We start from the raw sequence: 57671 nt of genomic DNA, 5'->3' as shown, positions 1-57671 counted from the left end.
GCAGGTCGTACCGCGAAACCCGGTAACCACGGCTGTGCGGTAGCAGCCGCACGGGGTACTGCTGCCTTTTGGCCAAGCCGTACCCCGTCGTACGACCGATGCCCAACGCCCGGTTGGCCGTTTCAAGATCAACGGTCACAGGCATGGCCATCAGTTCCTCGTGCGTCATCGCTCGCACGTCGCTGGTCACGTGCTCCCCTCCGTCATGTCGAGACACCCTCCTAGCAGGGCGTTGACTGAACATAACGTATCGATAACGCTTGTGACTACGCAATATGCACTGCTAACGTGTCGATATGCACAGTCACCAAACGGCAAGCGACACCATCGCCGAGCAGGTGCGCAAGCACCGCGCCCGGCTCGGCCTCAACCGTGAGCAGCTTGCAGAAGAGTGCGCACGGTTGGGCGCTCCTGACCTCACATACGCCGCGATCACGAACATTGAGACCGGCCGCAGGAACAAGGAGGGCAAGCGACGCCGCGAGGTGACCGTCGACGAGTTGCTCGTGCTTGGCCTCGCCCTCGCGGTCCCCCCGCTCCTCCTGGCGCTTCCTCTGGGGGACGAGCAGACCGTGCCCACGGTGCCCGCGGCAGATCCGCGGGACCCCTACACCGTGTGGAAGTGGTTCACGGGCGAGGAGACGCCGACGCTCGCCGGCCCCGTCGACGGGCGCCACTACGCCGACCCCCGGCCCATCGCCGGAATCGGCCCCAAGTGGTCCGCCGCGTGGAGCACAGCCGCTTATCCCGCGTCGCTGTACCCCGAGTTCGAGCGGCGGCGCGAGGCAGTCCACAGGGCGTTTCTGCGCACCGAGGCCACGCAGGCAAAGCGCCGCACAGACAAGGGGGGCCACACCGCAGCCGAGACCGACTATCTGCACCGACTCGAAGAACTCGCGCGCCACATCAACGACATGAACCGCGCGGGACTCACGATCCCCGATCTACGACCTGACTTGATCGAGGACATGCAGGGGCTCGACATGCTCGACGACCCCGACATCATCCACCCGAGAGGTACTGAGTGAACGGCACGATCACCAAGCGTTGCGGATGCCGTGACGCCGAGGGCAGACAGCTCAACAGCTCTTGCCCCAGACTCACACAGCGGGCACACGGCCTGTTCAGCCTGATACAGGAGCTGCCGCCTCGTGAGGACGGCACACGTCGCCGTTTCCGGCGCAGCGGCTACAAGACCAAGACCGAAGCGCGGAAGGACATTGACGCCCTGCGCGCCCTGCTCGGCATCGCCGGCAAGGGCGACCCCGACGGGCAGACGCGCATCGCCGACTTACTCGAAACCGTCGCAGCGAGCGGGGAAGACATCCCCGACTACGACGAGACGAAGCGCCGGTTCGCGACCGGCCAATCGCTCACACAGCACATGACCGTCACCGAGTGGCTCGACACGTGGCTCGCCGGTAAGAAGGCACTCCGCAAGAGCGGTGAGACCCGCTACGAGGTCGACATCAGGTGCCACCTGAAACCACGGATCGGGCACATCCGCCTCGACCGACTCACCGTGCAGCACCTCGACGAGATGTTCGCCGGTATCGCCGAGACAAACGCCGAGATTCACGACGCCAACATGCAGCGCCGCGCCGCCCTCGACGAGTTGAAAACGATCCCGTGGAAAGGAGCGGAGAACCGAGGCCGCCGGAAGTTCCTGAAAGCCGCCATCGAGGAGAAGGAGCCGTTCCGCCGCATCACTGGTCCGGCGACACAGAAGCACGTGCGCGACACGCTGAGGGCCTCGCTGAACACGGCCATCGCTCGTGGCGCGATCACGTTCAACCCGGCGTCGTACGTCGAGCTGACGCCGGCAAAGCGGCCAAAGGCCATGGTGTGGACTGATGAGCGGGTCGAGGCGTGGCTACAGACCGGCGAACGCCCCTCGGCGGTCATGGTGTGGACGCCCGAGCAGGCAGGGCAGTTCCTCGACTACCTCGCCGACACCGAGCACCGACTGCTGCCCCTGTTCCACCTGATCACGTTCCGCGGTCTGCGGCGGGGCGAGGCGTGCGGCGTTCGATGGTCCGACTACTCCGAGACGGCGCGCTCGATGACGATCGCGACGCAGCTCGTCCAGGACGGATGGGAAGTCATCGAGAGCCTGCCCAAGACAGACAGCGGCGAGCGCGTGTTCTCAGTCGACGGGTACACCGCCGAGGTGCTCGACGCCCACCGGACGAAGCAGGCCGCCGAGCGCTGCCAGTGGGGGCCAGCGTGGATCGAGTCAGGCCGGATGTTCACTCAGGAGGACGGCGAGCGAATCCACCCGGGTTGGCTGACTGACCAGTTCGAACGGCTCGTCGACCTCTCGGGCCTGCCGCCGATCCGGCTGCACGACCTGCGGCACGTCGCCGCCTCGCTCATGCTCGCCGCCGGCGTCGACGTCAAGATCGTGTCCGAGACCCTCGGACACTCCGACTCCCGGATCACGCGGGACATTTACCAGTCGGTCATGCCAAAGGCCGCCGCCGAGGCCGCCGAGGCGACCGCCGCCATGGTCCCGCGCGGAACCGCTCGACTGCCCAAGGAAAAGGCCGTCGAACCGCCGACCCCGCAGGATGGCCACACAATGGCCACACACGAGGGTGCGAAGATCATCGCGTTCCGACCGCGCTTGGTGAGCGCATAAGAAAAACCCCAGGTCACGGCGAGTGAGTCCCAGGGTTTTCCGGAGCCGCCTTCGGGATTCGAACCCGAGACCTACGCATTACGAGTGCGTTGCTCTGGCCATCTGAGCTAAGGCGGCGCGCTGTCCGCACTATGGTGCGGTCAGCAACGTCGGTAAGTCTACACAGTTTCGAGGGGTGCTCCGCACCAGCTCCGGGGGTGGGGTGCGCGGGGTCCGCAGCGGGGCTATGAGCAGCGCTTTCCCTTCGTCGGAGGGGTCCCACGGAGCAGGTAGGCGTCGATCGCCGAGTCGATGCAGTCGCTGCCCCGGCCGTAGGCCGTGTGGCCGTCGCCCTCGTAGGTGAGGAGGCGGGCCGAGGCGAGCTGGCCGGCGAGGGAGCGGGCCCAGCGGTACGGCGTCGCCGGGTCGCGGGTGGTGCCGACGACGACGATCGGGGCGGCGCCCTTCGCCTCGATGCGGCGCGGCTCACCCGTGGCCCTGACCGGCCAGTACGCGCAGTTCAGGGAGGCCCAGGCGAGGCCCTCGCCGAAGACCGGGGACGCCTTCTCGAAGGACGGCAGCACCTTCTCCACCTGCTCCGGGGCGGCGAAGGCCGCGGGGAGGTCTAGGCAGTTCACGGCCGCGTTGGCGGCCATCAGGTTGGCGTAGCGGCCCTCGGCGTCCCGCTCGTAGTAACTGTCGGAGAGGACGAGCAGGCCCGAGCCGTCGTTCTGCTTCATCGCCGAGGTCAGCGCCTCGCGCAACTGCTCCCACGTGCTCTCGTCGTACATCGCCGCGATCACGCCGGTGGTGGCGAGGGCCTCGCCGAGCCTGCGGCCGTCGGGGTCGCCGGCCGGGATCGGCCTCCGGTCGAGCTTCGCGAAGAAGGCCTTGAGGTTCTCGCCGACCTTGGCGGGAGCGGTGCCCTTCCGGCCGAGCGGGCAGTCGGGCTGCCGTACACAGTCCTTCGCGAAGGACTGGAACGCCGTCTCGAACCCGGCCGTCTGGTCCAGGTTCAGCCGACGGGCGGGCAGCGACGGGTCCATCGCGCCGTCCAGGACGAGTCGGCCCACCCGGTCCGGAAACAGCCCCGCGTACGTCGCCCCGAGGAACGTCCCGTAGGACGCGCCCACGTACGTCAGCTTCCCGTCGCCCAGGACAGCCCGCAGGATGTCCATGTCACGGGCCGCCTCCACGGTGGAGACATGCCGCAGCAGCCGCGCCGAGTGTGCCCCGCAGCCCTCCGCGAACTCCTTGTACGCGTCGACGAGTTCGCCGGTCTCCCGCTGGTCGTCGGGGGTGGTGTCCGTCTGCGTGTAGGCGTCCATCGCCCGCCCGTCGAGGCACTTCACCGGCTCGCTGCCGGCCACGCCGCGCGGGTCGACGGCGACCATGTCGTAGCGGGCGCGGACCTCGGCGGGGTAGCCGATGCCGGCGTACTGCTGCAGGTAGGCGACCGCGGAGCCGCCCGGGCCGCCCGGGTTCACCAGCAGGGAGCCGAGCCGCTTGCCCGGGCCTGTCGCCTTCCTGCGCTCGACCGCGAGCCGCACATCGCCCGCGCCCGGATCGGCGTAGTCGAGCGGCGCCTTCATCGTGGCGCACTCGAAGCCGGGGACACCGCAGCTGCGCCAGCTCAGCTTCTGCCCGTAGTACGGCGCGAGCGCCGACGGCGTGGCCCGCGGCAGCGCGGCGAGCGCCGCCATCGCCGTCGAACCGGCGGAACTCGACGACGCCTCGGCGGAGCAGCCGGAGACGAGGCCGCCGGAGACGAGCAGCGCGGCGAGCGACAGGAATGCGACGCCGGTGCGGGACCTGCGAGACCTGTGGGACCTGCGGAGAGAGCGCCTGGTGTGCATCAAGCGAGCGTAACTCTGCGCAACGACACGAAAGCCGTCCGTACGTGAAGTGCCACGGACGAGCGACCCCGTCAACCCACGGGCATCGACGTCACCCCGCTCTCAGGGCCATCGTCATCGCCTCGACCGCCAGCAGCGGAGCCACATTGCGGTCGAGGGCCTGTCTGCACGCGGCGATGGCCTCGATGCGGCGGAGGGTGGCCTCGGGGCTGCCGCCGCGGGCGAGCCGCTCCAGGGCGTCCTCGGCGTCCGCGTTGGCGATGGCGATGCGGGAGCCGAGCTGGAGGGCGAGGACATCGCGGTAGAAGGCGGTCAGGTCGGTCAGCGCGACGTCGAGGCTGTCGCGCTGCGTACGCGTCCGCCGACGCTTCTGCTTGTCCTCCAGATCCTTCATCACGCCCGCCGTGCCGCGCGGCATCCGGCCGCCCTGGACCGCGCCCAGCGCCGTCTTCAGCTCCTCGGTCTCCTTGCCGTCCCTCTCCTCCGCGAGCTGCTTGGCGTCCTCGGTGGCCGCGTCGACCAGCTCCTGGGCCGCTCTGAGGCAGCTGCCGACGTCGTCGACGCGCAGGGGCAGCTTCAGCACGGCCGCGCGGCGCTCGCGCGCGGCGGGGTCGGTGGCCAGGCGTCGGGCCCGGTCGACATGCCCCTGGGTGGCCCGGGCGGCGGCCGCGGCGACGGCCGGCTCGATGCCCTCGCGCCGTACGAGCATGTCGGCGACGGCGTCCACGGAAGGCGTGCGCAGGTTCAGGTGCCGGCAGCGGGAGCGGATGGTCGGCAGCACGTCCTCCAGGGAGGGAGCGCAGAGCAGCCAGACCGTCCGCGGGGCGGGCTCCTCGACCGCCTTCAGGACGGCGTTGGCCGACTTCTCGTTCAGCCGCTCGGCGTCCTCCACGAGGATGACCTGCCAACGGCCCGTGGCGGGCGAGGTGTACGACTTGCGGACCGTGTCGCGCATGTCCTCGGCGAGGATCTGCGAACCGACGGCGGCGACCGTGCTGACGTCGGCGTGGGTGCCGATGAGCGCCGTATGACAGCCGTCGCAGAACCCGCAGCCCGGGATGCCGCCGAGCGCCCGGTCCGGACTCACGCACTGCAGCGCGGCGGCGAAGGCCCGCGCCACCTGGCTGCGGCCGGCGCCGGGCGGGCCGGTGAACAGCCAGGCGTGCGTCATCTTCGACGCCTCCGGCGGCGGGGCGGCGGAGGTGGCCGCGGTGACGAGCGCGTCGGCGTCCCGAGCGGCAGCGGCCAGCTGTCCACTCACCTTCTCCTGCCCGACGAGGTCGTCCCACACGGTCATGCGTCACGCCGCCCTTTCGTCACGTTTCGCGCTGCGGGTTCCATTGTGCGGGGAGCCACTGACAATCGGGCCATTGCCGGTCGGCCCACAGGACCCACCAGGCCCTCAGCGGCGCCTGCCCCGCCCGTGGCCCTCGTCGTGCCCGTCCTCGTCCCCGCGCGGTCCCAGGAGTTCGTCCGCCAGCGACGGTAGATCGTCCAGCGGGGTCTCCTCGGCCCAGTCCGGCCGCGGCCGCTGCCGGGGCGCGCCGGCCTCGTCGACCTGCGGCAGCTCGCGCGTACGGTCGTCGCCCCCGCCCTGACCGTCCCGCTCGTCCTGCTCGTCGCGGAAGTAACCCGGCGGCACCCGGTCCGAAGGGCTCTCGTCCCGGACCGGAGGCAGTACGGCCGTCTCCTCCTCGGGGTTCTGCGCGCGTACCGGCGGCAGTACCGCCGTCTCGTCCGCGGCGCCCGCCGGCATCGGAGGCTGCGGCAGCTCCGCCGTCACCTCGGCGTCGGCCGAAGGCTGCTCGGGCTTCTTGTCCATGCGGATCGGCGGCAGCACGGCCGTCTCGTCCACCGGCCCGACCGGTGCCTTGGGCGGAGTCACGACCGGCGTCGGCACGGTGGTCGCCTCCGGCGGCGCGACCACGGGAGCCGAGGCCGCCTTGGGGCGGGCCGCCGGCCTCGGGCCGACCTGCGCCGCGGCAGCGGCCTGCTCCGCCGCGCGCCGGGCCCGCTCGGCCCGCACCAGCGCTTCCTCGGCCTTCTGCTGCTTCTCCAGGCGCCGGGCCTCGGCCTCGGCACGCAGCCGGGCCTCCTCCTCGGCCTGCCTGCGACGCCGCTCCTCCTCCGCCTTGCGGCGGACCTCCTCCTCGGCGCGGGCCTTCTCCTCCGCGAGGAGCCGGACCCGCTCCTCCTCGGCACGCCGGCGTGCTTCCTCGGCTCGCAGCCGCGCCTCCTCGGCCTGCCGTTCGGCCTCGCGCCGCTGTGCCTCCTCCAGCTCGCGCCGCTTGCGCTCCTCCTCCTCGGCGCGCAGCTTGGCGAGCTGCTCCTCGCGCTCGCGCTCCAGGCGCTCCTCCTCGGCCTTGCGGGCGGCCTCTTCCTCGGCCTTGCGGCGGGCCTCCTCCTCGGCCTTCTTGCGCGCCTCCTCCTGGGCCTTGATCTCGGCCTCGGACAGGGGCAGCAGTTGGTCGAGCCGGTGCCGGACGACGGCCGTGACGGCCTCGGGCTCCTGGGCCGCGTCGACGACCAGGTAGCGGCCCGGGTCGGCGGCGGCGAGGGTGAGGAAACCGGAGCGCACGCGTGCGTGGAACTCCGCGGGCTCCGACTCCAGCCGGTCCGGCGCCTCCGTGAAGCGCTCGCGGGCGGCCTCCGGGGAGACGTCCAGCAGGACCGTCAGATGCGGCACGAGGCCGTTCGTCGCCCAGCGCGAGATCCGCGCGATCTCGGTCGGGGACAGGTCGCGGCCCGCGCCCTGGTAGGCCACGGACGAGTCGACGTACCGGTCGGTGATCACCACCGCGCCGCGCTCCAGGGCGGGCCGTACGACCGTGTCGACGTGCTCCGCGCGGTCCGCCGCGTACAGCAGCGCCTCCGCGCGGTGCGAGAGCCCGGCGCTGGACACGTCCAGCAGGATCGAGCGCAGCCGCTTGCCCACGGGGGTGGCCCCCGGCTCGCGCGTGAGGACGACCTCGTGGCCCTTCGCCCTGATCCACTCGGCGAGCGCCTCGGCCTGGGTGGACTTGCCGGCGCCGTCGCCGCCCTCCAGGGCGATGAAGAAGCCGTTCGCGGCCCGGGCCGTCACCGGGTCGTCGCCGCCCAGCAGCGCGTCCCGCAGGTCCTGCCGCAGGGGTACGCCGGAGCGGTCGTCGACCTTGGCCAGCACCAGTGCGGCCACCGGCAGCAGCAGCGCCCCGACCAGCATCAGGGTGAACGCGGCGCCGCCGTGCGCGAACACGAACTTGCCGTTCTCCAGCCGGTGCGGCCCGATGAGCGCCGCGACCAGCGGGGCGATCACCGCGCCCAGCGCCACCAGGACCCGCACGACCGCGTGCAGATGTTCCGTGGTGCGCGTCCTGCGGTGCTCCTCGGTCTCCTGGTCGAGCAGCGCGTGCCCGGTGTTGGCGGCGACGCCCGCGCCGACGCCGGCCAGGGCCACGATCAGGAGCACGCTGGTGACGTCCGGGACCAGCCCGGCGGCCAGCAGCGCGACGCCGGTGAAGGCGATGGCCAGCGCGAGCAGCCGACGCCGCGACAGCGACACCAGCACCTTGGGCGCCGTACGGACGCCGACGACGACCCCGCCGGTCAGCCCGAGCACGAGCAGCCCGTACAGCACCGGGCCGCCGCCCAGGTCGGTGGCGTGCAGCACGGACACGGCGACGGAGGCGGAGATCGCCCCGGCGACGGCGGCGCAGGCGAGGACCAGCAGCGGGATCGCGCCCGTGCGGCCCGCCTCGACGCCGGTGGCGGTCCTGGGACGGCGCAGTCCTTCGAGCGGCGACCGCGCGCGCGGGGCGCGCACGCCGGGCAGCTCCAGGAACGTCACGATGGACAGCGATCCGGCGAAGAGCCCGCCGGCGACGTACGAGGCGAGGGCCGCCTGGTGCTGGCCGAACCAGTCGATCCCGGCGCCCAGAAGATTGTTGAACAATGCCGCGACGACCAGCGTGGCCGCGCCCAGCGGGATCGCCACGAAGCCGGTGCGCAGCGACAGCCGACGCAGGGCGTCCATGTGGTCCGGCAGCGGCCGCACGGTCGCGCCCTCCAGGGGCGGGGCGGGCAGCAGGGTCGGGGCGGCGCTCTCGCGGGCGACCGTCCAGAACCGTTCGGCGACTCCGGTCACGAACACCGTGACGAGCAGCAGGGCCAGTGCGTCGTCCGGCGTCCAGTCGATCCACAGGGGCGCGACGATCAGCAGCGCGGCGCGCAGCCCGTCCGCGCCGACCATGGTCCAGCGGCGGTCGAGCGGGCCGTCCGGCGAGGTCAGCGACGTCAAGGGGCCCAGGAGGACGGCGCCGAAGAGCAGAGTGGCCAGAATGCGCACCCCGAAGACGATCGCCACTGCGAACGCCACGCCCCGGTAGCCGCCTCCGAAGGAGCCCTCGGCGATGGCCGCCTGGAGGACGAGGAGGACGAACACCAGGAGTGCGAGCGCGTCGCCCACACCGCTCACCAGCTGCGCGCTCCAGAGCCGTTTGAGCTGCGGCTCGCGCAACAGGGCGCGCACGGCGCGCTCGCGGGAGTCCGCCACCAGGGCGTCGTCCGGGGCCGGGTGGTGGGCCGTTGGCTGCTCGGCTCGCGTCATGCTTTCAGCCTATCGGCCGCGACTGACAGCCTGTGGCCGCCGTCCGCACGTACGACCGCCCCGACACCAAAGTGATGCCGGGGCGTTCGTTCAGCGAACCTGCCGTGAAGGAACCGTGGCCGACGGGTCAGTCGTCCGACGGGGAAGCCGCAGCCTTCTTGGCGACCGTCTTCTTGGCGACCGTCTTCTTCGCGGTCGTCGTCTTGGCGGCGGTCTTCTTGGCCGCCGTCTTCTTCGCCGGAGCCGCCTTCTTCGCCGTCGTCGCCTTCTTCGCGGGCGCCTTCTTGGCCGTCTTCTTGGCCGGCGTCTTGGCGCGCTTCTCGGCGAGCAGCTCGTAGCCGCGCTCCGGGGTGATCTCCTCGACGCTGTCGCCGGAGCGCAGGGTCGCGTTGCTCTCCCCGTCGGTGACGTACGGCCCGAAGCGACCGTCCTTGACGACGACCGGCTTTCCGCTGACCGGGTCCGTGCCCAGCTCCTTCAGCGGCGGCTTGGCGGCGGCCCGGCCACGCTGCTTGGGCTGGGAGTAGATCTCCAGCGCCTCTTCGAGCGTGATCGTGAAGAGCTGGTCCTCGGTCTGCAGCGACCGCGAGTCCGTGCCCTTTTTCAGGTACGGGCCGTAGCGGCCGTTCTGCGCGGTGATCTCCACGCCTTCGGCGTCCTTGCCGACGACCCTGGGCAGGGACATCAGTTTGAGCGCGTCCGCCAGGGTCACCGTGTCCAGGGACATCGACTTGAACAGCGAGGCCGTGCGCGGCTTGACGGCGTTCTTGCCGGTCTTCGGAGTGCCCTCGGGGAGCACCTCGGTGACGTACGGGCCGTAGCGGCCGTCCCTGGCGATGATCTGGTGGCCGGACTCGGGGTCGGCGCCCAGCTCGAAGTCGCCGCTCGGCTTGGCGAGCAGTTCCTCGGAGAGCTCGACGGACAGCTCGTCGGGCGCGAGGTCCTCGGGGATGTCCGCGCGCTGGTGGCCCTCGGAGTCCTTCTCGCCGCGCTCGATGTAGGGGCCGTAGCGGCCGACCCGCAGCACGATGTCGTTGCCCACGGGGAACGACGACACCTCGCGGGCGTCGATCGCGCCCAGGTCGGTCACCAGCTCCTTGAGGCCGCCGAGGTGGTCCCCGTCGCCGTTGCCGGCGTCGGCGGCGGAGCCGCTGTCAGGCGTCGTCTCGCCGAAGTAGAACCGCTTGAGCCACGGCACGGACTGCGCCTCGCCGCGCGCGATGCGGTCGAGGTCGTCCTCCATCTTCGCGGTGAAGTCGTAGTCGACGAGCCGCCCGAAGTGCTTCTCCAGGAGGTTGACCACGGCGAAGGAGAGGAAGGACGGGACGAGCGCCGTGCCCTTCTTGAAGACGTAGCCGCGGTCGAGGATCGTGCCGATGATCGACGCGTACGTCGACGGGCGGCCGATCTCGCGCTCTTCGAGCTCCTTGACCAGGCTGGCCTCGGTGTAGCGGGCCGGGGGCTTGGTGGCGTGCCCGTCGACCGTGATCTCCTCGGCGGACAGCGCGTCGCCCTCGCCGACCTGGGGCAGGCGGCGCTCGCGGTCGTCCAGCTCGGCGTTCGGGTCGTCGGCGCCTTCGACGTACGCCTTCAGGAAGCCGTGGAAGGTGATCGTCTTGCCGGAGGCGCTGAACTCGACGTCCCGGCCGTCGGCGGCGGCGCCGGCGATCTTCACCGTGACGCTGTTGCCGACCGCGTCCTTCATCTGGGAGGCGACCGTCCGCTTCCAGATCAGCTCGTAGAGCTTGAACTGGTCGCCGGTCAGGCCCGTCTCGGCAGGCGTGCGGAAACGATCACCCGAGGGGCGGATCGCCTCGTGCGCCTCCTGCGCGTTCTTGACCTTGCCGGCGTACGTCCGCGGCTGGGCCGGCAGGTAGTCGGCGCCGTACAGCTGCGTGACCTGGGCGCGGGCGGCGGTGATCGCCGTCTCGCTCAGCGTCGTGGAGTCCGTACGCATGTAGGTGATGAAGCCGTTCTCGTACAGCTTCTGCGCCACCTGCATGGTGGCCTTCGCGCCGAAGCCGAGCTTGCGGCTGGCCTCCTGCTGCAGCGTCGTCGTACGGAACGGGGCGTACGGCGAGCGGCGGTAGGGCTTGGACTCGACGGACCGGACGGCGAACCGCGTGTTCTCCAGGGCGGCGGCCAGGGCGCGGGCGTTCGCCTCGTCGAGGTGGAGGATGTTCGCGCTCTTGAGTTGTCCCACGGAGTCGAAGTCGCGGCCCTGCGCGACCCGCCTGCCGTCGACGGCCTGCAGGCGGGCGACCAGCGACGACGGGTCCGACGAATCACCGGCGCGGCCGGTCGAGAAGGTGCCCGTCAGGTCCCAGTACTCAGCAGAACGAAACGCGATGCGCTCGCGTTCCCGCTCCACGACGAGACGGGTGGCGACGGACTGGACGCGGCCGGCCGACAGCCGCGGCATGACCTTCTTCCACAGGACCGGCGAGACCTCGTAGCCGTAGAGGCGGTCGAGGATGCGGCGGGTCTCCTGGGCGTCGACGAGCTTCTGGTTGAGCTGGCGCGGGTTGGCGACGGCGGCCTGGATCGCGGCCTTGGTGATCTCGTGGAAGACCATCCGCTTGACCGGGACCTTGGGCTTCAGCACCTCCTGGAGGTGCCATGCGATGGCCTCGCCCTCGCGGTCCTCATCGGTGGCGAGGAAGAGCTCGTCGGAGTCCCGCAGCAGGTCCTTGAGCTTCTTGACCTGCGCCTTCTTGTCGGCGTTGACGACATAGATCGGCTGGAAGTCGTGTTCGACGTCCACTCCGAGGCGGCGGACCTCACCCGTGTACTGGTCCGGCACCTCCGCGGCACCGTTGGGAAGGTCGCGGATGTGCCCGACGCTGGCCTCGACGATGTAGCCGGGGCCGAGGTAACCCTTGATCGTCTTCGCCTTGGCAGGCGACTCGACGATCACGAGTCGGCGGCCGCCCTTCGCGGTCTCGCTGGTCGGGGACAACTTCGCTCTTCTCTCCGGTCGACTCTGGGGCCTCCCCAGGCCTTGCTCCCGGGGTCGGGTCATGGTGACGCTGCGGAGTGTGACGGTACATCCCGCCCCCGTGTCAAACGGGAAAAGCCCGCAACGGCCACTCGAACGGTAACCCGACTACCGCCATTCCTGCCGCCCGGAGTACCGACCAGCCCTTTTCCGTACGACCGGAAGGCGTCCTCCCCTTTATCGCCGTGACCACGCTCACGCGGCTCGCACCGGGGGCCGACGGGATCCTCGAACACGGCCCCGGAGGTGGCTTTGGAGGCGGATTCAGAGGCGGGTGAAGCACCACGCCCCGGCGGCCAGGGCGACGACGGCGGCCAGGGTCGCGAGGGTCGCCGATGCGACGGGGCTCACACCTTGCGCCACGGGTTCACCCTGTCGCACCCGGACCGCGGTCCATACCAGCAGCGCGGCCCCGAACAGGGCGAACACCACTCCCGCGAAGATCGCCGGCCCAGTCTCCATGATCGTCCCCGCCCCTTTTCTCCACGTGCCGCCCTGGCCCCGGGAGGTTGTCACGCGTGGGCGGCACCCCGGCGAACCCGAGGTTAACGCCGGGACTACGGGCGGGGGCGGGAGGCGCGGCGAGCCGTCGACCGGGGCGCCGGCCGGGCTGGACGGGCGAGGTGTGACGCTCCGGACGGGCGGAGTGTGATGCGCCGGACCGGCGGTGCGGGGCGCGGGGGGCGACTTGCGTGCGTGCCCCTCCTGGAACCCGACCCGATGCTTTCCGGTCACCCTCCCCGTTCTCGCCGACTCACTCCGCCGGTTCGAGGAACCCCTGCTCCACCAACAGTCGGATCTGCGCCGGAGTGCGGTCCCGCAACAACACCGCGTCCTCGCCGACCAGTTGGGCGATGGCGTCGAGAATGCGGCCGGCGCTCAGCGAGCCGTCGCACACGCCCGCGAAGCCCGCGCCGACCGTGTCCACCTTGGTGGCCCGCCGCATGCCGCGGTGCTGGCGCAGCACGACGTGCTCCGGATCGTCGGCGCCGGGCAGCCCGACCTGCTCCTGGACGACCTCCGTGACCAGCCGGAAGCGCCCGGCGAGCAGGGCCGCGTCGTCATGCACGCGCAGGTAGTCGAGCCGCTCGAAGTGCGCCAGGATCGTGTCGCCGAGCGGTTGTTCGACCGGGTGCGGCCACTCCTCCACCGTGATCACCGGCTCCGCGGCCGCCGTCCTGCGCAACGTGATCCAGCCGAAGCCGACGGCCTTCACCTTGCGCGCCTCGAACTCGTCCAGCCATGCGTCGTAGTGCGCCTGGTACTCGGTCTGGTCGCCCCGGTGGTCACCGGCGTCCCTCAGCCAGAGTTCGGCGTACTGCGTGACGTCCTGCACCTCGCGCTGCACGATCCACGCGTCGCACCCGCGCGGCACCCACGACCTGAGCCTGTCCTGCCAGTCCTCCCCTTCCACGTGCTGCCAGTTGGCGAGGAACTGCGCGAACCCGCCTTCGCCCAGCCGTTCCCCCGCCCCCTGAACGAGCGAGCGGCACAGATCGTCCCCGCCCATCCCGCCGTCCCGATAGGTCAGCCGGGCGCCCGGCGAGATCACGAACGGCGGGTTCGACACGATGAGGTCGTACCTCTCGTCGTCCCGGACCGGTTCGAACAGCGAGCCCTCGCGCAGCTCGGCGGCCGGGGCTCCGGACAGCGCGAGCGTGAGCCCGGTGATGTGCAGCGCGCGCGGATTGAGGTCGGTCGCCGTCACGCGCGTGGCGTGCTGGGCGGCGTGCAGCGCCTGGATGCCGGACCCGGTGCCGAGATCGAGGGCGGCGGAGACGGGCCTGCGGACGGTGATGCCGGCGAGGGTCGTCGACGCGCCGCCGACGCCGAGGACGACGCCTTCGTCCTTGCTGCCGATGCCACCCGCGCCGCCGACCGCGCACCCCAGGTCGGACACGATGAACCAGTCCTCGCCGCCCGGCCCGCCGTACGGTCGTACGTCCACGGTCGCGGCCACCTCGTCCGGGCCGGCGGGGAGCAGCCAGCCGCTCTCCACGCACGCGCGTACGGGCAGAAACTCCTCCACGCGTGCGTGCGGCACCGGCTGCTGGAGCAGGAAGAGGCGGACGAGCGTCTCCAGCGGGGTGTCCCCGCGGGTCGCGCGCAGCGCGGGCACGGTCTCGCTGCGCGCCAGGGCCGCGTAGGCGGGGGCGCCGAGCAGCTCGAGGAGACCGTCCGCGGTGAAGGAGGCCGCGAGCAGGGCCTCCCGCAGCCGGGCGGCGACGTCGGGGCGGTCGGCGAAGGGCAGGGGGGACCGGGTGGCGTTACTCACGCCCCCCATTGTCTCCCGTCACCCCTCGGGTGTCTGCGTCACCGCCCGGGTCGCCCGCCCCGGAGGATGCCCCGGGCTTCTCCCGGAGCGTCCTGGCGTATCCCGGAGCGTCCCGGGCCACGCGGCTTCAGCTGGTGGTCGCGCGGGCCGAGGCGGAGGCGGCCACCTTCTTGCAGCTTTCCTGGCCGGCCATGGCGTCCTTGACGTCGCCCTGCTCGAGGTTCTTCAGCGCGGTGTTGCCGCTCTTGCTGAGCGTGCCGAGCGCGGTGGCGATGTCCTGGAGACCGTCGGCGAACTTCGCCTGGTCCTTCGTGTCCAGCGCGTCGACCTGCTTCTTCAGGCCGGCGTAGGAGGTCGAGAGGGTGGTGAGCGCCGCGACGGCGTCCTTCTGCTTCTTCTCGCCGTCGTCGATCCCGGGCGGGGCCCCGGCGGTCTGGACGGCCTGGGCGAGCGCCTTGTAGGCGTCGGACATGTCCTGGAAGGCCTGCGAGTCGGTCTTCTGGACGTTCGCCGGGGCGTTGTTGTCCGTGGCGGCCTGCTTGATCGCGTCGTTGGCGGCGTCGACCTTCGCGTCCTGGGCGGGCAGCGCGTCGCAGACCTGCTTGGCCCAGGCGTCGAGCTCCTTGTTGCCGTCGTCGCTGCTGCATCCGGACAGCGCCAGTACCAGTACCGCACCGCCGGACAGTACGGCCGCGAGCTTCTTGTTCACCGGTTTGGTCCCTTCCATGGCTCTCGGCCCCGGAACATACACGCCAACCGGGCGACAACCCCAGAACGAATGTCCGCTATAGGGATTATTGAAGCCATTTGCACCAAGAGAGAGAAGGCTCACGGCTCGGGCACACCCGCAACACAGCGGGCGGTCGACGCGTCAACACGCGTCGACCGCCCGCCCTTTGAGCTGGGCACCGTCGAGCAGGTCTACGAAACCACCGCCGGATCGACCGACTTGGCCGCGGTACCGGCGTTGTCTTCGTCACCCACGGCGATACCGCGCCGCTTGGAGACATAGACCGCGACGACGATGACGGCGAGCGAGAGGAGCGCGATCAGGATCCGCGCACCGATGCTCTTGTCCTCTCCGTAGCTGAACTTGATCACGGCCGGCGCGATGAGCAGCGCCACCAGATTCATGACCTTGAGCAGCGGGTTGATCGCGGGACCGGCGGTGTCCTTGAACGGGTCGCCGACCGTGTCGCCGATCACCGTGGCCGCATGCGCCTCACTGCCCTTGCCGCCGTGATGGCCGTCCTCGACGAGTTTCTTGGCGTTGTCCCACGCGCCGCCGGAGTTGGCGAGGAACACCGCCATCAGCGTGCCCGAGCCGATCGCGCCCGCCAGGAACGCGCCGAGCGCGCCCACGCCGAGGGTGAACCCGACGAAGATCGGCGCCAGCACGGCCAGCAACCCTGGGGTCGCGAGTTCGCGCAGAGCGTCCCTGGTGCAGATGTCGACGACCTTGCCGTACTCCGGCTCCTCGCTGTAGTCCATGATCCCCGGGTGCTCGCGGAACTGCCGCCGCACCTCGAACACCACAGAACCCGCCGACCGCGACACCGCGTTGATCGCCAGCCCCGAGAAGAGGAAGACGACCGCCGCGCCCGCGATCAGGCCGACGAGGTTGTTGGGCTGCGAGATGTCCATCATCAGGCTCATCGGCGCGCCCTCCCCGGAGAGCTTCTCGCCGACGTCCTGCGCACCCGTGGTGATCGCGTCCCGGTACGACCCGAAGAGCGCCGACGCCGCCAGGACGGCGGTGGCGATGGCGATGCCCTTGGTGATGGCCTTGGTCGTGTTGCCGACGGCGTCGAGGTTGGTGAGCACCTGCGCGCCCGCGCCCTGGACGTCACCGGACATCTCCGCGATGCCCTGTGCGTTGTCGGAGACCGGCCCGAAGGTGTCCATCGCGACGATCACGCCGACCGTGGTGAGCAGACCGGTACCGGCCAGCGCCACCGCGAACAGCGCCAGCATGATCGACGTACCGCCGAGCAGGAACGCCCCGTACACGCCCAGGCCGATCAACAGGGCGGTGTAGACGGCCGATTCGAGCCCGACGGAGATACCGGCGAGGACGACGGTGGCGGGGCCCGTCAGCGACGACTTGCCGATGTCACGCACCGGTCGGCGGGTGGTCTCGGTGAAGTAGCCCGTCAACTGCTGGATGACGGCGGCCAGGAGAATGCCGATCGCCACCGCGACGAGGGCGAGGATGCGCGGGTCGCCGTTCTTGCTCTGGATCGCCGCGTCGGTGACGCCGTCGAGGTCGGCGTACGTTCCGGGGAGATAGAGGTAGACGGCCACCGCGACCAGCACGAGCGAGATCACCGCGGAGATGAAGAAGCCCCTGTTGATCGCGGACATGCCACTGCGGTCGGTGCGGCGCGGGGCGACCGCGAAGATCCCGACCATGGCCGTGAGCACGCCGATCGCGGGGACGAGCAGCGGGAAGGCGAGCCCGGCGTCGCCGAAGGCCGCCTTGCCGAGGATCAGCGCGGCGACCAGGGTCACGGCGTACGACTCGAACAGGTCGGCCGCCATGCCGGCGCAGTCGCCGACGTTGTCGCCCACGTTGTCGGCGATGGTCGCGGCATTGCGCGGATCGTCCTCCGGAATGCCCTGCTCGACCTTGCCGACCAGGTCGGCGCCGACGTCGGCGGCCTTGGTGAAGATGCCTCCGCCGACCCTCATGAACATGGCGATGAGGGCCGCGCCGAGCCCGAAGCCCTCGAGCACCTTCGGCGCGTCGGCCGCGTAGACCAGCACCACACACGCGGCGCCGAGCAGACCGAGCCCCACCGTGAACATGCCGACGACGCCGCCGGTACGGAATGCGATCTTCATTGCTTTGTGCGAGACGGCGGTGAGATCCTTTTCCGGTTCGCCTTCCGCCGGAGTCGCTTCCCGGGCCGCCGCGGCGACGCGCACATTACTGCGCACGGCGAGCCACATGCCGATATAGCCGGTGGCCGCCGAGAACGCCGCACCGATCAAGAAGAACACCGATCGTCCGGCGCGCTGGTTCCAGTCGTCCGCGGGCAGCAGCATGAGCAGGAAGAACACGACCACGGCGAAAACGGCGAGCGTGCGCAGTTGCCGGGCCAGATAGGCGTTGGCGCCTTCCTGGATGGCCGCTGCGATCTTCTTCATGCTGTCGGTGCCCTCGCCCGCCGCGAGCACTTGGCGCAGTAGCACGCCCGCGACCACGAGCGCGGCCAGGGCCACGACCGCGATCACCACCACGAGCAGGCGGTTGCCGTCGGTCAGCACTGCGGCTGCGAAGGTTGTGGAGTGGTCCAACCGATGAGGGGTAGAAAGCCCCGCCATTCGTCCTCCTTGACGCTTGGGCTGAGCTCAAGATGTGGACGGATTGTAGGTACCGGAACCTGATCAAAACAGTGTGCGGCAAACGGAATTCGCCTTCGCACGCAAAACCCGCATGATCCTGAGTGATCCAGCACGGTAATGCCTTCAAGGCATTGTCGTTCGTGAATTGATTCACGATATTCGCGGCAAGATTCACTGCACCGGGATTCCAAGATCTCGGGATTCCAAGATTCATTTCACGGAACCACTGTAAGCGCGGTCACCGAGGTCCGCACATGCCGAAGGGCCCTACGAGGTAGGGCCCTTCGGGTGAGTGAATCGCGAGGCTCGGGTCAGGACGGGCGACGGGTCAGGACAGCGCCGCCGTCGCCGACGTGCTCGGCCAGGTCATACGGATCAGTCCGCCGTGCTCGCCGGCGGTGACCTCCACGTCGTCGACGAGGCCGCTGATGACCGCGAGGCCCATCTCGTCCTCCTCGGCCTCCGCATCGGCCTCGGCGCCGGAGCCGGGCGCCCGGTCACCGGGCGCCGAGCGTGGCGCCTCGTCGCCGACCTCGATGGAGAACTGTTTCTCCTCCTCGATCAGCAGCACCTTCACCGGCGCGGTGATACCGCCCGTCTGGTGCAGTCCGACGGCGCGGGTGCAGGCCTCGCCGACGGCGAGCCTGACCTCGTCGAGGACGGCCTCGTCCACTCCGGCCCTGCGCGCAACCGCTGCCGCCACCAGTCGGGCGGTCCTGACGTGCTCGGGCAGCGCGCTGAAGCGGAGTTCAACGGTGGCCATACGTCCCCCTCGGAACTACGGGCGTGCTGTCGGGGGGCCGGGCCGCCGAGCCCGGTCCCCCTACTTCGTTCAACCAGCCGTGCCGGGCCGCGCGGGCCCGGAACGGGGTGGTCAGTCGGTGGCAGCGACCGCTTCGTCGACCGAGGTGTGGATCGGAAACACCTTGGTCAGACCGGTGATGCGGAAGATCTTCAAAATACGCTCCTGGTTGCAGACCAGGCGGAGCGAGCCCTCATGGGCACGCACCCGCTTCAGTCCGCCGACCAGCACGCCGAGCCCGGTGGAGTCGAGGAAGTCCACGCCCTCCATGTCAACGACGAGGTGGAAATTCCCGTCGTTCACCAGCTCGACCAGCTGCTCGCGCAACTTGGGCGCGGTATATACGTCGATTTCGCCACCGACCTCGACGACCGTACGATCGCCGACGGTACGGGTCGACAGAGACAGGTCCACGGATCCTCCAGCACCTTGCTATCGAGCGGTCGCCCCTCGGAACACCTGGGCAGGAGTCCCCGGGACGGTACGCCAGCCGCGATGGCATTCAATCACTTACCGGCAGGCGTGCACGACGCCTTGGCCCCATTGTCCGTCACGCCAGTGACACACTCGGTGCCGATGGCCAAGAATCACCGATCCGATCGCCCCTTGCCCGAGGCCGCGCCCCGGCTGTCTCCGGGCGCGCTCCTGGACCGGCTCGCCCCGGGACCGAACCGGGCATCGCGCATCACTCATACGGAGCACTTGCCCCCGCGCGAGGGTCGCCATGCCGTCTGGCCGGACCGGATTCGTTCCGAGGTCATCGCGGCCGTGCAGGCCCGCGGCATCGAACACCCCTGGGCCCACCAGGCCCGGGCCGCCGAGCACGCGCTGGACGGCGACTCGGTGATCGTCGCCACGGGCACCGCGTCCGGCAAGTCGCTGGCGTACCTGGTGCCCGTCCTCTCGGCCCTCCTGGACGGCTCGGAGGCCCCCAACGGCCGTGGGGCGACCACCCTCTACCTGGCCCCCACCAAGGCCCTGGCGGCCGATCAGTGCCGCTCCGTGAAGGAACTTTCACAACCTCTGGGCAACTCCGTGCGGCCGGCCGTGTACGACGGCGACACCCCGTTCGAGGAACGGGAGTGGATCCGCCAGTACGCCAACTACGTCCTGACCAACCCGGACATGCTGCATCGGGGCATCCTGCCGTCCCACCCCCGCTGGTCCTCCTTCCTGAAGTCCCTGAAGTACGTCGTCATCGACGAGTGCCACACCTATCGCGGCGTGTTCGGCTCCCACGTCGCCCAGGTGCTGCGCCGCCTGCGCAGGCTGTGCGCCCGCTACGGGGCCTCTCCGGTCTTCCTGCTGGCCTCCGCGACGGCCGCGGAGCCCTCGGTGGCCGCGGGCCGCCTCACCGGCCTCCCGGTGGTCGAGGTCGCCGACGACGCCTCGCCCCGCGGTGAACTGGTGTTCGCCCTCTGGGAGCCCCCGCTCACCGAGATGGTGGGCGAGAAGGGCGCACCCGTCCGGCGTACCGCCATCGCCGAGACCGCCGACCTGCTGACCGACCTCGCCGTCCAGGGCGTGCGCACCGTCGCCTTCGTCCGCTCCCGGCGCGGCGCCGAGCTGATCTCGGTGATCGCCCAGGAACGCCTCGCCGAGGTCGACCGCTCGCTCGCCCGGCGTGTCGCGGCCTACCGCGGCGGCTACCTCCCCGAGGAACGCCGCGCCCTGGAGCAGGCCCTGCACTCCGGCGAACTCCTCGGCCTCGCCGCGACCACCGCCCTGGAGCTCGGCATCGACGTCTCCGGCCTCGACGCCGTCCTGATCGCCGGCTACCCGGGCACGCGCGCGTCCCTGTGGCAGCAGGCGGGCCGGGCGGGCCGGTCCGGACAGGGCGCGCTGGCCGTGCTGATCGCCCGGGACGACCCGCTGGACACCTTCCTCGTCCATCACCCCGAGGCGCTGTTCGACCGCCCGGTGGAGTCGACGGTCCTCGACCCCGACAACCCCTATGTGCTCGCCCCGCACCTGTGCGCGGCCGCCGCCGAACTCCCCCTGACCGAGGAGGACCTGGCCCTGTTCGGCCCCGAGACCGAGGGCCTGCTGCCGCAGCTGGAGGCCGCGAAGCTGCTGCGGCGCCGGACCAGGGCCTGGCACTGGACCCGCCGGGAACGGGCCGCCGACCTCACGGACATCCGCGGCGGGGGCGGCCGACCGGTCCAGGTCGTCGAGGCCGGGACGGGCCGGCTGCTCGGCACGGTCGACGCGGGCGCCTCCCACACCACCGTCCACGAGGGCGCCGTCCACCTCCACCAGGGCCGCACGTATCTCGTGCGTTCCCTGGACCTGGAGGACTCCGTCGCCCTCGTCGAGCAGGCCGACCCGCCGTACTCGACGGTCGCCCGCGACACGACGTCGATCTCCGTCCTGGAGACGGACGTCGAAATCCCCTGGGGCCAGGGCCGGTTGTGCTACGGCTCCGTCGAAGTCACCAACCAGGTCGTCTCCTTCCTGCGTCGACGTGTCATCACCGGTGAAGTCCTGGGCGAGTCGAAGCTCGACCTCCCTCCTCGTACGCTGCGCACGCGTGCCGTGTGGTGGACGGTCACCGAGGACCAACTGGACGCCGCCCGGATCAACCCCGAGATCCTCGGCGGGGCCCTGCACGCCGCCGAACACGCCTCGATCGGCATGCTGCCCCTCTTCGCGACCTGCGACCGCTGGGACATCGGCGGCGTGTCGGTCCCGCTGCACCCCGACACGCTCCTCCCGACGGTCTTCGTCTACGACGGCCATCCCGGCGGCGCGGGCTTCGCGGAACGCGCCTTCCACACGGCCCGCTCCTGGCTGACGGCCACCCGGCAGGCCATCGCCTCCTGTGAGTGCGACGCCGGTTGTCCGTCCTGCATCCAGTCCCCCAAGTGCGGCAACGGCAACGACCCGCTGCACAAGAGGGGCGCAGTACGCCTGCTCACGGAACTCCTGCGGGAGGCCCCTGAGGAGAAGCCCGCGGAACAGCCCGAGGAAAGGCCTCAGGAGAGGCCTGAGGAGCAGGTGGAGGGGGCGGAGGAGGCGCCGGACGAGACGCCGGAGGATCCATCGGCGCAGACATCGGAGGCGGATGGGGCACCGCATCCGCCGGGCCCGCCCGCGCCCTGACCTCGGCTGCGAACAGACCCCGCCCCGAAGCCGCCGTCACGTCCGAGATCTCACCGACGACGGCGCACCGCACCAGTCGTGCGCCCTGCGCCCGAGCCACCCGGTCCGCCCGCGCGCAGGCCTGCGCGCCGCCGTCGGACCAGTGGTCGGCTGCCGCCAGCGCCGCGAGGTCGGCGCCGCCCGCGGCACGGTGCCGGGCCGCCACCGCCTGCCCGAGGGCGAGCACGACGCCGAACACCACACACAGCACGGCGATCGCACCGAGGCTCCAGACGGTCGCGGAGCCACGATCGGCTTCCCCGTGGCGCGCTCGCCCTCCTGCTCCGAAGAGACGGCCCCTCATGGCCCTGTCCCCCCGCCTGCCGTCCCCACGGCCTCCTCCGCCGCGGCAACGGCCTCCTCCCGCACCTCGAAGGGCAGCCCTCGCAGCACGGGCGGCTGCGCCACGACGACCACACGGACCTGGTCCCCCTCCCGGCGGACCGTCACCTCCGCCCCGCGCGGCGCCGTCGCACGGGTCACCTGGAGGACCGCGTCGGCCGGATCCTGCCGAGCCGCCGCCCGGGCGCCGGTCCTGGCCGCGTCCACGCACTGGATCTGAGCCGCCATGACGAGCAGCCCCCAGACCAGCGCCATCGCGAACGCCACCAGCACCGGCAGCACCACCGCCGACTCCGCCGTCACGAACCCCCGGTCCCCGCCGCACACCTGCCGGCGAGCGCGCCGCAGCTCACGCCCCCGCACTGAGCGCCCGATTCACGAGTGCCTGCAGTTGAGCGCCGACCACGTCGCTCGTCACCACCTGGTGGAGCAGCACGGCGAAGCCGACGGCCGCCACGATCCCCATCGCGTACTCGGACGTCACCATCCCCGCGTCCCTCCGCGCCGCACGCGCCCTGCACATCACAGCACTCAGCCGCGCCCAAACCGCCTTGCACATTTCAACCCCCGTGAGATTCAGACCTGTTTGATCTGTTGGTTATGTTTTAGATGTTTGTAGATGTTTTTGGATGTGTTAGTTCTGTTAGTTCTGTTGGTCGCTTGCTGTTCGCGCTCCCGCCCCCGCTCCCGGGGCGTACGCACTCATCGCTCCCTCATCAGGCACCCCCTCCCAGCACCCCGCCCGCGAGCCCGACGACGATCGGCAGCACACCGACCGCGATGAAGGCGGGCAGGAAGCACAGCCCCACGGGCGCGGTGACCATGACCGCCGCCCGCCGCGCCCGAGCCGTCGCGGTGCGCGTCCACTCGGCACGGGTGTCGGTGGCGAGCCGGGCGACCGGTCCGGCCGCCGGCAGCCCCGAGACGTCGGCCCGCTCCAGCAACCGGGCCAGGGCCGCCGCGCCCGGCAGCGACGCCAACCTCCGCCACGCGGTGGCCGGTTCGCCGCCCAGGCGCACCTCGGCGGCACCACGCGCCAGCGCCTCCCCGACGGGACCCCCGAGCGCCTCACCCACGGCCTGCGCCGCGACCACCGTTCCGGCGCCGGCCGCGATGCACGCGGCCAGCAGGTCGGCAGCCAGGGGGAGTTGGCGTGCGGCGAGCCGGGCGTCGGCCTCGCTCACCGCACCGGCCCCCGCCCCCGCCCCCGCACGCTGCCGACGTCGCCACCGCCCCAGCCCCACCGCCCCGATCAGCCCCAGTAGGAGACCGGCGACACCGCCGACCACCACCCATCCGGCACCCGCCACCAAGGCCTCCGGAAGCCACCGCCGCACGGCATCCCGCACATCGGAACGCCGGACGTCCGGTTCCGTCCCCGTGGCCAGCAGCTCGGCCAGACGCCGTCGTGCCCTGCGTTCGCGTCGGCCGGTCGCCAGCGACCGCGCCAGCCACCAGAGGGTCACCAGGATCCCCACGGTCGCCCCCAGCCTGTGGACAACTTCCACGCTCATGCCGCCTCCGCCCATGTCACCCACCGCTCATCGCCGCTGTCCACGCCGCCCACGCCGCCCACGTCATCCCGCCTCTCGCCGTCCGCTGTCGGCATCGCCCCCTTCACGTCGCCTCCGCGTTGCGCACGATCCGCAGGGCCCACCACGTCCCCACGCCCTCCAGCACCCCGCCGACGAGCAGACAGCCCAGCCCCGCTCCGGTGTGCAGCAGGACGTGCAGCGGGTCGGCGCCGAGCCCCGCGCCCAGCAGGAGGCCGAGGACCGGCAGGCCGGCGAGCATCACCACCGTGGTGCGAGGGCCCGCCAACTGGGCCCGCAGATCGGCCCGTTGGTCCCGTTCCGCACGCAACGCCTCTTCGAGGCGGTCGAGTCCGGCCGCGAGACCCGCGCCCTGGTCCACGGCGACCCGCCAGCACGCGGCGAGTCCCAGCAGCCCGTCGGCCCCCGGCTGCCGTGCGGCGACCGCGAGAGCCTTGGGAACGTCCCCGCCGAACCGTGCCGCCGCCAACACCGCGGGCTGCGCCTCACCCAGCCCTCCGGAGTCCCGCGCGGCCCGTTGCAACGCCTCCCCGGGCTGCCGGCCGGAGAGCACCTCCCCGGCCAGCGTCGCGCAGAGCGCGATCACCGCGTCCCCCCGGCGCTCCGCCGCCCGCCGAGCGTCGGCGGCCCGCCGTGCCCGGCGCAGCAGAGGCACCCCGGCCGCCCCCGCGACGACCGGCAGCACCGAGCCGCCCAGCAGCGCCAGGACCAGTCCGGCGACCGGCGCCCACCACTCGGGCTTCCACCGTGCCCGGAGCCTGCGCACCTCCTCGGCCGGCTGCCACCACGGCGGGGGGCCGCAGTCGACGACCCCGCCTCCGGCGAGCAGCAGCTGCGCCCGCCTGGCACCTGAGTACGGTCCGCCCATCAGCCAGGCCGCCGCCCCGGCACAGGCCACGGCCGCAGCCATCGGCACCTCACCCATCGCATCCACCCGCCCCTTCGTCCCTGCTGTTCCCATCGGCCCCGTCGCCGCGCAGCAACTCCTGCAGCCGCTCCCAGCCCCGTTCTTGGGCGAACGCGTCCGCCCGCCGGCGCAGCGCCGGCACGGTCCGCACCAGCCCGGACGGGTCCCGCTCCAACACGTGCACCTCGGCGATCCGCCGCCGCCCGGCCGGGTCGCGTACGAGGTGCAGGACCACCGACAGCGCGGCCGCCAACTGGCTGTGCAGCGCGGCCCGGTCGAGGCCGGCCGCCGTGCCGAGCGCCTCCAGCCGGGCGGGGACGTCCGATGCGGCGTTGGCGTGGACCGTGCCGCAGCCTCCCTCGTGGCCCGTGTTGAGGGCAGCCAGGAGGTCGACGACCTCCCGCCCTCGCACCTCGCCGACGACGAGTCGGTCCGGCCGCATCCGCAGGGCCTGTCGCACCAGGTCCTCGAGCGTCACGAGCCCCGCGCCCTCCTGGTTGGCGGGTCTGGTCTCCAGCCGGACCACGTGCGGGTGATCCGGTCGCAGTTCCGCCGAGTCCTCCGCGAGCACGATCCGCTCCCCCGGCCCGACCATGCCGAGCAGTGCGCTCAACAGAGTCGTCTTGCCCGTGCCCGTACCGCCGCTGACCAGGAAGGACAGCCGCGCCCGTACCAGGGCCCGCAGTATCCGGTCGCCGCCCGGCGGAACCGTGCCCGCGGCCACCAGTTCGTCGAGCGTGAACGCACGGGGCCGTACGACGCGCAGCGACAGGCAGGTGCAGCCGACGGCGACCGGGGGCAGCACCGCGTGCAGTCGCGTTCCGTCGGGCAGCCGGGCGTCGACCCAGGGCCGGGCGTCGTCCAGGCGCCGTCCGGCCACCGCGGCCAGGCGTTGGGCGAGCCGCCTTACGGCCGCCGTGTCCGGAAAGGAGACGTCGGTCAGCTCCAGGCCGCCGCCCCGGTCGACCCAGACCCGGTCCGGCGCCGACACCAGCACGTCGGTCACCCAGGGGTCGGTGAGCAGGGGCTCCAGGGGCCCGCTGCCGATCAGCTCGGACCGAAGGTGTTCGGCCGCGCCGAGGACCTCCGCGTCCCCGAGGACCCGCCCCTGTTCGCGCAGGGCCTGCGCCACGCGCGCGGGCGTCGGTTCGGCCCCGCTGTCGGCGAGCCACTGCCGTACGCCGTCGAGCAACGCCCCGCTCCCCCGCGCCCGTTCGAGCCCGGGCGGCGTGCTCATGAGCCACCCGCCTCGGTCAGCGCGCGCTCCCAGAACTCCTTGCAGAAGCGGGCGAGCGGCCCGCGCGCGGTCGCGCCCGGCGGTGCCTTGCCGCCGTCCGGGCGCAGCAGCCCCGACTCGACGGGCACCTCGCCGGCCAGCGGCAGCCCGAGCAGCCTGGCCACCTCGGTGTCGTCGAGGCCGGGCGCATAGGGGCCGCGTACCGCCACGCGCAGGTCGCGCAGCACCATGCCGACGGCGGAGGCCACGCGCCCGCCCGCCGCGACGGCACGCAGTTCGGCGGGGACCACGAGGAGCCCGAGGTCGAGTTGGGCGAGGACCTCGGCGACTCCGTCGTCGATGCGGCGCGGGAGGTCGACGACGACCGTGCCGCCCCGGCGCCGGGCCGCGGCGAGCACCGCGCGTACGGCCTGGGGCGCGATGGCGACGCAGTCGCCCCGGTCCCAGCTCAGCACCCGCAGCGAGTGCAGCCTGGGCAGCGACTCCTCCAGTGCGCCGCCGCCGACCCTGCCGCGCGAGGCGGCGAACGCGGGCCAGCGCAGGCCCTCCGTGCTCTCGCCGCCGAGAAGGACGTCGAGTCCGCCGCCCAGTGGATCGGCGTCCACGAGGAGGGTGCGCAGCCCTTCACGCGCGGAGGTGACGGCGAGGGCGCACGCGAGCGTGGACGCTCCGGCGCCGCCCCGGCCGCCGATCACGCCGACGGTGAGTGCGGGTCGTCCGACGCCTTCCGCGACGTCGGCGATGCGGTCGACCAGCCACTGTTCGCCGTCGGGCAGCATCAGGACGTGGTCGGCGCCGATCTCCACGGCTCGCTGCCACACCCCGGAGTCGTCCTGGTCTCGTCCGACGAGGACCACTCCGCGTCGGCGGGCGGCTCCGCGCACCCGGCGTGCCGCGTCGTCACCGACCAGGACGAGAGGCGCGGACTCCCAGCTGCCTCGGCGCTCCGGCACCGAGTGGTGCACCTCCGGTGTGGCGCCGGCCGCGGCGCACAGGCGCAGCAGGTCGTCGAGGAGTGCCGCGTCCTCCGTGACGATCAGTGGTTTTCCCGGCCGCCTGCCGGCGGTGGGCGGCGGGTCGTGTGTGACGGCTCCGGTCACGATTTCCATCCCCCTTCGCTGCGGGTCGCACAGTCCCTGCGGCCCCGCGATTCCCAAACGTGTGAAGAACCGGCATCTGGTCCCCATATGAACGGCCGACGGAAACCGGCCGTGGACGCCCGGCAAACGGAACCGGTCATGTGAAGTCGGCCCGAGCGGACGCGTTGGAATCACGGTGCAGCGAACCCGGAAATCGTGTGGATCTTGGTGGAAAACTGTGGACGAGTGGGGGGTTGTGAATATCGCCGTCACCCATACCGGTGACCGCTGCACCACCCCGTGTGCGACTTCCGCAGAGCAGTCCGACGACTACGCACGGTGACGGGTGGTGGGCATGCGAAAGAGGCGGCCGCAGCCGCCTCGATGCGGCTCACTGCCGCGTACAGAACAGAAAAACCCACCCGGACATGCGACGACCCCCGCCGGGGGGGAGAGCGGGGGTCGTCTCCACGGCCGACTCGGGGGGGGAGGAGCCGGACCGCGTTAGCACGGTCGCGAACGATCCGTGACTTCCATGGTGTACCCGAGAGCCCTCTCAGGCAAACCCACGCGCCCACCTTACGCCGAATGGGCTGCCCCTATGCTCTTGGTTGTGGAAAACCACTCCTTGCCCCGCACAGCGGCCTTCTTTGACCTGGACAAGACGGTCATTGCGAAGTCGAGCACGCTCACCTTCAGCAAGTCCTTCTACCAAGGTGGGCTGATCAACCGCAGGGCGGCCTTGCGGACCGCGTATGCCCAGTTCGTCTTCCTCGTCGGCGGTATGGACCACGACCAGATGGAGCGGACCCGCGAGTACCTGTCCGCCCTCGTGCGCGGCTGGAACGTCCAACAGGTGAAGGAGATCGTCGCGGAGACCCTTCACGACCTGATCGACCCGCTGATCTACGACGAGGCCGCCTCCCTGATCGAGGAGCACCACACCGCCGGCCGGGACGTCGTCATCGTGTCCACGTCGGGCGCCGAGGTCGTCGAGCCGATCGGCGAGCTGCTCGGCGCGGACCGCGTCGTCGCCACACGCATGGTCGTGGGCCAGGACGGCTGCTTCACCGGCGAGGTGGAGTACTACGCGTACGGTCCGACGAAGGCGGAGGCGATCAAGGAGCTGGCCGAGTCCGAGGGCTACGACCTCTCGCGCTGCTATGCCTACAGCGACTCCGTGACCGACCTGCCGATGCTGCAGGCGGTGGGACATCCGCACGCGGTGAACCCCGACCGGGCGCTGCGACGCGAGGCCGTGGCGCGCGGGTGGCCGATTCTCGACTTCCACCGCCCGGTGCGTCTCAAGCAACGGATTCCCACATTCTCCGTACCGCCCCGCCCGGCGCTCGTGGCGGCCGCGGCCATAGGAGCGGCGGCGGCCACCGCGGGCCTTGTCTGGTACGCGAGCCGTCGCCGCGCAGCGGCGACCGCCTGAGTGACCACTGCCCTTTTCAAACCCTTTTGGGAGCAAAAGCAAAGAACTGGTGCCAGCACTTCCGCTTGCTGCGCACCTGGAGTACAAAGGACTTAACGGCCCGCGAGACCAAGGACATCCGAGAGGATCACCTTAATAACGCATTTGGCCCCACGGACCGCGCATGAACACTGGGCACCCACGCGACGTCGACCCGTCGATTACGGGCCAGCCGCACCAGGTGACGGGCAAAGTTCCCGGCCTGATGGGCAATATATCGAGGACGCTTGGTAACCGGGTGAACATGCCAGCGGCGGTACGAGAACTCGTACCGCCGCAACCCTTTGCGAGGCCCCCGCGCGGGGGCCTTTTTCGTGCCCGCTCCCCACGAGGCCCACGCCCTCACGGCACCCGCCCTCCCACGGTGTCCGCGCCCACGCGCGCGTGGGCGCTATGGGCGTTACGCCGCCCCGCGCTGCAGTGCCTCGCACACCGCCGTCGACTCACGGGCGCCCAGCTCGACGGCCCTGCCGCAGTGGGCGATCCAGGCCGCCATGCCGTCCGGGGTGCCGGACGCGTAGCCCTCCAGGGCCGCCAGATAGACCGCGCGGCCCAGCTCGGCATGCCCCGTCTCGGCCGGGCAGACCGACTTGGGGTCGAGGCCGCTGCCGATGAGGACGATGCGCTGGGCGGCCCGCGCGACCAGACCGTTGTGGGAGGCGAAGGGGCGCAGGGCCAGAAGCTCGCCATGGACGACCGCGGCCGTCACCAGAGCGGGCGCGGACCCCCCGGCGATGATCAACCGGGACAGCCCCTCCAGGCGGCCGGCCAGTTCGGCGGCACCCGGCAGCGGCAGCTCGATTAGCGGCTCGTCGACCGCCTCGCCGGGCTGCCGCGGACGTCCGACCTCGTCACCGTCGCTCGCCGCGGCCACCAGGTGCAGCCGCGCCAGCACCCGCAGGGGCGACTGCCGCCAGATGGACAGCAACTGGCCGGCCTCGGCGGTCAGCCGGAGAGCGGCGCCCATGACCCGCGCCTCGTCGTCGACACCGAAGTCGCTGCGTCGGCGCACCTCTTCCAACGCCCAGTCCGCCCCGGACAGCGCCGCGGATCCGCGGGCGCCGCGCAGGGCCGCCTCGGCGGTGATCTCGGTGCTGCGGCGACGCATGACGCGGTGCCCGTAGACCCGGTCCACGGCCTTGCGCACGGACTCCACGGACTCGGCCACACCGGGCAACGAGCCCAGGGCCGCAAGCGGATCGGCGGACGCGCCTGTCGTACTCATGAGTACGACACTACGCAACCGATGCGCGGGCCCCACGAAGGAGTGGTCTTCTTCACGGACACCTGTCCCATACAGACATGTCGACACTACGCTTACTGAACATGAAAATTGCTTTCGTCGGGAAGGGCGGCAGCGGCAAGACCACCCTGTCCTCCCTGTTCATCCGCCATCTCGCCGCCGACGGCGCGCCCGTTATCGCGGTCGACGCGGACATCAACCAGCACCTGGGCCCCGCACTCGGCCTCGACGAGGCGGAGGCCGCCGAACTGCCCGCGATGGGCGACCGACTGCCGCTGATCAAGAACTACCTGCGGGGCTCCAACCCCCGCGTCGCCTCCGCCGAGACGATGATCAAGACGACACCGCCCGGCGAGGGCTCCCGGCTGCTGCGGGTGCGCGAGGACAACCCGGTGTACGAAGCCTGCGCCCGGCTGGTGGAACTCGACGGCGGCACCGTCCGTTTGATGGTCACGGGCCCCTTCACGGACGCCGATCTGGGGGTCTCCTGCTACCACTCCAAGACGGGAGCGGTGGAGCTGTGCCTGAACCACCTGGTGGACGGGCGTGACGAGTACGTCGTGGTCGACATGACCGCCGGCTCGGACTCCTTCGCCTCCGGCATGTTCACCCGTTTCGACGTCACGTTCCTCGTCGCCGAGCCGACCCGGAAGGGGGTCTCCGTCTATCGCCAGTACAAGGAGTACGCCTGCGACTTCGGCGTCGAGCTGAAGGTCGTCGGCAACAAGGTGCAGGGCCAGGACGACGTCGACTTCCTCCGCGCCGAGGTCGGGGACGACCTGCTCGTGACGGTCGGGCACTCGGACTGGGTGCGCGCCATGGAGAAGGGCCGGCCGCCCCGGTTCGAGCTCCTGGAGAACACCAACCGCCACGCCCTGCGCCTGCTGCGGACGACCGTCGACTCGGCCTACGACAGGCGCGACTGGGAGCGCTACACACGGCAGATGGTGCACTTCCATCTGAAGAACGCCGAGGCCTGGGGCAACGAGCGCACCGGGGCCGACCTGGCGGCACAGGTCGACCCCCACTTCGTCCTCGGGGAAGGCGTCTGCAAGGAAGGCCCCCGCCAGGAAGGCGTCACAGCCTCCGTTACTGCCTGACCGCCGGCGCCCCGGGCACGCCCTTCGGGGCCGGGGCGGGGCCGCCGGAGAGGAAGGACGCCCAGCCCTGCCTGGGTGCCTCGGCGACCTTCAGGGTGCGCAGCTTGGCCAGCGTCTTCGGGTCCTGGGCGTCCAGCCAGTCCGCCAGCTGCCGGAAGGACACACAGCGCACGTCGGGCTTGTTGCAGACGTTCTCGACGACCTCCTCGACGGCGCGCATGTAGGCGCCGCCGTTCCAGGACTCGAAGTGGTTGCCGATGATCAGCGGTGCGCGGTTGCCCTCATAGGCCCGGTCGAAGCCCTTGAGCAGCCCGTCACGCATCTGGTCGCCCCAGAACCCGAACTTGGCGGGGTTGCCCTGGGTCTTGGTGCCGGACTGGTTGACCATGAAGTTGTAGTCCATGGTCAACTGCTCATAGCTGTGGCCGGGAAAGGGCACGAGCTGCATCGACAGGTCCCACAGGCCCTGCTTCTTCCCGGGCCAGACCTGGTTGTTGACGCCGCTGGTGTCATAGCGGAAGCCCAGCTGACGGGCGGCCTTCATGAAGTTGGCCTGCCCCTCGAGGCAGGGGGTCCGGGCACCGATGAGCTCCTTGTCGTAGTCGAAGGGCAGCGGGGCCGCCTTCTTCAGACCGGCGTTGGTCTTCCAGGTCTTCACGAACCGCTTGGCCTGGTCGATCTCATCCAGCCACTCCTCGACCGACCACTCGCCGACGCCGCCGTTCTTCCCGCAGAAGTGGCCGTTGAAGTGGGTCCCGATCTCGTTGCCCTCCAGCCACGCCAGGCGCAGCTGCTTCGCGGTCTCGGCGATGCCCTGCTCGTCGTTGAAGCCGATGTCGGAGCGGCCCGGCGAGTGCTGCGGAGGCCTGTACAGGTCGGCCTTCTTCTTGGGCAGCATGTACACGCCGCTGAGGAAGTACGTCATCGTCGCGTGGTTGGCCTTGGCCACCTTGCGAAAGTGGGAGAACAGCTTCTGACTGTCCTCACCGGCACCGTCCCACGAGAAGATCACGAACTGCGGTGGCTTCTGGCCCGGCTTCAGACGCTCGGGCCGGGGCAGATGGGGCTGTGCTCCGGTGTACGCGGTGGAGCCGTCGCCGATCAGGCGGACCACGCTCTTGGGTGCCGGGGCCGGCTTCGCCTTCTGCGGGCCCGACACCGCTGCCTGGGAACCGCCGGTTCCCGTCGCGCAACCGGCTAGCGATGCGGCGACAGCCGCGGCGGCCACTGCGCCGACGGCGATCCTCTGGGTGGCGACCATGTTCCGCCCACCTTCTTCCTTCTCTCGGCCAACGCCGACGAGGGCGTTCTCTGGTGACGCGCCGGGACGAGCCGACGGCGCCGTCAAGGTCGCATGGGACCGAGAAGGAATTAATACGACAAGCCGATAAAAAGACCACTTCACTCTTGGGAATGATTGACTGCCCCATTTGCCACATAAATCCATGCTTGACCTTTACTCTGCATTACGATCTGTTTACCGAGTGTTGATTTCATCCCGCCGCTGCACGCCGTGACCCACGGCCGCGACCGCCCCCGCACCAGCCGGGGACCCCTGTTCCGCGACCGCGCTGCCCCGGAGGAGACGGGAAAAATGGCCGCCTGCGTCCCCACCCGCACCGCCCGCTCGACGCGCACCGAGCGCGTCCACCGACCCCACAGCCCCCCACCGACCCCGAACCGCCGCTTCCGCATCGCGGGCGCCGACGTGTCCGCCTCGATCGCGGTCTTCCTGATCGCCCTGCCCCTGTCCCTAGGCATCGCCCTCGCCACCGGCGCGCCCCTGCGGGCCGGCCTCGTCGCCGCCGCCGTGGGCGGGATCGTCGCCGGCTGGATCGGCGGCTCGCCGCTCCAGGTCAGCGGCCCCGCAGCGGGCCTGACCGTCGTCACCGCCGACCTCATCCACCGCTACGGCTGGCGGGCGACCTGCGCCATCACCGTCCTCGCCGGACTGGCCCAACTGGGCCTCGGCTGCCTGCGCGTGGCGCGCAACGCCCTCGCCGTCAGCCCGGCCATCGTGCACGGCATGCTGGCCGGCATCGGCGTCACCATCGCCGTCGCCCAACTGCATGTCGTCCTCGGCGGCAACCCGCAGAGCTCCGTCCTCGACAACCTCCGCGCCCTGCCCGCCCAGTTGGCCGGGCTGCGGCCCGCGGCCGTGGCCGTGAGCGCACTGACGCTGACCCTGCTGCTGCTCTGGCCGCGCATTCCCGGCCAGGTGGGCCGCGTGCTGCACAAGGTGCCCGCCGCGCTCGTCGCCGTCACGGGCGCCACCGCGATCGCCGCGCTGGCCGGCCTCACCGTGCCCAAGGTCGACCTGCCGTCCTGGAGCAGTCATGCGCTGGCCGGGCTGCCGGAGGGGCCGGTGCTCGGGCTCGTCGCCGCCGTTCTCACCACCACGCTGGTGTGCAGTGTGCAGTCGCTGCTGGGCGCCGTCGCCGTGGACAAGCTGATCTCCTCGCGCCCCGCCCTGCTCGGCTCCCGCTCCACCCGTGTCGGCCGCTCCGACCTGGATCGCGAACTGCTGGGTCAGGGCGCGGCCAATATCGTCTCCGGCGCGCTCGGCGGACTGCCCGTGGCGGGCGTGGCCGTGCGCAGTTCGGCGAATGTCCAAGCCGGCGCCGTGAGCCGGAACTCCACGATGCTGCACGGCGTTCTCGTAGTAGTCGCCGCACTGCTGATGGTCCCGATCCTGGATCTCATCCCGCTCGCCGCACTCGCCGCCCTGGTGATGGCCGTCGGCATCCAGATGGTGTCCCTGCACCACATTCGCACGGTGACGCGCCACCGAGAGGTGCTGGTGTACACCGTCACCACCCTCGGCGTGGTGTTCCTCGGCGTCCTGGAGGGCGTGATGCTCGGCATCGCCGTGGCCATCACCGTCGCCCTGCACCGCCTCGCCCGCACCCGCATCACGCACCACGAGAAGGAAGGAGTCCATCACGTACACGTACGAGGCCAGTTGACGTTCCTCGCCGTGCCGCGGCTCAGCCGCATCCTGCATCACGTGCCCCAAGGCACCCATGTCGTGGTCGAGTTGGACGGCTCCTTCATGGACCACGCGGCATACGAGTCCCTGCAGGACTGGCAGCGGACACACCGCGCGCAGGGCGGCTCCGTCGAACTGACCGGCCGCCGCTCGGGAACGGGACCGGACGACAGAGCCGGCGCCCACGCAGAGGGGGACGAGTCGACCGCTCCCCGAGGCCTCGATTCCACACGCACCGCAGACGCCTCGATCGCCGACTGCCGCTGCCGTCCCTGGACGCCCTGGCGCAACCACCAGTGCGAGGTGCCCCGGGAAACGACAGAAACCCGTCGGACGACCGGCACGACGAGCTCGACCGCCAGCACGAACACAGCCCACGCGACGCACACCGCCCGGATGGCCAACACCACCCACACGGCCCACACGGCCCTGCCGAAAGAGCCGACCCGGAGAAAGGAGTCGACGGAAACCACGGAAGCCACGGAAAGCACGGGGACGACGGATACCACGGAGCCGCCCACCGAGCCTGCGCGGTCCATGGAGCCGAGTGGACATCAACTGATGCGTGGCATCACGGCGTTCCAGCGCAACACCGCCCCGCTGGTCCGGGGTGAGTTGGCGCGGCTGGCCCGGGAGGGACAGCGGCCCACCCAGCTCTTCCTCACCTGCGCCGACTCACGGCTGGTCACCTCGATGATCACTTCCAGTGGTCCCGGCGACCTGTTCGTGGTGCGCAATGTGGGCAACCTGGTGCCGCCACCCGGTGAGGAGAGCGGGGACGACTCGGTGGCGGCTGCGATCGAGTACGCGGTGGATGTGCTGGAGGTGCGGTCCATCACGGTGTGCGGGCACTCCGGGTGCGGGGCCATGCAGGCGCTGCTCAACTCCGACCCCGGTGGCGAGCGGACGCCGCTGAAGCGCTGGCTGCGGCACGGGGTGCCGAGCCTGGAGCGGATGGGCGACGACAGCCGCTCCCTGGCCCGGCTGGCCGGCCGGGCACCCGCCGACCCGGTCGAGCAACTCTGCCTGACCAATGTGGTCCAGCAGTTGGAACACCTGCGGGCGCACGCGCCGGTGGCCCGAGCCCTGCGGGCCGGCGTACTGGAGCTGCACGGGTTGTACTTCCATGTGGGCGAGGCCCAGGCCTATCTGCTCACCGAAGCGGCCAGAGGCGACGACACCGGTGACGGCAGCGGCGACGGCGACGGCGACGGCGGGGTGTTCGACCACGTGGGAGCGGCGGACGTGTCCGCTTGAGCCCGACGCCGGTGTGCGGCCTGTCGGGGCGGGTCGCACACCGACGCTGGTCATCAGTGCCGCCGCTCGGCGGGCTCGGCGGGCTTGGCGGGTTTCTGCGCCGGAGCTGCAGTTACGGCAGCGGCATCTGCACCGGTACGCAGGGCAGCATCTTGCCCTGACCGCGTAGACGGCCCCGCTCGCCTTGATCCAAGAGGATCCACTCCCTGGCCATGGCCAAGATCATTTGCCCGCCCAGGCGCGGGTGGTGACGGCGCCCACGTGTCGCCGGTAGAACGCTTCGAACAACCGTGGGTCACCTGCTACCGCGGCCGGCCCGCCGCGTATCCGGTCCACCCTGTGCTTTCGCTCCGTCCGGTCCATCCGGTCCGTCCCGTCCGTCCGGTCCGTCCATGTCCCCTCTCGGCAGTGACACTTCAGCTGTGCTTGGGCGGAGATGTGAAAGGCGTTACATGCGCTGAACTCCGTTCGTCCCGGGTCCGTGGGTACGGATGACCCCCGGGCCCCCACAGGCCTTCCCGGTGCCGAAACAGGAGCTCGACAGGTCTAAACCAATTTTTCGTCGGCCCTTGTCACCGGCCCCTTGGGTCTGATGAGCTGTGGCCTGGGACACAACGGACACACCGACGGACACCACCGGACACACCACCGGACACGGACACCCTTCGAGAGGGAGATGTCGTGAGCAACGAGAGCCTGGCCAACCTGCTCAAGGAAGAGCGCAGGTTCGCGCCGCCCGCCGACCTGGCGGCCTCCGCCAACGTCACGGCGGAGGCGTACGAACAGGCCAAGGCTGACAGGCTCGGCTTCTGGGCCGAGCAGGCCCGCCGACTGGCCTGGGCCAAGGAGCCGACCGAGACGCTGGACTGGTCGAACCCGCCGTTCGCGAAGTGGTTCAAGGACGGCGAACTCAACGTCGCCTACAACTGCGTGGACCGGCATGTGGAGGCCGGGCACGGCGACCGGGTCGCCATCCACTTCGAGGGCGAGCCCGGCGACAGCCGCGCCATCACCTACGCCGAGCTCAAGGACGAGGTGTCGAAGGCCGCAGGCGCCCTGCTGGAGTTGGGAGTTCGGAAGGGCGACCGGGTCGCCGTCTATATGCCGATGATCCCCGAGACGGCGGTCGCGATGCTGGCGTGCGCCCGGATCGGCGCCGCGCACTCCGTCGTCTTCGGCGGCTTCTCGGCGGACGCGCTGGCCACCCGCATCCAGGACGCCGACGCGCGGGTCGTCATCACCTCCGACGGCGGTTACCGGCGCGGCAAGCCGTCCGCGCTGAAGCCGGCCGTCGACGACGCGATCGCCAAGGCCGGCAACGTCGAGCATGTGCTCGTCGTGCGGCGCACCGGCCAGGAGGTCGCCTGGGACGACAGCCGGGACGTGTGGTGGCACGAGATCGTCGAGCGGCAGTCGGCCGAGCACACGCCCGAGGCGTTCGAGGCCGAGCACCCGCTGTTCATCCTCTACACCTCCGGCACCACGGGTAAGCCCAAGGGCATCCTGCACACCTCCGGCGGCTACCTCACGCAGGCCGCGTACACCCACCACGCGGTCTTCGACCTCAAGCCGGAGACCGACGTCTACTGGTGCACGGCCGACGTCGGCTGGGTCACCGGCCACTCGTACATCGTCTACGGGCCGTTGGCCAACGGCGCGACGCAGGTCATGTACGAGGGGACGCCCGACACCCCGCACCAGGGCCGCTTCTGGGAGATCGTCCAGAAGTACGGGGTGACGATCCTGTACACGGCGCCGACGGCGATCCGTACGTTCATGAAGTGGGGCGACGACATCCCCGCGAAGTTCGACCTGTCCTCGCTCCGCGTCCTCGGCTCGGTCGGTGAGCCGATCAACCCCGAGGCGTGGATCTGGTACCGCAAGCACATCGGCGGCGACCGGACCCCGATCGTCGACACCTGGTGGCAGACCGAGACCGGCGCGATGATGATCTCGCCGCTGCCGGGCGTGACGCAGACCAAGCCCGGTTCCGCGCAGACCCCGCTGCCCGGCATCTCCGCGACCGTCGTCGACGACGAGGCGAACGAGGTGCCGAACGGCGGCGGTGGCTATCTGGTCCTGACCGAGCCGTGGCCGTCCATGCTGCGCACCATCTGGGGCGACGACCAGCGGTTCCTCGACACGTACTGGTCGCGCTTCGAGGGCCGGTACTTCGCCGGCGACGGCGCGAAGAAGGACGACGACGGCGACATCTGGCTGCTCGGCCGCGTCGACGACGTCATGCTCGTGTCGGGCCACAACATCTCCACCACGGAGGTCGAATCGGCCCTCGTCTCCCACCCGTCCGTCGCCGAGGCGGCCGTCGTGGGCGCGGCCGACGAGACGACCGGGCAGGCCATCGTCGCCTTCGTCATCCTGCGCGGCACGGCGAACGCCGAGGACGAGAACCTCGTCGACGACCTGCGCAACCACGTGAGCGCGACGCTCGGCCCGATCGCCAAGCCCAAGCGGATCCTGCCGGTGGCCGAACTGCCGAAGACCCGCTCGGGCAAGATCATGCGCCGCCTGCTGCGGGACGTGGCGGAGAACCGTCAGCTCGGGGACGTCACCACCCTGACCGACTCCACCGTCATGACCCTCATCCAGGCGAAGCTCCCGGCCGCACCCAGCGAGGACTGACCAGCACGGACCTAGCGGGACGGGCCCAGCGGGGCGGACCTAGCGGTACATATCCATCGAAAGGCAGATTCAAGGGCACCCGGCGCGCATGGCACCACGCGCGCCGGGTGCCCTTTTCGCGCATATCGTTGGCATCGCCGGATTCCTCCCCTCGCACCTTCCCCCGCGCCCTTCCCTGTCACCTTAGGTAAACTAAACAAAGGTGCGCCGGGAAGTCTGGTCGGCATGTGCTGTGTCCTGCCCACCGACCGGAGGTCCACCCCGTGACCGCGCCCCGCACCACCCGCCCCCGCAAGGTCTTCGGACGGCTGTCCCTCCCCGAGCGGAACTTCGTCGCGGAGGCGCTGCGCACCGAGACCGTCGGCGGTGTGCTGCTGCTCGTCGCCGCCGTGACCGCGCTGATCTGGGCGAACGTACCCGCGCTGCACGACAGCTACGAGAGCGTCAGCCACTTCCACCTCGGTCCCGACGCCCTCGGACTGCACCTGTCGGTCGCGCACTGGGCGGCGGACGGCCTGCTCGCGGTCTTCTTCTTCGTCGCCGGCATCGAACTCAAGCGCGAACTGGTCGCCGGTGACCTCAAGGACCCCAGGGCCGCCGCGCTGCCCGTGGTGGCCGCGATCTGCGGGATGGCCGTACCGGCGCTCGTCTACACGCTCACCAACCTCACCGGCGGCGGCTCCCTGGGCGGTTGGGCCGTGCCCACGGCCACCGACATCGCCTTCGCGCTGGCCGTGCTCGCCGTCATCGGCACCTCCCTGCCGAGCGCGCTGCGCGCCTTCCTGCTCACGCTCGCCGTCGTCGACGACCTGTTCGCGATCCTGATCATCGCGGTGTTCTTCACGAACACCATCGACTTCGCCGCGCTGGGCGGCGCGGTCCTCGGACTCGTCGTCTTCTGGCTGCTGCTGCGCAAGGGCGTCCGCGGCTGGTACGTGTACGTGCCGCTCGCGCTCGTCGTCTGGGCGCTGATGTACAACAGCGGCGTCCACGCCACGATCGCCGGCGTCGCGATGGGCCTGATGTTGCGCTGCACGACGCGCGACGGCGAGGAGCACTCACCCGGGGAGCGCATCGAGCACCTCGTGCGCCCCCTGTCCGCGGGGCTCGCGGTCCCACTGTTCGCCCTGTTCAGCGCCGGTGTGACGATCTCGGGCGGCACCCTCGGGGAGGTGTTCACCCAGCCGGAGACCCTGGGCGTCGTCCTCGGTCTCGTCGTCGGCAAGACGATCGGCATCTTCGGCGGCACCTGGCTGACCGTCCGCTTCACCCGGGCCTCGCTCAGCGACGACCTCGCCTGGGCGGACGTCTTCGCCGTCGCGTCCCTCGCCGGCATCGGCTTCACCGTGTCGCTGCTGATCGGTGAGCTCGCCTTCGAGGGCGACGCGACCCTGACCGACGAGGTCAAGGCGGCCGTCCTGCTGGGCTCGCTCGTCGCGGCGACCCTCGCGACCGTCCTGCTCAAACTGCGCAACGCCCGGTACCGCCGAATGTGGGAAGCCGAAGAGCGCGACGACGACCTCGACGGCATCCCCGACGTCTACGAGCAGGACGACCCCGCATACCACCTGCGCATGGCGGACATCTACGACAACAAGGCTGCCGAACACCGCCGCCGAGCCGCGGAGATCGCTCAGCCGGAGACTCGGCAGGGCACTCGACAGGAGGCCGACGCGCGCCACGGGATGGCCGAAGTCGCGGACGGGGCGGGCGAGGAGGCCGACCGTCCGGCATGATCTGACGGGACGGTACAAAAGAACCCAAGCAGCACAGCAGCCAGAACCACAGAGCAGCAACACACAGCACCAACAAGCAGCAGCAACATGCAGCAGCAACAAGAGGGAGAACGCGATGAGCGCACCCGACGGCAGCCCGGTCGGCGCCGAACGCAGCATCGGCCAGCTGTTCGCCTCGGCGACGACCGAATTGTCGGCGCTGGTGCACGACGAGATCGCACTGGCGAAGGCCCAGCTGAAGCAGGACGTCAAGCGCGGCGCACTGAGCGGCGGGGCGTTCACGGTGGCCGGCGCGGTCCTGGTGTTCTCCCTGCCGATGCTCAACTTCGCGCTGGCGTACGGCATCCGGACCTGGAGCGACTGGAACCTCGCGATCTGCTTCCTGCTGTCGTTCGCGGCGAACGTGCTCATCGCGCTCGTCCTCGTGCTGATCGGCGTGTTCTTCGCGAAGAAGGCGCAGAAGAGCAAGGGCCCGCAGAAGGTCGCGGCGTCCGTGAAGGAGACGGCGGGGGTCCTGCAGAAGGCCAAGCCGCACCCGCGGCCCGAGCTCCCACAGGACCGGGTCCCGGAGGCCATCGAGGCTGTGGCACGCTCGTCGTCATGACGGACCCCGCGATCCCTCCGGCCCAGCCCGCTTCGGTCGTACGGCCGGACGCCGTCTGCGGCGTCAAGGTCACCCACCGCGAGGTCGCCGCGAACGGCGCGCGTTTCCACATCGCGGAGCTGGGCGACGGCCCGCTGGTCATGCTCGTCCACGGCTTCCCGCAGTTCTGGTGGACCTGGCGGCACCAACTGGTGGCCCTGGCCGACGCGGGCTTCCGGGCCGTCGCGATGGACCTGCGGGGCGTGGGCGGCAGCGACCGTACGCCCCGCGGCTACGACCCGGCCAACCTCGCCCTCGACATCACCGGCGTGATCCGCTCCCTCGGCGAGCCGGACGCCGCGCTGGTCGGCCATGACCTGGGCGGCTATCTGGCGTGGACGGCGGCCGTGATGCGCCCCAAGCTGGTCCGCAGGCTCGCCGTCTCGTCGATGCCGCATCCCCGGCGCTGGCGCTCGGCGATGCTCGCCGACGTCCGGCAGACGACCGCGAGCTCCCACATCTGGGGGTTCCAGCGGCCGTGGATCCCCGAACGGCAGCTCACCGCCGACGACGGCGAGCTGGTGGGCCGGCTGATCCGGGAGTGGTCCGGCCCGCGACCGCCGGAGGACGAGGCCGTGGAGACGTATCGGCGGGCGATGTCCATCCCCTCCACCGCGCACTGCGCCGTCGAGCCCTACCGGTGGCTGGTGCGGTCGTTGGCCCGTCCGGACGGCGTCCAGTTCTACCGCCGGATGAAGCGACCCGTGCGGGTGCCCACGCTGCATCTGCACGGCTCCCTCGATCCGGTGATGCGCACCCGCAGCGCGGCCGGCTCCGGCGAGTACGTCGAAGCGCCGTACCGCTGGCGTCTGTTCGACGGACTCGGCCACTTCCCGCACGAGGAGGATCCGGTCGCTTTCTCCACCGAACTGGTCAATTGGCTGAAGGATCCCGAACCCGATCGGTGACCGCGCCATCGCGCCCGGTATCCGGTCCTGAACACCTGTACTACGAACAGCCAAATGCCCGCCGCATAGGCCAATTGGCGGCCCCGAGGGCGGTTATCGACCTTGGGGCAGGGGCAGACGTCGGGGTATGGGCTGGACGCACGACTACAGTGACGCAGCACGCAACCGCCGCTCGGCCAGTGGCCTGAGCCCCCACCGACGAGGTGGCGACCCGCAACTGGCGGGCTCCGACCTCCGGGTGGGCATTCCGCGCATCCTGCGCCGCCGAGCCCGCTGGGTCTCGGTCCGACTGCGTCACCCTCGAGGCTGACGACCTGACGAGCTGACCGCTCCGGTTCCGGCGACTCACGGCTACAGGGCGCAGCTGTCGCTGTCCACCTGCTGGCCCGCGGTCCGCCCGGCGGCGATGTCCTGCTGGATCTCGTCCGCGGTGAGGGCGTAGCCGGTGTTGGAGTCGTCCAGGGACTTCGCGAAGACCACGCCGTACACCTTGCCGTCGGAGGTGAGCAGCGGGCCGCCGGAGTTGCCCTGACGGACGGTCGCGTACAGCGAGTACACATCACGGCGCACGGTGCCGCGGTGGTAGATGTCCGGGCCGTTGGCCGTGATGCGGCCGCGCACACGCGCGGCACGGACGTCGTACGACCCGTTCTCCGGGAAGCCGGCCACGATCGCGTCGTCGCCGCTCGCCGCGACGTCGGTGGTGAACTGCAGCACGGGCGCGTCGAGATCCGGCACGTCCAGGACGGCGATGTCGCGCCGCCAGTCGTACAGGACCACCGTGGCGTCGTACTTGCGGCCCTCGCCGCCTATCTGGACGGTGGGCTCGTCGACGCCGCCCACGACGTGCGCGTTGGTCATCACACGGCGCTCGCCGAAGACGAAGCCGGTGCCCTCCAGGACCTTGCCGCAGCTCTCCGCGGTCCCCATGACCTTGACGATGGAGCGCTGCGCGCGCGTGGCCACCGCGCTGTTCGCGAGGGCCGGGTCGGGCGGCTGGACGTCGGTGATCGGCTCGTTGGCGAACGGGCTGAAGACCTGCGGGAAGCCGTTCTGCGCGAGGACGGAGGAGAAATCCGCGAACCAGGTGTCGGCCTGGTCGGGCAGCGCCTCGGACACCCCGTGCAGCACCTTGGAGCTACGGACCTCCTTGCCCAGCGTGGGCAGGGTGGTGCCGGCCAGGGCGGACCCGATCAGCCACGCGACCAGCAGCATCGCCACGACGTTGACCAGCGCGCCGCCCGTCGCGTCCAGCGCGCGGGCCGGGGACCAGGTGATGTACCGGCGCAGCTTGTTGCCGAGGTGGGTGGTCAGAGCCTGGCCGACCGAGGCGCAGACGATCACGACGATCACCGCGACGACGGCGGCCGTGGTGCTCACCTCGGAGTTGTCGGTCAGCGCGTCCCAGATCACGGGCAGCAGGTAGACGGCGACGAGGCCGCCGCCCAGGAAGCCGATCACCGACAGGATGCCGACGACGAAGCCCTGGCGGTAGCCCACGACCGCGAACCAGACGGCCGCGACCAGCAACAGGATGTCCAGCACATTCACGAGCGACACCCTGTCATGACCGCCAGTCGAGCGGGACCTGCTTCTCACGGTCCCAGGGGTGCTCCCAGCCCGCGAAGTGCAGCAGGCGGTCGATCACTCCGGCCGTGAAACCCCACACGAGGGCCGATTCGACCAGAAATGCCGGTCCGCGATGGCCGCTGGGGTGCACGGTCGTGGCCCGGTTGGAGGGGTCCGTGAGATCCACCACGGGGACCGTGAACACGCGGGCCGTCTCACCGGGGTCGACGACTCCCACCGGGCTCGGCTCGCGCCACCAGCCCAGGACCGGGGTGACGACGAAGCCGCTGACCGGGATGTACAGCTTGGGCAGCACCCCGAAGAGCTGGACGCCGGACGGATCGAGCCCGGTCTCCTCCTCGGCCTCGCGCAGGGCGGCCCGCAGCGGTCCGTCACCGTGCGGGTCGCCGTCCGCCGGGTCGAGGGCGCCGCCTGGGAAGGAGGGCTGGCCTGCGTGGGAGCGCAGGGAGCTCGCGCGCTCCATGAGCAGCAGCTCGGGGCCGCGCTCGCCCTCGCCGAACAGGATCAGGACGGCGGACTGGCGCCCCGCGCCGTTCTCCGGGGGCAGGAAGCGGCTGAGCTGGAGCGGCTGGACCGTGTCCACGGCGTGCGCCACCGGGTCCAGCCAGCCGGGCAGACCTTCTTTGCTGAGCGTCACCGGACCGCCCTGTGTATTGCTCGCGCGTGTCATCGCCACACCACCCCCCGTTCTGCCGATTCCAACGCCCGAACACCACCTGATCGTTCCGCGAGCCACTCCATGGCGGCCCCCCATGCCGACCGCCCCGCGCAGACCCCGGCCGCCGATCCCGCCGACGCCCGAACCGTGCGCCCGTCGGCAGCCCGGGCCGTCGTCAGCCGTTCCGTCATCCGGCCTTCCGTCATCCGGCCCCCAGCGGCGGGGCCGGCCTGCCGCCGGCGTCCAGGTAGGACTGGGGCGGGTTCAGGCGCTGGCCGGGGAAGCCGCCCTTCTCGTACTTGAGCAGCTTCTTCGCCTTCTCCGGGTCCGTCTCGCCCTCGCCGTAGGCCGGGCAGAGCGGGGCGATGGGGCAGGCGCCGCAGGCCGGTTTGCGCGCGTGACAGATGCGGCGGCCGTGGAAGATCACATGGTGCGAGAGCATGGTCCACTCGCTCTTGGGGAAGAGCGCGCCGACGGCGGCCTCGATCTTGTCGGGCTCGGTCGCTTCCGTCCACTTCCAGCGCCGCACGAGCCGCTGGAAGTGCGTGTCCACGGTGATCCCGGGCCGGCCGAACGCGTTCCCCAACACCACGAAGGCGGTCTTGCGGCCGACGCCGGGCAGCTTCACCAGGTCCTCCAGCCGACCGGGGACCTCACCGCCGAACTCCTCCACCAGGGCCTTGGAGAGCCCTATCACCGACTTGGTCTTGGCGCGGAAGAAACCGGTGGGGCGGAGGATCTCCTCGACCTGCTCCGGGTCGGCGGCGGCCAGGTCCTCGGGGGTGGGGTACTTGGCGAACAGGCCGGGGGTCGTCTGGTTCACCCGGAGGTCGGTGGTCTGGGCGGACAGGACCGTGGCGACGACCAGCTGGAAGGGGTTCTCGAAGTCCAGCTCGGGGTGCGCGTAGGGGTAGATCTCGGCGAGTTCGCGGTTGATCCGGCGAGCACGGCGGACCAGTGCGGTGCGCGACTCGGGCTTCTTCGCAGCGACCTTCGCGCCGACGGCCTTCTTGGCGACGGACTTCGCGCTGACCGCCTTCGTGCCGACCGCCTTCTCGGCGGCAGCCTTCTTAGCGACGGCCTTATCGGTATCGGCCGTTTTCTTTGCAGGCATCCCGTTCGTCACCTTTGCCGTTTTCCTACCACCGCCGGAGCCTTGTTCGCCCACAGCGGAAACGCGACGTACAACCACCCGTCCAGCCCCCTCGGCCTGTGCTCTCACCGGCGATTTGGACACCCGGCCAGCCTAAAGCCCGGCACCGACATCCGCCCCGGACCCTGAAGATCAGCCCCCAATTGGACCCCTGCCGCTTACCTCGGGACATGTGTGCGGCATCCTTGTGACAGATCACACTGTTTGGACCGTCCGGCAAGATGGGGAACACGGTCCCCTGGTAAGCAGGGGAGCAAGATCCCTTGAGCAGGTCGAATAGGAGAGAACTCGTGGACGACGTCCTGCGGCGCAACCCGCTCTTCGCGGCACTCGACGACGAGCAGGCCGCAGAACTGCGCGCCTCCATGAGCGAGGTGACCCTGGCCCGTGGCGACTCCCTGTTCCACGAGGGCGACCCGGGCGACCGGCTCTACGTCGTCACCGAGGGCAAGGTCAAGCTCCACCGCACCTCCCCGGACGGCCGGGAGAACATGCTGGCCGTGGTGGGCCCCAGCGAGCTCATCGGAGAGCTGTCGCTCTTCGATCCGGGCCCGCGTACCGCGACGGCCACCGCCCTCACCGAGGTCAAGCTCCTCGGCCTCGGCCACGGCGACCTCCAGCCCTGGCTGAACGCCCGCCCCGAGGTCGCCACCGCCCTGCTGCGCGCCGTCGCCCGCCGCCTGCGCAAGACCAACGACGCCATGTCCGACCTGGTCTTCTCGGACGTCCCGGGTCGCGTGGCCCGCGCCCTGCTGGACCTCTCGCGCCGCTTCGGCGTCCAGTCCGAAGAGGGCATCCACGTCGTCCACGACCTGACGCAGGAGGAGCTGGCCCAGCTCGTCGGCGCGTCGCGCGAGACCGTGAACAAGGCGCTGGCGGACTTCGCCCAGCGCGGGTGGCTCCGCCTGGAGGCACGCGCGGTCATCCTGCTGGACGTGGAGCGGCTGGCCAAGCGGTCGCGGTAGCGGTAGCGGTCGCGCAAGAGGTGAAGTCGGTCGGTGTGAGCAAGGGTCTCGATCCCCAAGGGCACATCGCTCGCGAAGGCTCCCTCGCGCGCGTGCCGCACGCTTACCGTCCCGTCGTGGCCGCCGCCCGGGACCGGCTGTCGGCCGTCTTCGGGACGCGGCTGCACAGCGCCTACCTCTACGGGTCGATTCCGCGCGGCACCGCGCGCGTGGGCCGCAGCGATCTGGACCTGCTCGCCGTGCTGCGCGAAGAGCCGACCGACACCGACCGGGCCGACGCCCGTGCGCTCGACGAGGCCCTCGACAAGGAGTTCCCGCAGATCGACGGCGGCGGGACGCTGCTCGTCGGCCACGCGTGCGTGCTGAGCGATCTGGAGCGGCACGACCTGGGATGGTTCGTGGCGTGCCTGTGCACACCACTGCTCGGCGAGGACCTCGCCGAGTTCCTCCCCCGGTACCGCCCCGATTCGCTCCTCGCGCGCGAGACCAACGGCGATCTGGCCCTCGTCCTGCCGCGCTGGCGCGACCGCATCGGCTCGGCGGACGACTCCGAGGAGGCCCGGCGGCCTCTCGTCCGGTTCATGTCCCGGCACCTCGTACGCACCGCGTTCACGCTCGTCATGCCCCGCTGGAACGGCTGGACGAGCGACCTGCACGAGATGGCGGAGGCCTTCGGCGGGTACTACCCGCAGCGCGCGGAGCAGCTACGGGCGGCGGCCGTCCTCGGATACGCGCCCAGGGGCGACCGCGCCGTCCTCACGTCCTACGTGGACGACCTCGGCCCCTGGCTCGCGCAGGAGTACACGCGCGTGCACGGTGTGAAGGCCCCGAGGCCCGATCAGCCCTAGAGCCCGTGATCACTACGCCTAGAGCCCACGGAACCCGCCGAGCCCACCTGGACCGCCGGACATGTCCTGGATGAGCCCGTGTTCCGTCAGGTACTCGAGTTGCGCCCTGACCGACAGTTCCGCCGCCGGCCACAGGGAGCGGTCGACGTCGGCGTACACGTGCGCGACGACCTCGGCGGGGGTGCGGTAGCCGTCCTCGACGGCCGTCTCGACCTGGGCGAGGCGGTGGGCGCGGTGGGCGAGGTAGAACTCGACGGCGCCTTGGGCGTCCTCCAGGACCGGTCCGTGGCCCGGCAGGACGGTGTGGACGCCGTCGTCGACCGTGAGGGACCTCAGCCGCCGCAGGGAGTCCAGGTAGTCGCCCAGCCGGCCGTCGGGGTGTGCGACGACGGTCGTGCCGCGGCCGAGAATCGTGTCGCCGGTCAGGACCGCCCGGTCGGCCGGGAGGTGGAAGCAGAGCGAGTCGGCGGTGTGGCCGGGCGTCGGCACGACCCGCAGCTCCAGACCGCCGACCGTGATCACGTCCCCGGCGCCCAGGCCCTCGTCGCCCAGCCGCAGCGCCGGGTCCAGGGCCCGCACCTTCGTCCCGGTCAGCCCGGCGAAGCGGACGGCGCCCTCGGCGTGGTCGGGGTGGCCGTGCGTCAGCAGGGTCAGGGCGACGCGCTTGCCGGCCTGCTCGGCGGCGCCGACGACCGCGCGCAGATGAGTGTCGTCCAGCGGGCCCGGGTCGATCACGACGGCGAGGTCGGAGTCGGGCTCGGCGACGATCCAGGTGTTCGTGCCGTCCAGGGTCATGGCGGAGGCGTTCGGCGCGAGGACGTTGACCGCGCGCGGGGTGGCGGGCCCCGAGAGGACTCCGCCTCGCGGCTGGCCGGGAAGGGCGGCTGCGTCGGTCATGCGGGTCCCCCCGGGGTCGTCTCGATGGCCTCGACCGTTCCGACCGGCTCGGTGGTCCCGATCGGGATGTGCTTGGTGAACTCGTCGTGCCCCGGCCAGGACAGCACTACCTCGTCCTCCTCCAGCCGGGCCTCCGCCAGGACCGGGGTCAGGTCGAGGCCGGGGGTCGCGGCGAGCGCGTCCGCGGCCGTGGCGTACGGGGCGAGCCCGCGCAGGGTCGCGATGGTCGGAGGCATCATCAGCAGCTCGCCCTTGTCGTACGAGGCGGCCGCGTCGGACGGACGGATCCACACCGTGCGGTCGGCCTCCGTGGAGGCGTTTCGGGTGCGCTGGCCCTCGGGGAGCGCGGCCACGAAGAACCAGGTGTCGTAGCGGCGCGACTCGAACTCCGGGGTGATCCAGCGCGTCCAGGCGCCGAGCAGATCGGAGCGCAGGACCAGGCCGCGACGGTCGAGGAACTCGGCGAAGGACAGGTCCCGGGCGGCCACCGCGGCCCGGTCGGCCTCCCAGTCGGCGCCCGTGGTGTCGCCGACGACCGAGTCGGGGGTCGGCCCCGCGAGCAGGACGCCGGCCTCCTCGTAGGTCTCGCGCACGGCTGCGCAGACGATCGCCTGGGCGGCCGTCTCGTCGACGCCGAGCCGCTCGGCCCACCACGCGCGCGTGGGGCCCGCCCAGCGGACGTGACGGTCGTCGTCGCGTGGGTCGACGCCGCCGCCCGGATACGCGTACGCGCCTCCGGCGAAGGCCATGGAGGCGCGTCTGCGCAGCATGTGGACGACGGGGCCGCTGTCGGTGTCCTTCAGGAGCATGACGGTGGCCGCGCGCTTCGGGGCGACCGGGACGAGCGTGCCGTCCGCCAGCGCGCGGATGCGTTCCGGCCAGTCCCGGGGAAACCACTGCCCATTAGCCATGGGCGCGAGGCTATCCCCTGGTGCGCGAATGTTCGAGAGGTCCCCGAGGTCAGAGCGCGTCCAGGGGCTCCACGGCCGTACTCCTACGGGAGGAGCTCCACCTGGATCTCGACCTCCACGGGCGCGTCCAGCGGCAGCACGGCGACACCCACCGCGCTGCGCGCGTGCACGCCCTTGTCGCCGAGGACCTCGCCCAGCAGCTCGCTCGCGCCGTTCAGCACGCCCGGCTGGCCGGTGAAGTCCGTGGCCGACGCCACGAAGCCGACGACCTTCACCACGCGCGCGATGCGGTCCAGATCGCCCGCGACCGACTTGACGGCGGCCAAGGCGTTCAGCGCGCAGGTGCGGGCCAGCTCCTTGGCCTCGTCTGCGGTGACCTCGGCGCCGACCTTGCCGGTGACCGGCAGTTTTCCGTCCACCATGGGCAGCTGGCCGGCCGTGTACACATACGGGCCGGACTGCACGGCGGGCTGGTAGGAGGCCAGCGGCGGCACGACCGCCGGGAGGGTCAGTCCCAGCTCGGCGAGCCTCGCCTCGACCGCACTCACGCCTTCGCCCGCTTCAGGTAGGCGACGAGCTGCTCCGGGTTGTTCGGCCCGGGCACGACCTGGACGAGCTCCCAGCCGTCCTCGCCCCAGGTGTCCAGAATCTGCTTCGTGGCGTGGACGAGCAGCGGCACGGTTGCGTATTCCCACTTGGTCATGGGCCGACTGTATCCGCTGTCGCCCGAGGGCCTGTTCCACAGGCCATGTGGCCGATTGCCGCCCCCGTTGTCCACAGCCTCTCGATTGCCTCGGGCGCCGACTGGTTACGCTCGAAGACGTGAGCAGGCTCCAGGTCGTCAGCGGAAAGGGCGGGACCGGAAAGACGACGGTCGCCGCGGCACTCGCGCTTGCCCTCGCCACGGCGGGGAAGCGAACGCTTCTCGTCGAGGTGGAGGGCCGGCAGGGCATCGCACAGCTCTTCGAGACGGAGGCGTTGCCCTATGAGGAACGCAAGATCGCCGTCGCCTCGGGGGGCGGTGAGGTGTACGCGCTGGCCATCGACCCCGAACTGGCCCTTCTGGACTACCTCCAGATGTTCTACAAGCTGGGAAGCGCCGGCCGGGCCCTGAAGAAGCTCGGCGCCATCGACTTCGCCACCACCGTCGCGCCCGGCCTGAGGGATGTGCTCCTCACCGGCAAGGCGTGCGAGGCGGTACGGCGCAAGGACAAGAACGGGCGGTTCGTGTACGACTACGTCGTCATGGACGCCCCGCCCACGGGCCGTGTCACCCGCTTCCTGAACGTCAACGACGAGGTCGCCGGGCTGGCCAGGATCGGCCCGATACACAATCAGGCACAGGCCGTGATGCGGGTGCTGAAGTCGGCGGAGACAGCCGTGCACCTGGTGACGCTGCTGGAGGAGATGCCCGTCCAGGAGACCGCCGACGGCATCTCCGAGTTGCGGGCGGCGAAGCTGCCGGTGGGGCGGATCATCGTCAACATGGTGCGGCCAGAGGTGCTGGACGAGGACGGGCTGGAACTCGCACGAACCGTGACGCGTTCTTCTGTCGCCCGGTCGTTGTCCGCGGCCGGGCTCGGCGGGGCTCGGCGCGGCGGGCGCGCCGAGCGGCTGGTGGATCCGCTCCTTCGGCAGGCCGAGGAGTACGGCGAGCGGTATGCGCTGGAGCACGAGCAGCGCGCGGTCCTGGGCGAGCTGGACCTGCCGCTGCACGAACTTCCGTTGCTCGCCGAGGGCCTGGACCTCGCGGGCCTGTACCAGCTCGCCACCGAACTGCGGAAGCAGGGGATCGCATGAGTCCGGACCAGGCTCACCACCAGGGAAGCACCCGTCGCCGGCTCTCCCCCGCGCCCGTGCTCGACCTCGATCCGCTGCTCGACGACCCGGCGACCCGCATCGTGGTCTGCTGTGGCTCGGGCGGCGTCGGCAAGACGACCACGGCGGCGGCGCTGGGCCTCAGGGCGGCCGAGCGCGGCCGCAAGGTGGTGGTCCTCACCATCGACCCGGCCCGCCGGCTCGCGCAGTCCATGGGCATCGACTCGCTGGACAACACCCCGCGTCGTGTGAAGGGCGTCGAGGGGTCCGGCGAACTGCACGCGATGATGCTCGACATGAAGCGCACCTTCGACGAGATCGTCGAGGCGCACGCGGACGGCGAGCGGGCGGCCGCGATCCTGGGCAACCCCTTCTACCAGTCGCTCTCGGCGGGCTTCGCGGGCACGCAGGAGTACATGGCGATGGAGAAGCTCGGGCAGCTACGCGCGCGTGAGGAGTGGGATCTGATCGTCGTCGACACCCCGCCGTCGCGTTCGGCGCTGGACTTCCTGGACGCGCCGAAGCGGCTCGGGTCGTTCCTGGACGGCAAGCTGATCCGCGTCCTGCTCGCGCCGGCGAAGGTCGGCGGACGGGCGGGGATGAAGTTCCTGAACGTCGGGATGTCGATGATGACGGGGGCGCTCGGCAAGCTGCTCGGCGGTCAACTGCTGAAGGACGTGCAGACGTTCGTGGCGGCGATGGACTCCATGTTCGGCGGCTTTCGCACGCGCGCGGACGCCACGTACAAGCTGCTCCAGGCGCCCGGCACGGCGTTCCTGGTGGTGGCGGCTCCCGAGCGGGACGCGCTGCGGGAGGCCGCGTACTTCGTGGAGCGGCTGGCCGCCGAGGACATGCCGCTGGCCGGTCTGGTGCTCAACCGCGTCCATGGCAGCGGCGCCGCCCAACTGTCCGCCGAGCGGGCGCTCGCCGCTGCGGAAAATCTTGAAGAGCCCGGCATTGTGGATCAGGACGGCGGGAAAGCTGGACTTCGTAACTCTCCCGACTCGTACGACAGTTCAGAACCTCCCGCACCCGATCCGGAAGGATCAGATCCGAAAGCGTCAGACCCTGAGGCACCGGCCCCTGAGGCACCAGCCCCGGTGGCACTCGATCCGGAACACGACGCCCCCGACGACGCGGACCGGACCGTGGACGACCTCACCGCAAGCCTGTTGAGGCTGCATGCGGAACGTATGCACCTGCTCTCTCGCGAGCAGCGCACACGTGACCGCTTCACCGCACTCCACCCGGAGGTGGCCGTGGCCGAAGTGGCCGCACTGCCCGGCGATGTGCATGACCTCACGGGGCTGCGGGACATCGGGAACCGGCTCGCGGCCAACCGGCCGGAGCTGCCCGAAGTTACCGACGTCGCGGTTGCCGAAGCTTCCGACACCTGACCTCGGAGCCGAGGTCTCCTCGGCTCACGCCTCTTGGCTCAGGTCGAGCTCACGTCAGCTCACCGCCGCGTAGTTCTCGTACATCTGGTCGTCGTCGAGCGGCAGGATGCCCGCCCCACGCTCGTACTCCGAACGCGCCGTCTCCAGGAGCCGGCGCCAGGAGGTCACCGTCGGCCGCCTGCGCAGCAGTGCGCGGCGCTCACGCTCCGTCATGCCTCCCCACACGCCGAACTCGACGCGGTTGTCGAGCGCGTCGGCCAGGCATTCGGTGCGTACCGGACATCCGGTGCACACCGCCTTGGCCCTGTTCTGCGCTGCTCCCTGAACGAACAGTTCATCCGGATCGGTAGTGCGGCAGGCAGCCTGCGCACTCCAGTCGGTTACCCAGCCCATACCGGCGCCGTCCTCTCCCGAATCGAGGCTCCCCCACGGCGGCAGCGGCATATTCACCGCCGCCAGTTGAGGACGTTACGGAAGGTGGGCACAGCGCAACACCCCCTTCGGGCCCAATCTTGAATGGCCCGAACGGACTATGCGTAAGCGGCAGATCACCCGGGGGAGTGAGCCCGCGACATACGTGACTTTCCCGTCAAACGGGACAGTTCAGTTGAGTCACAACGGACGCCGAGTGACACACAAGGCGGATTCGGACACGCATCCACCAAAAAAGTTGGGGAACGACCGGAACGATTCGGGGTCGCCGGACGTATTGATACGTAGCCCTGCTGCTGTGACAGTTGAGAGCAGCTTAGGCCAAGGCATTGACGTGTGTCCGGCGAATCAGAACGTAGGCTGCCCCCATGCCAAAAAAGCGCTCGGGCGGTGGTCTGTCGTCAACGCAGCAGGCCGCCAAGTTCCTCGGTGTCAGTGTGCTCGCAGGAGCGGTGCTGGCCGGTATCGCCCTGCCCGCCTTCGGCGCGCTGGGCCTGGCCGCCAAGGGGTCGGTGGAGTCGTTCGACGAACTCCCGGCCAACCTCAAGACGCCGCCGCTGAGCCAGCGCACCACGATCCTCGACTCCGAGGGCGGCCAGATCGCCACGGTCTACTCCCGTGACCGCACGGTGGTCGACCTCAAGAACATCTCGCCGTACATGCAGAAGGCGATCGTCGCGATCGAGGACTCGCGCTTCTACGAGCACGGCGCGGTCGACCTGAAGGGCATCCTGCGCGCGCTCAACAAGAACGTGCAGAGCAGCGGGGTCGCCCAGGGCGCCTCGACGCTCACCCAGCAGTACGTGAAGAACGTCTTCGTGGAAGAGGCCGGCGACGACCCGACGAAGGTCCAGCAGGCCACCCAGCAGACCATCGGCCGCAAGATCAAGGAGCTGAAGTACGCGATCCAGGTGGAGGAGGAACTCGGCAAGAAGAAGATCCTCGAGAACTACCTGAACATCACGTTCTTCGGCGAGCAGGCCTACGGCGTCGAGGCGGCCGCCCAGCGCTACTTCTCCACGCATGCCAAGGCCCTCACCCTCCCCCAGGCCGCGCTGCTGGCCGGCATCGTCCAGTCACCCAGCCGCTACGACCCCATCAACGACGAGGCCGAGGCCACCAAGCGCCGTAACACCGTGCTGCAGCGCATGGCCGAGGTCGGCGACGTCACCGAGGCCGAGGCCGCCAAGGCGCAGAAGGCCCCGCTGGGCCTGAAGGTCAAGCAGCCGAAGAACGGCTGCATCACCGCCGTCCAGGGCGCCAGCTTCTTCTGCAAGTACGTGGAGCGCGTCTTCCTCAGCGACCCGGTCTTCGGCAAGACCAAGGAGGAGCGGGCGAAGGTCTGGAACCAGGGCGGTCTGACGATCCGGACGACGCTCGAGCCGCAGTCCCAGAAGTCCGTCCAGGACTCGCTCAAGGATCACGTCTACCAGTCGGACAAGGTCGCCGCGGCCGCCACGCTCGTCGAGCCCGGCACCGGCAAGATCCTCGGCATGGGCCAGTCGAAGCCGTACGGCTACGGCAAGAACGAGACCGAGTACAACTACTCGGTCAACTCCTCCATGGGCGGCTCGAACTACGGCTTCCCGACCGGTTCGACCTTCAAGCCCTTCGTGGCCGCGGCCGCGCTGGAGGAGGGCCGCCCGGCGAACCAGTCCTACCCGGCGCCGTACCAGATGTCGTACCCGGCCACGGTCCAGACGTGCAGCAGCAAGCCGTGGACCAACCAGGGCAACGACACGCTGGAGAACGAGAGCGCGTCCGAGAAGGGCCCGTACCAGCTGAAGAAAGCCATGGAGCTTTCGGTCAACACCTACTTCGTGCAGATGCTCGCCGACATCGGCATGTGCCCCGTGGTGAAGATGACCGACAAGCTGGGCGTCGTCCAGGGCAACGGCGACAAGGTGCCCGAGGTGCCCTCGTCGATGACCCTCGGCTCCACCGGCCTCTCCCCCCTGACGATGGCCAGCGCCTACGCGGCCTTCGCCAGCCGGGGCATGTACTGCACCCCGGTCGCCATCGAGTCGATCACCCAGATCGTGGGCGGCACGAAGAAGTCGCTGGAGGTGCCGAAGTCGACCTGCTCGCGTGCCATGAGCGAGAAGACCGCGGACACCATCAACACGCTGCTGAGCGGCGTCGTCGACTCCGGTACGGGCCGGCAGGCCGGTCTGTCCGGCGGCCGCGACAACGCCGGTAAGACGGGTACGACGGACTCCCGCAAGAACGCCTGGTTCGTCGGCTACACCCCGAACCTCTCGGGCGCCGTCTGGGTCGGCAGCGCCACCCAGAAGGTCGAGATGAACAACATCACGATCGGCGGCGTCTACCACTCCCAGGTCTACGGCGGCGACACCCCCGGCCCGATCTGGCGGGACGCCATGACCGGCGCGCTGGAGGGCAAGGACAGCCCGTCCTTCAACCTCGTCCACATCCCGAACCCGCCCGCCGCCAAGGACCCCGACGACGGCAACAGCGACGACGAGGACGACGACGGGGACAACGACGACGGCTTCCTCAGCGGCCTGCTCACCAACGGCGGGACGACGGGCGACACGTCGTCGACCGGCGGCAACGACGGTGGCACCTTCTTCCAGGGCCAGACCAACGGAAACGGCAACGGCGGCGGACGCGGCTGAGCAGCGCCGCCTCTGATCCGGACACGGCTGAGCACGACTGACGGCCTCTGCCTCTCACACGGAGAGGCAGAGGCCGTCAGTCGTACCCGTCACACCCGTCACACCCGTCGTACGGGGACCGGGGTCGAGGTCAGCCCGCGAGCAGCTTCTTGACGACGACGGCGACGCGGCCGCCCTCGGCCAGACCGGCCACCTTAGGGTTCACGATCTTCATGACGGCGCCCATCGCCCGCGGCCCCTCGGCGCCGGCCGCCTTCGCCTCCTGGACGGCCTGGGCGACGATGTCGTCCAGCTCTTCGTCGCTGAGCTGCTTGGGCAGGTACGTGGCGAGGAGCTCGCCCTCGGCCTTCTCGCGCTCGGCGCTCTCGGCGCGACCACCCTGCGCGAAGGCATCGGCCGCCTCGCGGCGCTTCTTCGCCTCCTTGGTGATCACCTTGAGGACCTCGTCGTCGGAGAGCTCGCGCTTCGTCTTGCCCGCGACCTCCTCCTTGGTGATCGCGGTGAGCGTCAGCCGGAGCGTCGAGGAGCGGAGCTCGTCGCGCTCCCTGATCGCAGCGTTGAGGTCTTCCTGCAGCTTCGACTTGAGCGTGGTCATGGGTTTGATTGTCGCAGGTGTGGGCGGCCGGACGCCCGTTCATTTAAAGGGCGGCAGGGGGACGGCACTTGAGGGGGCGGTGGCGGGAGGAGATGTCGGCGGCGTCTGACACGATGGGCGTATGCGCGCGCGATACGGAGTACCTCTGTCCCTTGCGGCGGCCGGCGCCGCCGGTCTGGTGTACGCGGCGGGTTTCGAGGCCCGCTCCTTCCGGCTGCGGCGGGTGACGGTCCCCGTCCTCCCCGCCGGGATGCAGCCCCTGCGCGTGTTGCAGGTCTCCGACATCCACATGGTCGGCGACCAGCGCAAGAAGCAGCGCTGGCTGCGCTCGCTGGCCGGACTGCGCCCCGACTTCGTGATCAACACCGGCGACAACCTGTCCGACCCGGAGGGCGTGCCCGAGGTCCTGGACGCCCTCGGCCCGCTGCTGGAGTTCCCGGGCGCGTACGTCTTCGGCTCGAACGACTACTACGGCCCGAAGCTGCGCAATCCCGCGCGCTACCTCTTCGAGAAGGCCCAGGGCCGCCACGGCCTCAACGGCAACGCGCCCGCGGTGGACGTGGTCCACAACCCGTGGGAGGACCTGCGCGACGGCTTCGACGCGGCGGGCTGGCTGAACCTGACCAACACCCGGGGCGTGCTGAAGGTCGAGGGCGTGTCCGTCGAGCTGACGGGCCTGGACGACCCCCACATCAAGCGCGACCGCTACGCGCAGGTGGCCGGCGGCCCGTCGACGTCGTCCGACTTCTCGATGGGCGTCGTGCACGCGCCCTACCTGCGTGTCCTGGACTCGTTCACGGCCGACGACTACCCCTTGATCCTGGCCGGCCACACCCACGGCGGCCAGCTCTGCATCCCCTTCTACGGCGCCCTGGTCACCAACTGCGACCTGGACACGGACCGCGTGAAGGGCCTGTCGACGCACACGGCTGAGGGCCGTACGTCCTACCTGCACGTATCAGCAGGCTGCGGCACGAACCGCTACACCCCGGTGCGGTTCGCCTGCCCACCGGAGGTGACGTTGTTGACGTTGGTGGGACGGGAGTAGCGAGCAGGGAGTAAGGAGCGAGGGAAAAGGGAGTAAGGAGCGGGGGAAAGAGCAGCGCGGGAAGAGGAGCGGAAAGAAAGGGGAGCGGCGGGAGAGGAGAGGCGGGAGAGAAGAGGCGCATTCGGGCCATCCCCCGAACGGCCCACCCACCTCGCCCCCTTTGTCGCACTTGCCTAGCTTGAAGGCATGACCGCGCCGATACCCAGGGACATCCCGGACCTGCCCGCGATTCCGCGGACCCATGCGCTCCTGCTCTCCTCCGTCCCCGCCTCGGCGGTGGTGGCCCCCGCACGCCGCCGCCTCGCCGCCGCGCTCCGCCTGCTACTGGCCGGGACGGCGGCATCGGGCGTGACGCTCGCCTTCCTGCTCGGCAGCCCGCTCCGGGTCCTGAGCCACTTCGCGATCCAGGCCAACATCCTGCTGGCCCTGGTCACACTGCTGTCCGCGCGCCGCGCGTGGACGGCCCGCCGCCCCCTCCCCGCCGCCCTGACCGGTGCCGCACTGCTCTACGCCATGATCACCGGCCTGGTGTACCACCTGCTCCTGGCGGACGCGGCCACCCCGTTCTCGGTGACCGGCACGACGACCGCCCCCACGGGCTGGCACCTGGTCGCCACGCATCTCCTCCAGACCGTGACACCGGTGGCCGCCGTCCTGGACTGGCTGCTGCTGACCGCCCCGGGCTGTATGCGCCTGCGCCGGGCCGCGACGTGGATGCTCTACCCCGTGGTCTACCTGGCGTTCTCGTTCACCCGCGCCTGGCTGATCCACCCCGGCGCACCGGGCCGCTACCTCTACCCCTTCCTCGACGCCGAGGCCCACGGCTACAAGCACGCCCTCGCCAACGCGCTCCTCCTCGGCCTCTCCTTCTACGCCCTCGCGGTACTCCTCGTGGCCCTCGACCACGTCCGCCCCAACCTGATCAGTCACCGTGCCAAAACCGGATTTCGTCTCCAGCCACCGGTGGGCTAAAGTAAACGACGTCGCCGCGACAAGCACCACAAGCAGCGACATCGGGGTGTAGCGCAGCTTGGCAGCGCGCTTCGTTCGGGACGAAGAGGTCGTGGGTTCAAATCCCGCCACCCCGACAGTGAAACACCAGGTCAGGCCCGGTGCTGAGAAATCAGCACCGGGCCTGCCTCGTTCTCCAGAAGCCCTCTGGAGAAATCCTGGAGAAGATCTTGGAATCTGTCTCCGGATCAGCGCGCTGCTAGCGAGCTTTAAGCAGCGCATCCAGAGCGGTCACGGGCGAGCCGAGACTCATGGTCCGGCGCGCGTCCAGTGCTTCCTCCCACATCCCGGTGAGTGCGGTCATGAGCGCCTGCCGCATGCCTGGCGTGATGTGGTCATAGCGCGACTGGACGGAGCCGTCCTCGTGACCCATGCGCTCGTCCATGAGCTTTGGCGGGGTCCCCACTTCCCTCATCAGGGTCTTGTGAGTGTGGCGCAAGCCGTGCGGAGTGAGCCCCGGGGCGATCGGCACCCAGCACGTCTCAGCCCGCTTGGAGGCTCCTCGCCCGCGTGCCGGGATGCCAGGCCACGGCTCAGCAACCACAGGCACTGGCCGCTCTTCCTGACTGCCTCGCCCGGGATACCGCCCTGTCGCGGCCGGTCGAAAGAGCCACGTGGCAAAACCGGAGCGCCGCCAGTGAGCAGCCAACTCCCCCGATGCTGCGTTGCGGATGTACCCGAGATCACTGATGGCTTCCAGCACCTTCAGACGAGTTGGCTCCGACACAGCGTCCGGGCGGTTGAGGACGTTGGAGACGGTGCCGGTCGATACGCCAGAGCGGCGCGCCACATCGACTAGCTTCGCCCCGGGGCGACTTACGGACCCGTTGGCGGTGCCATGGCCGCGGAAGACATAGGCCAGTCCGTGGCACTCGCAAGGCCTCGGTCTCGTCCGGGCGATGTGACTGGCCAGCAGTGAGGCAAGGAAGTCCGGCATGTCGATGTCGCGGTAGGAGTCGTCCTTGGGCGGGCA

At 70.6% G+C, this 57671-nt stretch carries 46 protein-coding genes, 2 tRNA genes and 1 pseudogene (1 of these 49 cut by a window edge); 19 read left to right on the top strand and 30 right to left on the bottom strand.

The features are described from left to right. Positions 1-338: 338 nt before the first annotated feature. Complete coding sequence (locus ABZ725_RS12440; RefSeq protein ID WP_358802607.1) at positions 339-1028, top strand: helix-turn-helix transcriptional regulator; 690 nt, start codon at positions 339-341, stop codon at positions 1026-1028. Continuing rightward, complete coding sequence (locus ABZ725_RS12435) at positions 1025-2641, top strand: tyrosine-type recombinase/integrase (protein WP_358802606.1); 1617 nt, start codon at positions 1025-1027, stop codon at positions 2639-2641. The genes ABZ725_RS12440 and ABZ725_RS12435 overlap by 4 nt, the downstream gene beginning before the upstream one ends. 43 nt (positions 2642-2684) lie before the next feature. Here ABZ725_RS12435 and ABZ725_RS12430 read toward each other — a convergent pair. The 11 genes from ABZ725_RS12430 to bldG all read right to left on the bottom strand — a co-directional run bounded on the left by ABZ725_RS12430 (position 2685) and on the right by bldG (position 18898). Further along, positions 2685-2758 (bottom strand) — tRNA-Thr (locus ABZ725_RS12430). Between the two features lie 107 nt (positions 2759-2865). Further along, the gene (locus ABZ725_RS12425) at positions 2866-4476 is read right to left on the bottom strand and encodes an alpha/beta hydrolase (RefSeq protein ID WP_358802605.1); all 1611 of its coding nucleotides are present in this window, start codon (positions 4474-4476) and stop codon (positions 2866-2868) included. 91 nt (positions 4477-4567) lie between these two features. Further along, positions 4568-5773, bottom strand: coding sequence for a DNA polymerase III subunit delta' (locus ABZ725_RS12420; RefSeq protein WP_351915499.1), 1206 nt, complete (start codon positions 5771-5773; stop codon positions 4568-4570). Between the two features lie 105 nt (positions 5774-5878). Then, a complete protein-coding gene (tmk, locus tag ABZ725_RS12415; RefSeq protein WP_358802604.1) occupies positions 5879-9061 on the bottom strand; it encodes a dTMP kinase in 3183 nt (1060 codons plus the stop codon). A gap of 127 nt (positions 9062-9188) precedes the next feature. Then, positions 9189-12020, bottom strand: coding sequence for a type I DNA topoisomerase (gene topA / locus ABZ725_RS12410; protein WP_358802603.1), 2832 nt, complete (start codon positions 12018-12020; stop codon positions 9189-9191). 303 nt (positions 12021-12323) lie between these two features. Beyond that, positions 12324-12521 (bottom strand): hypothetical protein, encoded by a 198-nt coding sequence (locus tag ABZ725_RS12405; RefSeq protein WP_351915504.1) that lies wholly within the window; start codon positions 12519-12521, stop codon positions 12324-12326. Between the two features lie 292 nt (positions 12522-12813). Further along, on the bottom strand, positions 12814-14343 hold the full coding sequence (locus ABZ725_RS12400) for a methyltransferase (RefSeq protein ID WP_358802602.1): 1530 nt from the start codon (positions 14341-14343) through the stop codon (positions 12814-12816). A gap of 118 nt (positions 14344-14461) precedes the next feature. Further along, positions 14462-15061, bottom strand: coding sequence for a small secreted protein (locus ABZ725_RS12395; RefSeq protein WP_358802601.1), 600 nt, complete (start codon positions 15059-15061; stop codon positions 14462-14464). A 194-nt stretch (positions 15062-15255) separates the two neighbouring features. Further along, a complete protein-coding gene (locus ABZ725_RS12390) occupies positions 15256-17661 on the bottom strand; it encodes a sodium-translocating pyrophosphatase (RefSeq protein ID WP_358802600.1) in 2406 nt (801 codons plus the stop codon). Positions 17662-18010: 349 nt separating this feature from the next. Further along, positions 18011-18445: an ATP-binding protein gene (locus ABZ725_RS12385; RefSeq protein WP_351910462.1), complete on the bottom strand. Its 435-nt coding sequence runs from the start codon at positions 18443-18445 to the stop codon at positions 18011-18013. Positions 18446-18556: 111 nt separating this feature from the next. Further along, the gene (gene bldG / locus ABZ725_RS12380) at positions 18557-18898 is read right to left on the bottom strand and encodes an anti-sigma factor antagonist BldG (protein WP_009189842.1); all 342 of its coding nucleotides are present in this window, start codon (positions 18896-18898) and stop codon (positions 18557-18559) included. Positions 18899-18979: 81 nt separating this feature from the next. On the opposite strand from bldG, the gene ABZ725_RS12375 reads away from it, so the two are divergent. Continuing rightward, on the top strand, positions 18980-21586 hold the full coding sequence (locus ABZ725_RS12375; RefSeq protein ID WP_358802599.1) for a DEAD/DEAH box helicase: 2607 nt from the start codon (positions 18980-18982) through the stop codon (positions 21584-21586). On the opposite strand, the pseudogene ABZ725_RS12370 reads toward ABZ725_RS12375, so the two are convergent. From ABZ725_RS12370 to ssd, 7 genes and pseudogenes are all read right to left on the bottom strand, one after another. Beyond that, positions 21564-21929 (bottom strand): annotated as a pseudogene (locus tag ABZ725_RS12370) (Rv3654c family TadE-like protein); the annotation flags it as partial. The gene ABZ725_RS12375 and the pseudogene ABZ725_RS12370 sit on opposite strands and share 23 nt — an antisense overlap. Next, positions 21926-22270 carry a TadE family type IV pilus minor pilin gene (locus ABZ725_RS12365; RefSeq protein WP_358802598.1) on the bottom strand — a complete coding sequence of 115 codons (345 nt, stop codon included), beginning with the start codon at positions 22268-22270 and terminating at the stop codon, positions 21926-21928. The gene ABZ725_RS12365 and the pseudogene ABZ725_RS12370, both read right to left, overlap by 4 nt. 46 nt (positions 22271-22316) lie before the next feature. Beyond that, the gene (locus ABZ725_RS12360; RefSeq protein ID WP_351910456.1) at positions 22317-22526 is read right to left on the bottom strand and encodes a DUF4244 domain-containing protein; all 210 of its coding nucleotides are present in this window, start codon (positions 22524-22526) and stop codon (positions 22317-22319) included. Positions 22527-22683: 157 nt separating this feature from the next. Beyond that, positions 22684-23481 (bottom strand): type II secretion system F family protein, encoded by a 798-nt coding sequence (locus ABZ725_RS12355; RefSeq protein ID WP_358802597.1) that lies wholly within the window; start codon positions 23479-23481, stop codon positions 22684-22686. 103 nt (positions 23482-23584) lie between these two features. After that, on the bottom strand, positions 23585-24445 hold the full coding sequence (locus tag ABZ725_RS12350) for a type II secretion system F family protein (RefSeq protein ID WP_358802596.1): 861 nt from the start codon (positions 24443-24445) through the stop codon (positions 23585-23587). Continuing rightward, positions 24438-25664 (bottom strand): TadA family conjugal transfer-associated ATPase, encoded by a 1227-nt coding sequence (locus ABZ725_RS12345; RefSeq protein WP_358802595.1) that lies wholly within the window; start codon positions 25662-25664, stop codon positions 24438-24440. Before ABZ725_RS12345 ends, ABZ725_RS12350 begins: the two co-directional genes overlap by 8 nt. Continuing rightward, complete coding sequence (gene ssd, locus ABZ725_RS12340) at positions 25661-26773, bottom strand: septum site-determining protein Ssd (RefSeq protein ID WP_358802594.1); 1113 nt, start codon at positions 26771-26773, stop codon at positions 25661-25663. Before ssd ends, ABZ725_RS12345 begins: the two co-directional genes overlap by 4 nt. 571 nt (positions 26774-27344) lie before the next feature. Here ssd and ABZ725_RS12335 point away from each other — a divergent pair. Further along, positions 27345-28181 (top strand): HAD family hydrolase, encoded by an 837-nt coding sequence (locus ABZ725_RS12335; RefSeq protein WP_351910446.1) that lies wholly within the window; start codon positions 27345-27347, stop codon positions 28179-28181. Between the two features lie 439 nt (positions 28182-28620). On the opposite strand, the gene ABZ725_RS12330 is transcribed toward ABZ725_RS12335, so the two are convergent. Beyond that, positions 28621-29445, bottom strand: a complete 825-nt coding sequence (locus ABZ725_RS12330) for an oxidoreductase (RefSeq protein ID WP_358802593.1) — start codon at positions 29443-29445, stop codon at positions 28621-28623. A gap of 101 nt (positions 29446-29546) precedes the next feature. Between ABZ725_RS12330 and ABZ725_RS12325 the strand changes: the two genes are divergently transcribed. Next, on the top strand, positions 29547-30563 hold the full coding sequence (locus ABZ725_RS12325; RefSeq protein ID WP_358802592.1) for an ATP-binding protein: 1017 nt from the start codon (positions 29547-29549) through the stop codon (positions 30561-30563). Here ABZ725_RS12325 and ABZ725_RS12320 read toward each other — a convergent pair. After that, the gene (locus ABZ725_RS12320) at positions 30553-31824 is read right to left on the bottom strand and encodes a hypothetical protein (protein ID WP_358802591.1); all 1272 of its coding nucleotides are present in this window, start codon (positions 31822-31824) and stop codon (positions 30553-30555) included. The two genes, ABZ725_RS12325 and ABZ725_RS12320, sit on opposite strands and share 11 nt — an antisense overlap. A 333-nt stretch (positions 31825-32157) precedes the next feature. Between ABZ725_RS12320 and ABZ725_RS12315 the strand changes: the two genes are divergently transcribed. The 6 genes from ABZ725_RS12315 to ABZ725_RS12290 all read left to right on the top strand — a co-directional run bounded on the left by ABZ725_RS12315 (position 32158) and on the right by ABZ725_RS12290 (position 41046). Then, a complete protein-coding gene (locus ABZ725_RS12315; protein WP_358802590.1) occupies positions 32158-34809 on the top strand; it encodes a SulP family inorganic anion transporter in 2652 nt (883 codons plus the stop codon). Positions 34810-35490: 681 nt separating this feature from the next. Next, entirely contained in the window at positions 35491-37449 is a 1959-nt protein-coding gene (gene acs / locus ABZ725_RS12310; protein WP_358802589.1) for an acetate--CoA ligase, read from the top strand. Positions 37450-37712: 263 nt separating this feature from the next. Continuing rightward, positions 37713-39185, top strand: coding sequence for a Na+/H+ antiporter NhaA (gene nhaA / locus ABZ725_RS12305; RefSeq protein ID WP_358802588.1), 1473 nt, complete (start codon positions 37713-37715; stop codon positions 39183-39185). A gap of 115 nt (positions 39186-39300) precedes the next feature. Then, positions 39301-39789 carry a phage holin family protein gene (locus ABZ725_RS12300; RefSeq protein ID WP_351910431.1) on the top strand — a complete coding sequence of 163 codons (489 nt, stop codon included), beginning with the start codon at positions 39301-39303 and terminating at the stop codon, positions 39787-39789. Next, positions 39786-40736, top strand: coding sequence for an alpha/beta hydrolase (locus ABZ725_RS12295; RefSeq protein ID WP_351910429.1), 951 nt, complete (start codon positions 39786-39788; stop codon positions 40734-40736). The genes ABZ725_RS12300 and ABZ725_RS12295 overlap by 4 nt, the downstream gene beginning before the upstream one ends. 127 nt (positions 40737-40863) lie before the next feature. After that, entirely contained in the window at positions 40864-41046 is a 183-nt protein-coding gene (locus tag ABZ725_RS12290; protein WP_351910427.1) for a hypothetical protein, read from the top strand. Positions 41047-41087: 41 nt separating this feature from the next. On the opposite strand, the gene ABZ725_RS12285 is transcribed toward ABZ725_RS12290, so the two are convergent. The 3 genes from ABZ725_RS12285 to nth all read right to left on the bottom strand — a co-directional run bounded on the left by ABZ725_RS12285 (position 41088) and on the right by nth (position 44098). Further along, entirely contained in the window at positions 41088-42287 is a 1200-nt protein-coding gene (locus tag ABZ725_RS12285; RefSeq protein ID WP_358802587.1) for a MarP family serine protease, read from the bottom strand. A 13-nt stretch (positions 42288-42300) separates the two neighbouring features. After that, positions 42301-42996: a CoA pyrophosphatase gene (locus ABZ725_RS12280; RefSeq protein WP_358802586.1), complete on the bottom strand. Its 696-nt coding sequence runs from the start codon at positions 42994-42996 to the stop codon at positions 42301-42303. Positions 42997-43186: 190 nt separating this feature from the next. Next, on the bottom strand, positions 43187-44098 hold the full coding sequence (gene nth / locus ABZ725_RS12275; protein WP_358802585.1) for an endonuclease III: 912 nt from the start codon (positions 44096-44098) through the stop codon (positions 43187-43189). A gap of 329 nt (positions 44099-44427) precedes the next feature. On the opposite strand from nth, the gene ABZ725_RS12270 reads away from it, so the two are divergent. Together ABZ725_RS12270 and ABZ725_RS12265 are read left to right on the top strand one after the other, a co-directional pair. Further along, positions 44428-45102 (top strand): Crp/Fnr family transcriptional regulator, encoded by a 675-nt coding sequence (locus ABZ725_RS12270; protein ID WP_020129286.1) that lies wholly within the window; start codon positions 44428-44430, stop codon positions 45100-45102. A gap of 20 nt (positions 45103-45122) precedes the next feature. Then, entirely contained in the window at positions 45123-45950 is an 828-nt protein-coding gene (locus tag ABZ725_RS12265; protein ID WP_358802584.1) for a nucleotidyltransferase domain-containing protein, read from the top strand. 18 nt (positions 45951-45968) lie between these two features. Here ABZ725_RS12265 and ABZ725_RS12260 read toward each other — a convergent pair whose 3' ends face one another. From ABZ725_RS12260 to ABZ725_RS12245, 4 genes are all read right to left on the bottom strand, one after another. Beyond that, positions 45969-46847, bottom strand: a complete 879-nt coding sequence (locus ABZ725_RS12260) for an MBL fold metallo-hydrolase (protein WP_358802583.1) — start codon at positions 46845-46847, stop codon at positions 45969-45971. Next, the gene (locus ABZ725_RS12255) at positions 46844-47758 is read right to left on the bottom strand and encodes an NUDIX hydrolase (protein WP_358802582.1); all 915 of its coding nucleotides are present in this window, start codon (positions 47756-47758) and stop codon (positions 46844-46846) included. Before ABZ725_RS12255 ends, ABZ725_RS12260 begins: the two co-directional genes overlap by 4 nt. A gap of 83 nt (positions 47759-47841) precedes the next feature. Beyond that, positions 47842-48306 carry a RidA family protein gene (locus ABZ725_RS12250; protein WP_358802581.1) on the bottom strand — a complete coding sequence of 155 codons (465 nt, stop codon included), beginning with the start codon at positions 48304-48306 and terminating at the stop codon, positions 47842-47844. Next, the gene (locus ABZ725_RS12245) at positions 48303-48461 is read right to left on the bottom strand and encodes a DUF4177 domain-containing protein (protein ID WP_020129281.1); all 159 of its coding nucleotides are present in this window, start codon (positions 48459-48461) and stop codon (positions 48303-48305) included. The genes ABZ725_RS12250 and ABZ725_RS12245 overlap by 4 nt, the downstream gene beginning before the upstream one ends. A 119-nt stretch (positions 48462-48580) precedes the next feature. Here ABZ725_RS12245 and ABZ725_RS12240 point away from each other — a divergent pair, with 119 nt between their 5' ends. Continuing rightward, the gene (locus tag ABZ725_RS12240; RefSeq protein WP_358802580.1) at positions 48581-49558 is read left to right on the top strand and encodes an ArsA-related P-loop ATPase; all 978 of its coding nucleotides are present in this window, start codon (positions 48581-48583) and stop codon (positions 49556-49558) included. After that, positions 49555-50973 (top strand): ArsA family ATPase, encoded by a 1419-nt coding sequence (locus ABZ725_RS12235; RefSeq protein ID WP_358802579.1) that lies wholly within the window; start codon positions 49555-49557, stop codon positions 50971-50973. Before ABZ725_RS12240 ends, ABZ725_RS12235 begins: the two co-directional genes overlap by 4 nt. Before the next feature lie 54 nt (positions 50974-51027). Here ABZ725_RS12235 and wblA read toward each other — a convergent pair whose 3' ends face one another. After that, the gene (wblA, locus tag ABZ725_RS12230) at positions 51028-51366 is read right to left on the bottom strand and encodes a transcriptional regulator WblA (RefSeq protein ID WP_189927108.1); all 339 of its coding nucleotides are present in this window, start codon (positions 51364-51366) and stop codon (positions 51028-51030) included. 407 nt (positions 51367-51773) lie between these two features. On the opposite strand from wblA, the gene ABZ725_RS12225 reads away from it, so the two are divergent. Then, positions 51774-54044, top strand: a complete 2271-nt coding sequence (locus ABZ725_RS12225; RefSeq protein WP_358802578.1) for a transglycosylase domain-containing protein — start codon at positions 51774-51776, stop codon at positions 54042-54044. 130 nt (positions 54045-54174) lie between these two features. On the opposite strand, the gene ABZ725_RS12220 is transcribed toward ABZ725_RS12225, so the two are convergent. Next, positions 54175-54639 carry a GatB/YqeY domain-containing protein gene (locus tag ABZ725_RS12220; RefSeq protein ID WP_351910405.1) on the bottom strand — a complete coding sequence of 155 codons (465 nt, stop codon included), beginning with the start codon at positions 54637-54639 and terminating at the stop codon, positions 54175-54177. Positions 54640-54760: 121 nt separating this feature from the next. On the opposite strand from ABZ725_RS12220, the gene ABZ725_RS12215 reads away from it, so the two are divergent. The 3 genes from ABZ725_RS12215 (at position 54761) to ABZ725_RS12205 (ending at position 56775) form a co-directional block, all read left to right on the top strand. Beyond that, a complete protein-coding gene (locus ABZ725_RS12215) occupies positions 54761-55687 on the top strand; it encodes a metallophosphoesterase (protein ID WP_358802577.1) in 927 nt (308 codons plus the stop codon). Positions 55688-55873: 186 nt separating this feature from the next. Further along, positions 55874-56659 carry a Pr6Pr family membrane protein gene (locus tag ABZ725_RS12210; RefSeq protein WP_358802576.1) on the top strand — a complete coding sequence of 262 codons (786 nt, stop codon included), beginning with the start codon at positions 55874-55876 and terminating at the stop codon, positions 56657-56659. A gap of 42 nt (positions 56660-56701) precedes the next feature. Further along, positions 56702-56775 (top strand) — tRNA-Pro (locus ABZ725_RS12205). 122 nt (positions 56776-56897) lie between these two features. Here ABZ725_RS12205 and ABZ725_RS12200 read toward each other — a convergent pair. Then, a protein-coding gene (locus ABZ725_RS12200; protein ID WP_358802575.1) for a LacI family DNA-binding transcriptional regulator crosses the window boundary here: on the bottom strand, positions 56898-57671 show its 3' portion. It continues 732 nt past the right edge of the window; 774 of the gene's 1506 nt are visible here — the last part of the coding sequence; its start codon lies off the right edge, out of view; the stop codon is at positions 56898-56900.

The sequence above is a fragment of the Streptomyces sp. NPDC006872 genome (assembly GCF_040635845.1).
In the GTDB taxonomy this organism is placed as follows: Bacteria; Actinomycetota; Actinomycetes; order Streptomycetales; family Streptomycetaceae; genus Streptomyces.
The sequence above is the reverse complement of the archived record's forward strand: the minus strand, read 5'-3'. Positions and strand labels throughout refer to the sequence as shown.

Coding starts and splice junctions, on each gene's coding strand:
- ABZ725_RS12425 (WP_358802605.1), bottom strand. CDS start 4,476: ATGCACACCAGGCGCTCTCTCCGCAGGTCCCACAGGTCTCGCAGGTCC.
- ABZ725_RS12420 (WP_351915499.1), bottom strand. CDS start 5,773: ATGACCGTGTGGGACGACCTCGTCGGGCAGGAGAAGGTGAGTGGACAG.
- tmk (WP_358802604.1), bottom strand. CDS start 9,061: ATGACGCGAGCCGAGCAGCCAACGGCCCACCACCCGGCCCCGGACGAC.
- ABZ725_RS12405 (WP_351915504.1), bottom strand. CDS start 12,521: ATGGAGACTGGGCCGGCGATCTTCGCGGGAGTGGTGTTCGCCCTGTTC.
- ABZ725_RS12400 (WP_358802602.1), bottom strand. CDS start 14,343: ATGGGGGGCGTGAGTAACGCCACCCGGTCCCCCCTGCCCTTCGCCGAC.
- ABZ725_RS12395 (WP_358802601.1), bottom strand. CDS start 15,061: ATGGAAGGGACCAAACCGGTGAACAAGAAGCTCGCGGCCGTACTGTCC.
- ABZ725_RS12390 (WP_358802600.1), bottom strand. CDS start 17,661: ATGGCGGGGCTTTCTACCCCTCATCGGTTGGACCACTCCACAACCTTC.
- ABZ725_RS12385 (WP_351910462.1), bottom strand. CDS start 18,445: ATGGCCACCGTTGAACTCCGCTTCAGCGCGCTGCCCGAGCACGTCAGG.
- ABZ725_RS12375 (WP_358802599.1), top strand. CDS start 18,980: ATGGCATTCAATCACTTACCGGCAGGCGTGCACGACGCCTTGGCCCCA.
- ABZ725_RS12360 (WP_351910456.1), bottom strand. CDS start 22,526: ATGTGCAAGGCGGTTTGGGCGCGGCTGAGTGCTGTGATGTGCAGGGCG.
- ABZ725_RS12355 (WP_358802597.1), bottom strand. CDS start 23,481: ATGAGCGTGGAAGTTGTCCACAGGCTGGGGGCGACCGTGGGGATCCTG.
- ABZ725_RS12350 (WP_358802596.1), bottom strand. CDS start 24,445: ATGGGTGAGGTGCCGATGGCTGCGGCCGTGGCCTGTGCCGGGGCGGCG.
- ABZ725_RS12345 (WP_358802595.1), bottom strand. CDS start 25,664: ATGAGCACGCCGCCCGGGCTCGAACGGGCGCGGGGGAGCGGGGCGTTG.
- ssd (WP_358802594.1), bottom strand. CDS start 26,773: ATGGAAATCGTGACCGGAGCCGTCACACACGACCCGCCGCCCACCGCC.
- ABZ725_RS12335 (WP_351910446.1), top strand. CDS start 27,345: ATGCTCTTGGTTGTGGAAAACCACTCCTTGCCCCGCACAGCGGCCTTC.
- ABZ725_RS12330 (WP_358802593.1), bottom strand. CDS start 29,445: ATGAGTACGACAGGCGCGTCCGCCGATCCGCTTGCGGCCCTGGGCTCG.
- ABZ725_RS12325 (WP_358802592.1), top strand. CDS start 29,547: ATGAAAATTGCTTTCGTCGGGAAGGGCGGCAGCGGCAAGACCACCCTG.
- ABZ725_RS12320 (WP_358802591.1), bottom strand. CDS start 31,824: ATGGTCGCCACCCAGAGGATCGCCGTCGGCGCAGTGGCCGCCGCGGCT.
- ABZ725_RS12315 (WP_358802590.1), top strand. CDS start 32,158: ATGGCCGCCTGCGTCCCCACCCGCACCGCCCGCTCGACGCGCACCGAG.
- ABZ725_RS12300 (WP_351910431.1), top strand. CDS start 39,301: ATGAGCGCACCCGACGGCAGCCCGGTCGGCGCCGAACGCAGCATCGGC.
- ABZ725_RS12295 (WP_351910429.1), top strand. CDS start 39,786: ATGACGGACCCCGCGATCCCTCCGGCCCAGCCCGCTTCGGTCGTACGG.
- ABZ725_RS12290 (WP_351910427.1), top strand. CDS start 40,864: ATGGGCTGGACGCACGACTACAGTGACGCAGCACGCAACCGCCGCTCG.
- ABZ725_RS12280 (WP_358802586.1), bottom strand. CDS start 42,996: ATGACACGCGCGAGCAATACACAGGGCGGTCCGGTGACGCTCAGCAAA.
- nth (WP_358802585.1), bottom strand. CDS start 44,098: ATGCCTGCAAAGAAAACGGCCGATACCGATAAGGCCGTCGCTAAGAAG.
- ABZ725_RS12260 (WP_358802583.1), bottom strand. CDS start 46,847: ATGACCGACGCAGCCGCCCTTCCCGGCCAGCCGCGAGGCGGAGTCCTC.
- ABZ725_RS12255 (WP_358802582.1), bottom strand. CDS start 47,758: ATGGCTAATGGGCAGTGGTTTCCCCGGGACTGGCCGGAACGCATCCGC.
- ABZ725_RS12245 (WP_020129281.1), bottom strand. CDS start 48,461: ATGACCAAGTGGGAATACGCAACCGTGCCGCTGCTCGTCCACGCCACG.
- ABZ725_RS12235 (WP_358802579.1), top strand. CDS start 49,555: ATGAGTCCGGACCAGGCTCACCACCAGGGAAGCACCCGTCGCCGGCTC.
- wblA (WP_189927108.1), bottom strand. CDS start 51,366: ATGGGCTGGGTAACCGACTGGAGTGCGCAGGCTGCCTGCCGCACTACC.
- ABZ725_RS12225 (WP_358802578.1), top strand. CDS start 51,774: ATGCCAAAAAAGCGCTCGGGCGGTGGTCTGTCGTCAACGCAGCAGGCC.
- ABZ725_RS12220 (WP_351910405.1), bottom strand. CDS start 54,639: ATGACCACGCTCAAGTCGAAGCTGCAGGAAGACCTCAACGCTGCGATC.
- ABZ725_RS12215 (WP_358802577.1), top strand. CDS start 54,761: ATGCGCGCGCGATACGGAGTACCTCTGTCCCTTGCGGCGGCCGGCGCC.
- ABZ725_RS12210 (WP_358802576.1), top strand. CDS start 55,874: ATGACCGCGCCGATACCCAGGGACATCCCGGACCTGCCCGCGATTCCG.